General features: G+C 69.6%; 41 protein-coding genes and 1 tRNA gene (2 of these 42 cut by a window edge). 27 read left to right on the top strand and 15 right to left on the bottom strand.

All coding sequences use genetic code 11. The features are described 5' to 3' along the window. Positions 1-33, top strand: partial view of a hypothetical protein gene (locus GF068_RS22625; protein ID WP_153821512.1) — the final stretch only. Its footprint begins 291 nt before the window's first position; the window shows 33 of its 324 coding nt (coding positions 292-324); its start codon lies off the left edge, out of view; its stop codon occupies positions 31-33. Here GF068_RS22625 and GF068_RS22620 read toward each other — a convergent pair. The 3 genes from GF068_RS22620 to sppA are packed head-to-tail and all read right to left on the bottom strand — an operon-like array spanning position 26 to position 8,121. Continuing rightward, positions 26-4,684: a metallophosphoesterase gene (locus GF068_RS22620; RefSeq protein WP_153821511.1), complete on the bottom strand. Its 4,659-nt coding sequence runs from the start codon at positions 4,682-4,684 to the stop codon at positions 26-28. The two genes, GF068_RS22625 and GF068_RS22620, sit on opposite strands and share 8 nt — an antisense overlap. Positions 4,685-4,711: 27 nt before the next feature. After that, on the bottom strand, positions 4,712-5,644 hold the full coding sequence (locus GF068_RS22615; RefSeq protein ID WP_170319617.1) for a P-loop NTPase family protein: 933 nt from the start codon (positions 5,642-5,644) through the stop codon (positions 4,712-4,714). Further along, positions 5,641-8,121 carry a signal peptide peptidase SppA gene (gene sppA / locus GF068_RS22610; protein WP_153821510.1) on the bottom strand — a complete coding sequence of 827 codons (2,481 nt, stop codon included), beginning with the start codon at positions 8,119-8,121 and terminating at the stop codon, positions 5,641-5,643. The genes GF068_RS22615 and sppA overlap by 4 nt, the downstream gene beginning before the upstream one ends. Positions 8,122-8,266: 145 nt before the next feature. On the opposite strand from sppA, the gene GF068_RS22605 reads away from it, so the two are divergent. Together GF068_RS22605 and GF068_RS22600 are read left to right on the top strand one after the other, a co-directional pair. Beyond that, positions 8,267-9,946 (top strand): GmrSD restriction endonuclease domain-containing protein, encoded by a 1,680-nt coding sequence (locus GF068_RS22605; protein ID WP_153821509.1) that lies wholly within the window; start codon positions 8,267-8,269, stop codon positions 9,944-9,946. Further along, the gene (locus GF068_RS22600; RefSeq protein ID WP_206079520.1) at positions 9,915-11,156 is read left to right on the top strand and encodes a type II toxin-antitoxin system HipA family toxin; all 1,242 of its coding nucleotides are present in this window, start codon (positions 9,915-9,917) and stop codon (positions 11,154-11,156) included. Before GF068_RS22605 ends, GF068_RS22600 begins: the two co-directional genes overlap by 32 nt. A gap of 2 nt (positions 11,157-11,158) precedes the next feature. Here the strand turns inward: GF068_RS22600 and GF068_RS22595 are convergent, their stop codons facing one another. From GF068_RS22595 to GF068_RS22575, 5 genes are read right to left on the bottom strand one after another with little or no spacing between them, the layout of a single operon-like run. Further along, positions 11,159-11,662 (bottom strand): SRPBCC family protein, encoded by a 504-nt coding sequence (locus GF068_RS22595; RefSeq protein WP_153821508.1) that lies wholly within the window; start codon positions 11,660-11,662, stop codon positions 11,159-11,161. A 51-nt stretch (positions 11,663-11,713) separates the two neighbouring features. Continuing rightward, a complete protein-coding gene (locus GF068_RS22590; RefSeq protein ID WP_338046513.1) occupies positions 11,714-12,838 on the bottom strand; it encodes a UTP--glucose-1-phosphate uridylyltransferase in 1,125 nt (374 codons plus the stop codon). Positions 12,839-12,878: 40 nt separating this feature from the next. Then, the gene (locus GF068_RS22585) at positions 12,879-13,139 is read right to left on the bottom strand and encodes a YXWGXW repeat-containing protein (protein ID WP_153821506.1); all 261 of its coding nucleotides are present in this window, start codon (positions 13,137-13,139) and stop codon (positions 12,879-12,881) included. Further along, positions 13,136-13,861 (bottom strand): CPBP family intramembrane glutamic endopeptidase, encoded by a 726-nt coding sequence (locus GF068_RS22580; RefSeq protein ID WP_153821505.1) that lies wholly within the window; start codon positions 13,859-13,861, stop codon positions 13,136-13,138. The genes GF068_RS22585 and GF068_RS22580 overlap by 4 nt, the downstream gene beginning before the upstream one ends. Continuing rightward, positions 13,861-14,844, bottom strand: coding sequence for a decaprenyl-phosphate phosphoribosyltransferase (locus tag GF068_RS22575; protein ID WP_153821504.1), 984 nt, complete (start codon positions 14,842-14,844; stop codon positions 13,861-13,863). Before GF068_RS22575 ends, GF068_RS22580 begins: the two co-directional genes overlap by 1 nt. Before the next feature lie 260 nt (positions 14,845-15,104). Between GF068_RS22575 and GF068_RS22570 the strand changes: the two genes are divergently transcribed. From GF068_RS22570 to GF068_RS22560, 3 genes are read left to right on the top strand one after another with little or no spacing between them, the layout of a single operon-like run. Then, positions 15,105-16,070, top strand: a complete 966-nt coding sequence (locus GF068_RS22570; protein ID WP_153821503.1) for an AAA family ATPase — start codon at positions 15,105-15,107, stop codon at positions 16,068-16,070. A gap of 11 nt (positions 16,071-16,081) precedes the next feature. Continuing rightward, positions 16,082-17,233 (top strand): DUF58 domain-containing protein, encoded by a 1,152-nt coding sequence (locus GF068_RS22565; protein ID WP_240807206.1) that lies wholly within the window; start codon positions 16,082-16,084, stop codon positions 17,231-17,233. Continuing rightward, positions 17,230-19,401: a transglutaminase TgpA family protein gene (locus GF068_RS22560; RefSeq protein ID WP_153821502.1), complete on the top strand. Its 2,172-nt coding sequence runs from the start codon at positions 17,230-17,232 to the stop codon at positions 19,399-19,401. Before GF068_RS22565 ends, GF068_RS22560 begins: the two co-directional genes overlap by 4 nt. 13 nt (positions 19,402-19,414) lie before the next feature. Here GF068_RS22560 and GF068_RS22555 read toward each other — a convergent pair whose 3' ends face one another. Beyond that, the gene (locus tag GF068_RS22555) at positions 19,415-21,322 is read right to left on the bottom strand and encodes a hypothetical protein (RefSeq protein ID WP_420814131.1); all 1,908 of its coding nucleotides are present in this window, start codon (positions 21,320-21,322) and stop codon (positions 19,415-19,417) included. Between the two features lie 154 nt (positions 21,323-21,476). On the opposite strand from GF068_RS22555, the gene GF068_RS22550 reads away from it, so the two are divergent. From GF068_RS22550 to GF068_RS22535, 4 genes are read left to right on the top strand one after another with little or no spacing between them, the layout of a single operon-like run. Then, the gene (locus GF068_RS22550; protein ID WP_153821500.1) at positions 21,477-22,862 is read left to right on the top strand and encodes a DUF4388 domain-containing protein; all 1,386 of its coding nucleotides are present in this window, start codon (positions 21,477-21,479) and stop codon (positions 22,860-22,862) included. A gap of 2 nt (positions 22,863-22,864) precedes the next feature. Then, positions 22,865-23,305 carry a chemotaxis protein CheW gene (locus tag GF068_RS22545; RefSeq protein ID WP_153821499.1) on the top strand — a complete coding sequence of 147 codons (441 nt, stop codon included), beginning with the start codon at positions 22,865-22,867 and terminating at the stop codon, positions 23,303-23,305. Beyond that, positions 23,302-24,126 (top strand): methyl-accepting chemotaxis protein, encoded by an 825-nt coding sequence (locus GF068_RS22540; RefSeq protein ID WP_153821498.1) that lies wholly within the window; start codon positions 23,302-23,304, stop codon positions 24,124-24,126. Before GF068_RS22545 ends, GF068_RS22540 begins: the two co-directional genes overlap by 4 nt. Beyond that, a complete protein-coding gene (locus tag GF068_RS22535) occupies positions 24,123-26,225 on the top strand; it encodes an ATP-binding protein (protein WP_153821497.1) in 2,103 nt (700 codons plus the stop codon). The genes GF068_RS22540 and GF068_RS22535 overlap by 4 nt, the downstream gene beginning before the upstream one ends. Before the next feature lie 36 nt (positions 26,226-26,261). On the opposite strand, the gene GF068_RS22530 is transcribed toward GF068_RS22535, so the two are convergent. Then, positions 26,262-26,351 (bottom strand) — tRNA-Ser (locus GF068_RS22530). A gap of 164 nt (positions 26,352-26,515) precedes the next feature. Next, positions 26,516-26,899: a helix-turn-helix transcriptional regulator gene (locus tag GF068_RS22525; protein ID WP_153821496.1), complete on the bottom strand. Its 384-nt coding sequence runs from the start codon at positions 26,897-26,899 to the stop codon at positions 26,516-26,518. 203 nt (positions 26,900-27,102) lie between these two features. Between GF068_RS22525 and GF068_RS22520 the strand changes: the two genes are divergently transcribed. The 3 genes from GF068_RS22520 (at position 27,103) to GF068_RS22510 (ending at position 30,898) form a co-directional block, all read left to right on the top strand. Then, positions 27,103-28,455: an NAD(P)/FAD-dependent oxidoreductase gene (locus GF068_RS22520; RefSeq protein WP_153821495.1), complete on the top strand. Its 1,353-nt coding sequence runs from the start codon at positions 27,103-27,105 to the stop codon at positions 28,453-28,455. 376 nt (positions 28,456-28,831) lie between these two features. Continuing rightward, on the top strand, positions 28,832-29,851 hold the full coding sequence (locus GF068_RS22515) for a thrombospondin type 3 repeat-containing protein (protein WP_240807204.1): 1,020 nt from the start codon (positions 28,832-28,834) through the stop codon (positions 29,849-29,851). Positions 29,852-30,226: 375 nt separating this feature from the next. Then, complete coding sequence (locus tag GF068_RS22510) at positions 30,227-30,898, top strand: hypothetical protein (protein ID WP_153821493.1); 672 nt, start codon at positions 30,227-30,229, stop codon at positions 30,896-30,898. Positions 30,899-30,923: 25 nt separating this feature from the next. On the opposite strand, the gene GF068_RS22505 is transcribed toward GF068_RS22510, so the two are convergent. From GF068_RS22505 to GF068_RS45285, 3 genes are all read right to left on the bottom strand, one after another. Continuing rightward, positions 30,924-31,343 carry an NUDIX domain-containing protein gene (locus tag GF068_RS22505; RefSeq protein ID WP_153821492.1) on the bottom strand — a complete coding sequence of 140 codons (420 nt, stop codon included), beginning with the start codon at positions 31,341-31,343 and terminating at the stop codon, positions 30,924-30,926. Positions 31,344-31,359: 16 nt separating this feature from the next. Further along, positions 31,360-31,935, bottom strand: a complete 576-nt coding sequence (locus tag GF068_RS22500; protein WP_153821491.1) for a hypothetical protein — start codon at positions 31,933-31,935, stop codon at positions 31,360-31,362. A 67-nt stretch (positions 31,936-32,002) separates the two neighbouring features. Then, positions 32,003-32,947 (bottom strand): ATP-binding response regulator, encoded by a 945-nt coding sequence (locus GF068_RS45285; protein ID WP_240807202.1) that lies wholly within the window; start codon positions 32,945-32,947, stop codon positions 32,003-32,005. Positions 32,948-33,143: 196 nt separating this feature from the next. Here GF068_RS45285 and GF068_RS22490 point away from each other — a divergent pair, with 196 nt between their 5' ends. The 7 genes from GF068_RS22490 to GF068_RS22460 all read left to right on the top strand — a co-directional run bounded on the left by GF068_RS22490 (position 33,144) and on the right by GF068_RS22460 (position 43,277). Continuing rightward, entirely contained in the window at positions 33,144-34,268 is a 1,125-nt protein-coding gene (locus GF068_RS22490; protein ID WP_240807200.1) for a right-handed parallel beta-helix repeat-containing protein, read from the top strand. A 118-nt stretch (positions 34,269-34,386) separates the two neighbouring features. Then, on the top strand, positions 34,387-34,890 hold the full coding sequence (locus GF068_RS22485; protein ID WP_153821488.1) for a deoxycytidylate deaminase: 504 nt from the start codon (positions 34,387-34,389) through the stop codon (positions 34,888-34,890). Between the two features lie 106 nt (positions 34,891-34,996). Next, on the top strand, positions 34,997-36,505 hold the full coding sequence (locus GF068_RS22480; RefSeq protein WP_170319616.1) for an SWIM zinc finger family protein: 1,509 nt from the start codon (positions 34,997-34,999) through the stop codon (positions 36,503-36,505). Positions 36,506-36,523: 18 nt separating this feature from the next. Beyond that, positions 36,524-38,404, top strand: a complete 1,881-nt coding sequence (locus GF068_RS22475; protein WP_153821486.1) for a HEAT repeat domain-containing protein — start codon at positions 36,524-36,526, stop codon at positions 38,402-38,404. Positions 38,405-38,453: 49 nt separating this feature from the next. Beyond that, a complete protein-coding gene (locus tag GF068_RS22470; RefSeq protein WP_153821485.1) occupies positions 38,454-39,587 on the top strand; it encodes an ATP-binding protein in 1,134 nt (377 codons plus the stop codon). 7 nt (positions 39,588-39,594) lie between these two features. Beyond that, a complete protein-coding gene (locus GF068_RS22465; RefSeq protein ID WP_153821484.1) occupies positions 39,595-41,994 on the top strand; it encodes a DUF5682 family protein in 2,400 nt (799 codons plus the stop codon). A gap of 5 nt (positions 41,995-41,999) precedes the next feature. Continuing rightward, on the top strand, positions 42,000-43,277 hold the full coding sequence (locus GF068_RS22460; protein WP_206079517.1) for a VWA domain-containing protein: 1,278 nt from the start codon (positions 42,000-42,002) through the stop codon (positions 43,275-43,277). 14 nt (positions 43,278-43,291) lie between these two features. Here the strand turns inward: GF068_RS22460 and GF068_RS22455 are convergent, their stop codons facing one another. Continuing rightward, complete coding sequence (locus GF068_RS22455; RefSeq protein WP_153821483.1) at positions 43,292-44,245, bottom strand: hypothetical protein; 954 nt, start codon at positions 44,243-44,245, stop codon at positions 43,292-43,294. A gap of 480 nt (positions 44,246-44,725) precedes the next feature. Between GF068_RS22455 and GF068_RS22450 the strand changes: the two genes are divergently transcribed. From GF068_RS22450 to GF068_RS22420, 7 genes are all read left to right on the top strand, one after another. Then, complete coding sequence (locus GF068_RS22450) at positions 44,726-47,707, top strand: AIR synthase-related protein (RefSeq protein WP_153821482.1); 2,982 nt, start codon at positions 44,726-44,728, stop codon at positions 47,705-47,707. Continuing rightward, entirely contained in the window at positions 47,697-48,545 is an 849-nt protein-coding gene (locus GF068_RS22445) for a phosphoribosylformylglycinamidine synthase subunit PurQ (RefSeq protein ID WP_170319615.1), read from the top strand. The genes GF068_RS22450 and GF068_RS22445 overlap by 11 nt, the downstream gene beginning before the upstream one ends. Positions 48,546-48,659: 114 nt before the next feature. Continuing rightward, a complete protein-coding gene (locus GF068_RS22440; protein WP_153821480.1) occupies positions 48,660-50,765 on the top strand; it encodes a hypothetical protein in 2,106 nt (701 codons plus the stop codon). A 183-nt stretch (positions 50,766-50,948) separates the two neighbouring features. After that, complete coding sequence (locus tag GF068_RS22435) at positions 50,949-52,568, top strand: golvesin C-terminal-like domain-containing protein (protein WP_240807198.1); 1,620 nt, start codon at positions 50,949-50,951, stop codon at positions 52,566-52,568. 52 nt (positions 52,569-52,620) lie between these two features. Next, the gene (locus GF068_RS22430; RefSeq protein ID WP_153821479.1) at positions 52,621-53,907 is read left to right on the top strand and encodes a TolB family protein; all 1,287 of its coding nucleotides are present in this window, start codon (positions 52,621-52,623) and stop codon (positions 53,905-53,907) included. A 127-nt stretch (positions 53,908-54,034) separates the two neighbouring features. Further along, positions 54,035-56,260: a PhoX family protein gene (locus GF068_RS22425; RefSeq protein WP_170319614.1), complete on the top strand. Its 2,226-nt coding sequence runs from the start codon at positions 54,035-54,037 to the stop codon at positions 56,258-56,260. A gap of 1 nt (position 56,261) precedes the next feature. After that, a protein-coding gene (locus GF068_RS22420; RefSeq protein ID WP_170319613.1) for a hypothetical protein crosses the window boundary here: on the top strand, positions 56,262-57,671 show its 5' portion. It continues 225 nt past the right edge of the window; the window shows 1,410 of its 1,635 coding nt (coding positions 1-1,410); the start codon lies at positions 56,262-56,264; its stop codon lies beyond the right edge, outside the window.

The following is a 57,671-nucleotide window of genomic DNA, read 5'->3' as shown; positions in this document are numbered from 1 at the left end:
GGGCTGATTTACCGGATCAAGGGGCTCAACTGAGCTTCCAGCGGGCGAGGGGGTGCTCGGCATACGAGCGCCCCTCGTCGGTGCTGTCGATGTCCTGGCGGAAGTCGTAGTTCTTGAAGGAAAAACGGCGCGGGTGGACGCGCAGGGCGGGGGCGCCGCTCGGGGCGCGGTGGAGGGACGTGACGCTGTAGGCGTGGCCGTGGGGGATGTCGCGCTCGCGCCCGCCGTAGACCGCGCCCGCGATGATGCGGAGCGTGTCGGCGCCGCCGCCGGTGACGATTCGCTCGCTCTTCGCGTCGTGGACGTGGCCGGCGAGGTAGGCGTGGGCGCGGCTCGCGAAGAATCGCGCGAGGTCACGCTGCTCGGCGAGCCAATCGTCCTCGAGGGGGTGATGGCCGAGGACGAGGACGAGCTCACGATCCCGCGCGGCGTCGTTGAGGAGGGCGCGCTGGCGCTGGCCGAGGCGTAACTTGCGCGGGTCGTCGTCGCCCGCGGCGAGGAGGGCGGTGTTGACGCCAATGATGCGGACGGACAAACCGTCGCGGGCCTTCTCGAGGCTGGTCCAGAAGAGGTCGCGGCAGGCGGGGGCGAAGCTCTTGGCGAACTCGAGGTAGGCGCTCTGGCGGCGGCGGAGCAGGGCTTCGTCGTCCTCGTCGTCGAGGGCCTCGTCGAGGTCGTCGTCGCCGCTGCGAAGGCCGCGGAGGAGGCGCTTGACGGTGCGATCGGCGTCGGCGCCGCGGTCGACGTCGTGGTTGCCGGGCACGACGAAGATACGGTCGGGGGAGAGGCCGAGCCGGCCGGCGACGTCGAGCAGCCATTTCGAGGCGTCGGCATATTGATCGGGCTTGCCGCTCCAGGCGATGTCGCCGGTGACGAGGATGGCGTCGGGGCGCGGGAGGCCCTGGCGTTCGAGGGAGGCGAGGTCGTCGCGGAGAATGGCGAGGATCTGGGATTGGTTGTGCCGATCGCCGGCGCCCGGGAGGCCAAAATGCAGATCCGAGAGGTGCAGCCAGGTGAAGAGGGCCGCGGGCTCGGGGGCGGGAGCGGAGGCGGTCATTGAAGGGGAGGCGGCGGCGGAGGCCGTCGCGGAGGCCGTCGCGGAGGCGGCCGTGGGCGTGGCGCCGAGGGCGCGGAGGGCGGCGACCTTTTCGGGGCCGGCCTCGTCGAGCAGGGTCTTCCAGGCGGGGCACGATTCGACGAGGTCGAAGCCGGTCATCAGGGACGCGTATTCGGCGTGGGCGAGGGCGAGCGCGCCGAGCGGGCCTTCGAGGCGGCCATGGTGCTGGCGAAGGAGCCTGGCGTGCTCGTCCCAGGCGAACGCGACCCAGAAGGCATCGACGGGGTTCTGATCGAGCCACGTCTCCCAGGCCTCGTCCGAGGACTTTTCGTCGGCGGGGTGGATGTGCAGGTGGCGGCTCAAGGCGAAGAGCCATTCATTGGCCGCGATGGTGCCCGCGTCGGCGAGCAGGACGGGGAGGGCGAGGGGGTTTTTCAGGTCGAACGAGAGGTTCGGCGGGCGGGACTCGGCGTGAATGCCGAGCCGGGGGCGGTGGATGTAGATGAGCCACCAGAAATCGTCCTGCTCGAGCACGCGGGCGACGTGCGCCTCCTCGCCGAGCGCCTGATCCCAGCGGGCCTCCCAGTCGAGCGCGTCGGCGGAGCCTTCGCCGCCGAGGAGCGAGGCATAACGACGACGCTCGGGCGCGGGGACGAGGTCACGCACGAAATCGCGGCCGAGGGTCGGGCCGAAGGCGCGCAAGAAGGCGCGGCCGAGGGTGCGGAAGAAGTCGCGGACGAAGTTCTGCGCGAAGGCGCGGCCGAAGGAGCGGAGGATGTCGCTGCGGAGGTCGCGGCCGAGGGACTGGACGAATTCACGGACGAACGTGGGCTTGGGGTTGCCGGTGAAGGAGCGCGGAAAGCTCCAGGCGAAGGTGCGGACGACGGTGCGGACGAAGGCCGTGGCGATATGGCGGACGGCGTCCTCGGGGATGGGCTCGCTCCGGGGGAAGGCGGCGAGCGCGCCCTCGTTGAACCGGACCATTCGCTCGATGAGGGGGAGCTCGACGAGGTCACAATCACCCATGCGATCGCGGGCGAGCTTCGGGTGGCAGAGCTTCGTGGTGATCGGCGCAGGCCGGGGCGCGGCGGAGAGCTCTCTCGGGATCTCGCGGAAGGCGAGCGGGGCGGTGAGAGAATGGGTCCAGTCGGAGAGGCGCCAGCCATAAGGCGACTGGAGGAGGAAATGGACGCGCTCGGGGTAATGCTCGGTGTAGGCGAGGCGGGACTCGATCTCGGCGCGGATGCGCTCGCGGAGCCAGCGCGCGGCGCCGAGGAAAGGCGCCTCGGAGGGGACAGGGCTCTCGGAGAGGCCGGTGAGCCAGCCGAGCGTGGTGCGATAAACGGCGGTGCCGCCGAGGTCGGCGAGGGCCGTCGCCCAGTGGTCGACGGTGGAGCGCTCGTCGAGCAGGGTGCCGAGGGCGGGTTCGTCACGGAACACGACGAGGTCGGGCAGGAGCTCGGCGAGGTCGGGGCGGGCGCGAATACGATCGGCCGCGCCGGGGAGGTCGCCGAGGAGCTTGGCTTCGAGGTGGAGGGCGGCGAGGGCCTCGGCCGAGTTGCCTTTTTCCTGGAGGTCGGCGCAGGCGGCCCGGAGCTCGCCGCGGAGGTCGGCGTCGCCGAATTCGCAGATGTCGTCGAGGACGAGGAAGATGTCGCCGGAGAAGGCGGGCTTTCGGGCCCAGCGGGCGAGGAGGACGGAGAGTATGACGCGGCGGTCGCGCTCGCGGGCGACGAGGCCGTCACGAATGGCGCGGCCGAGCGTGAGCCAGCCGGGGTGCTCGGGGGATTTCGCGAGCGCGTCGACGAGGTCGCCGACGAGGTCGCGGACGAGCTTGCGGCGGCGCTCGCCGCGCTTCTTGGCGAGGACGAACCAGCGGAGGAGGAGGACCTCTTCCCAGGCGCCGTCGCCGAGGTGCTGCCGGACGAACTGGCCCTCGTCGTCGTCGTCGACGTCGAAGCTGTCGGCGTGGGCGGCGAGGTATTCCTGGAGGGTGAGGTGCAAGAAGGAGAGCTTGCCGCCGCCGCGGTCGACGAGGAGGCCGACGCGGTCGCAGGCGAAATCGATGAAATCGCGCATCTCGGCGTGGGCGATCTCGTGGGAGATGTCGCGCTCCTCGTCCTCGGCGCGCGCTTTGTGGAGGTCGGTGAGGAAATCGAGGGCGTCGTCGCGGGAGAAGAGGCCGCGGACGCCGTGGAGGCTGCCGCTCGGGTGGGACTGGACGTGGAGGGCGAGTTTTTCCAGGTACGTGCGCGGGAGCTCGGTGCGCAGGCCGCGGCGCTCGAAGGCGTGTTTTTCGGGGCGCTCCTTGGCGTCGAGCCAGGTGCGGAGGAGCATGTCGACGCATTTCTCGTAGAGCTCGCCGCGCTCCTGGGGCAAATGGCCGAGGAAGCGGTGGACGAAGGCCATGAGCGTGAGCAGGAGCGGGTTCGTGGCGAGGGCGCGGACCTGCGAGGTGCGGAAGACGGCGCGACGGAGGGAGGATTTCTGGTCGTCGCGGCGGCGCTCGTTGTCGGGGATCTGGATCTGGTACCAGCGCTTGATGAAATGGTCGATGTCCTCGTCGGCGAGGGGGCCGATGCGGAGGTGCTCGAATTCGATACGAGGGAGCGCGATGTCGGCGGTGTAGCCGTGGATGCGGGACGTGACCCAGACAGGGCAACGCGGGTATGCGGCGCGAAATTCACGGACGGCCCTGGCGACGCGGCTGCGGGTGGAGGCGGAGCCGACCTCGTCGAGGCCGTCGAAGAGGACGATGGCCTCGCCCATCCGGAGCGTGGCCTCGAAGAACGCGGGGTGGGCATTCGGGAGGGAATGGTCCGAGCGGGCCCGCGCGGCGAGGAAATCGATCAGCGAGAGCTCGCTCTTGTGGGACTCGAGGGCGTATTCGCGCAGGGAGACGAAAAGAGGGACGCGCCACGGCGGGGATCGATACCCTTCGAGGCTGACGCTCGGATCGGAGTGCAGGAGCGAGAGGAACGCGAGGAGCGTGGTCTTGCCCATGCCGGGATCGCCGAGGACGAGGGCGGAGGAGCCACGCTTGAGGAGCTCGGCGAGCGTCGGGTTTTTCCGATCACGGTCGTCGGTGATGAACCGCGTGGGGACGAAGAGATCCGCGAGGCGAATGTCGCCGCGGGCGTCCTTCTGGCGGAGGGCGTCCGGGGGAAAACCGAGGAGGCTGAGGTGTTCGAAGGCGCGGGCGACGCGCTCCCGATAAAGGCGGCCGAAGGCGTGGAAATCGAAGCCGTCGTAGCCGGGGAGCAGCGCGCGGGCCGCAGGGGATTCGGGGTAATAACGGGCGAAGAGCGCGGGGACGAGGCGGAGGAGCTTGACGAGCTCGGACCTCGACCAGGTGCGCACGGTCCGGACGGTGTCCCAGGCGCGTACGTCGAGGATACGCACCGGGTCTTCGATGCTCCTCGGATCCGCGTCGACGACGTGGCCAGCGAAGTCGAAGCCTTCCCGCTGCGCCCACGCCTGGACGAGCTCCTCCGCGAGGACGGTGAGCTCCCGCGTCCACACGCTCCCCGACGAGAGCCGCTCCGTGAGCGGCGGGAGCGCCTCCCCGTCGGCCAAAACCCCCGGCAGCGACCCCGCGAAAAGCGCAACGTCGTCGTCTCGATGCATCGATCCGCCCTCCCCCGAGGACGGAGCTTAGCCCACGATCGGGAACATCTCCACGAGCGGCGCCCGCGCGCGGCTCGCCGCCGCGACGATGTCCTTCGTCGAAGCCTCGGCCGAGAGCCGCACGCTCATGCGCAAGGGGCCACCCTTGACCTCGATGCCGCGGGCGAGCAATTCCTCGCGGAAAGGTCCAGGGTTCTTGCGAATGGTGACGCCATACACGCGGACGCCGGCGAAGAGCTCCTCGGGCGCGCCTTCGAGCACGAGCGCGCCCCCCGCGAAGACGAGGACGTCACTCGCCCCGCGGGCGAGGTCACCCTCGGGCGTGCCGGGTTCGAGGCGCTCGGCCGAGAGAATGGCCGTGCGACCTTCGGTGGCGCGAGCGAGGGCGTTCATGACGAACACGGCCGCAGAGCCGTCGAGGCCCGCGAGGGGCGCTTCGAGGACGAGGACGGCAGGATCGGCGACGAGGGCGTGAGCGAGGACGAGGGCGCGGCGCAAGGGGACGTCGAAGGTCTCGACGGCGCGGCGAAGGAAGGTCACGAGGCCGACGCGCTCGAGCGCCGAGGCCGCGAGGTCACGCGCGGCGCGGGGAGAGAAGCCGGCGAAACGCGCGCTCCAGGTGACGTAGTCGTGCGCGGTCGTGCCCTTGGGCAAGGGCGGGTCGAGCGGGGCGATGCCGGCGACGTCGAGGTGGGCGCGCGTGGCGACGTCGAGGCCGGCGACGTGCAAGGTGCCGGCGGCGAGCGAGGCTTCGCCGGGCATGGCCGCCTCGTCGTGCCAGGGCGCGCGCGAGCGGAGCGGGACGGCCGTGAGCAAGGCGAAGAGGGCCTCGGCCTCGCCCGTGCAGAGGACACGATCGCCGCGCGCGCGGACCGTGAGGTGATCGATGGCGACGACGTCGTCGATCGTGACACGAGCGTCCTCGGCGTGGAGGACGGGCGGAGGCGCGGGTTCGGTCACAGCTCGTCGTCCACGGTCGCCGGAGCGCCGCCGAAGGAGACGTCACCGACGAGGTCGAGGCGCGCGAGCGGCTTCGTCCCGTCGTAGACCATGAACGGCGCGAGGCCCCGCGCGAGGTCGAGCAAGGCCGGCGGGATGACGATCGGCACGGCGCCCGCTTGCGGGAAGACGGAGGCGATGCCGGCGAGCTTGGCGAGCGCGAGCAGGGCGCTGTCGTCGTCCTCGGGGAACTCGACGAGCTCGGTGTCACGCGGGAGCTCGGCGCGGGCGCGGACGAACTCGAGGGCCTCACGCAGGCCGCCGATGTGATCGACGAGCTTGCGCTCGAGGGCCTGCTGGCCGGTCCAGACGCGGCCACGCGCGACGGCGTCGACGTCCTCGGGCTTCATCTTGCGGCCGTCGGCGACACGCGCGATGAAGAGGTCGTAGAACTGCTTGACCTTGACGCCGAGCTCGCGGCGCTCGTCGTCGGTGAAGGGCCGGTAGAGGCTCTCGGCGTCGGCGCGTGGAGCGGTGCGGAACTGCTCGAGGCCAACGCCGAGCTTGCCGAGGAGGCCGACGAGGTCGACCTTGCCGTAGAAGATGCCGATCGAGCCGGTGATCGTGGCGCGGTTGGCGAAGATCGGCCCGCCCGCGACGGCTGCGTAGTAGCCGCCGCTCGCCGCGGCCGTGCCCATGGAGACGACGAAGGGTTTGGCCTTCGCGGTGAGGATGGCCTCGCGCAGGATGACGTCGGCCGCGAGGGAGGAGCCGCCGCCGGTCTCGATGCGGAAGACGACGGCCTTGACGCTCGAATCCTCGCGGGCGCGCTTGAGGGCCTTCGCGATGGTGTAGGAGCCGGCGAGGCGGATGCCGACGAGCGGGATCGTCTGGCTCTCGCCGTCGACCATGTCGCCCGAGAGGTAGACGACCGCGATCTTCGAGGGCGAGCCCCACCAGGTGGGCGCGTTCGAGGGCGCGGCGTCGTCGACGATACGCGCGCGTCCGCCCATCGTCTCCTCGACGAACTCGTCGATCTCGTCGTCGTAGGCGAGCACGTCGACGAGGCCGCCGCCGCGCGCCTCGGACGCGATGAAGGGGCCCTTCGCGATCGTCTGGCGGAGCGTGGAGAGCGGCATCTTCCGGCCTCCGCCGACGTCGTGCATGTAGATGCCCTCGAGCTGCGTGAGCAGGTCGATGTGATCCTGGCGGCCGATCTCGGTCGAGCTCTTGCGCGTGTACTGCTCGGCCGCGAGCTTGTGCTCGGCGACGCGCACGAAGTCGGCCCGGACGCCGAGTTTGTCGAGGACGCCGCCGTAGTACATGTACTGCGAGGAGAGGCCCGCGAAGCGGAGGCCGCCGGCCGGGTTCATGGCGATCCGATCGGCCTGCGAGCAGACGTGGAGGGAGCGGCCGCCGGCGTCTTCGAGGTGGCAGAGGACCTTCTTGCCGCTCGCGCGGAGCAAGCGGATCGCGTCGCCGACCTCCTCGGCATGCGCGAGCGAGCTCGCAGGCTCGGCGCGGAGCTGGAGGACGACGCCGTCGACGCTGCGATCCTCGGCGAGGCGCCAGAGGCGACGGAGGAGTTTGACGTGGTTGCGGACGCCAGGCGTGGAGTTGATGCGGATACGCGCGACGCGCTTGGGCGTGGGCAAGCCGGGCTCGCGGTAGCTGCGGATCGCGGCCGTGGCGTAGTAGCCGACGTCGCCGCCGCCGAAGATGGCGCCGCCGCCGGCCTGAAACGTCGCGAGGTTGAGGTCGAGGCCGACCATCGCGGTGAGGTCGGGGCTCTGCGCGAGGTCACGCACGGAGACCTCGCCGCGCAGGCGGCCGACGCGCGGGACGTCGATGCCGAGCGTGGCGCGCGGCGTGACCTCACGCGTGCGCTCGTGGATCGAAGCTTCGAGGCCGAGCTCGGCGAGACGCCGTCCCCAGAAGGGGCGGAGCGCGACGCCGAGGTCGTAGCGACGATCGGCGTTCGTGGTCCAGTCACGCGCGACGGCGGCGGCGGAGAGCCAGGTGGCAGGGCGAAACGTGAGGCCACTCGTCACGCCGAACTGATCGTCGAGGGAGAGGCTGTCGGCGTAGGACCAGCCGAAGGTGGTGCCGAGCGCGAGGGAGTCGCCGAGGTTCATCGCGAGCCCCCAGCGCAGCCACTGCTGCCTGGCGCCTCCGGCTGCCGCGAAGTCGGAAGGGTCGTCGAGCAGATCGACGCGCAGGCCCGTGGCCAGGCCGAGGAACGGGAGGCCGAGGTCGAAGGCATGCCCGTTCGTCGTGCCCACGGCCGAGGGCGCCTGCGCCATGGTCCAGCGCAGCTCGGCGCCCGGCAAGAAGGCGAGGTTCGCGGGGTTGTAAGCGATGCTCGACGCGTCATCCCCGGCCGCGACGGGTCGACCCGGGGCGGGGACGTACCTGCTCTGGGCGTGGAGATCCGGGGAGGAGGTGGTGACGGCGGCGAGCGCGAGGGCCCCGAGGGCGAAGGCGGAGAGCTTGTTCATAAGGTCGAGAGCCGGCGCTGTGCGGGCGATGAGCGACCATACCACGTAAGCCGGGATCTCCGTCCCCATGTCGCGCCTTGACGGCTCGGCTGGTACGTCCGCACCAGTCCTGGTGGACGGGAAACCGATCTGCTAGCGTCGCGCCGTGGCATCCGAGACGATTTCGCAGCCCAACGCCAAGACCTTCACGCCGGAAGAGATCGTGACGGAAGTGCTCGCCGGCCGGGTCCGGGTGCCTTCATTTCAACGAAGCTATCGGTGGCAATGGGAGGACGTGCGGCGACTATTCGATAGCATTGCGAAGGGTTACCCGATCGGAAACCTGCTTCTGTGGAGCCGGTCGGCCCCGGCCGAGCGCATCCAGCTTGGAGCTTTAAAAATTTCCGGGGAAAGAGGTTCGGCCCTCTACGTCGTCGACGGTCAGCAGCGCATTACGAGCCTGGCCAATGCCTTGACGGACGAGGGCGCAAACGACCCTCGGTTCGCACTAGCATACGACCTCAAGGATCCAAATTTCAGAAAAATTCAGCAAGACGCCCCGGCGCATATCGTTCCGCTGCCTGTCATCTTTGATCTTCAGCGGCTGATCACCTGGTTCGCGGATCACCCCGAACTTGATCGTGTGCTCCTCAATCGGGCCTCGCAGCTCGCGAAGGTGATTCGTCAGTACGCCATTCCCGCATATGTCGTCACGCAGCAGGAAGAACAAATCCTTCGCGACATCTTCGACCGAATGAACAATTACGGGCGACGACTGAGTCGAGCTGAGGTCTTTGCCGCACTTCATGGGCAGACCTCGAAGGCAGGCTCGAACATAAATTTCTCGAAGCTCGCCGAGGCAGTCAACGCTGCGACAGGCTTTGGTAGGATCGACGACGATACAGTATTGCGGGCGTTTTTAGCGCGGCGCGGTGGGGACGTATCGCGCGATATTCGTCAGGAATTTTCGGAGGGCGTCGAGAGAGACTTTGGCGGGGAAAGCACGGACGACGCCTACGATGGCGCCGAAGACGCGCTCATATCTGCCGTGCAATTTTTGCAAAAATTCGCAGGAGTCCCACATTTTGGATTTTTGCCTTACCGATATCTCCTTGTCGTATTGACACGCTACTTCGCCCACCATCCCAAACCGAGTGCGCGGAACCGCACGCTGTTGCGGCGCTTCTTCTGGCGCGCCGCGCTGGCCGGACCAATGTTACATGGTGCGTGGACCTCCACCATGCGCGCCCTCGCTACTAAAATTACACCCAAAGACGCGTCTGGATCGGTGCAGCGACTGCTCGACGCCGTCGACCAGCGAATGCGAGGACTTCCTCGACTCACACATTTTCGAACCAACACAGCCGAAACGCGGGTCTTTCTCTGCGCCCTTTGGTCACGTGGCCCGATATCGCCAATCGACGGCGGCTCGTACGACATTGATGGGATCACGCAGAGCCTTGGAGATGAAACGCGCGCGACCAATGCATTGAAGACATTTTTTCACTCGCCGCCCGATACGTATCGTGCTTGGGCGGCAAATCGGGCAATCGTACCCGAGGATGTGGGCGATGACGTGGTTGTCGCATTCGTGAGAGGACCATCGGAATTCAACGTCTCGATCCAAGCGAAGATCCTGGCATCCCACGCCCTCGACATCCAGATGATCACCATGCTGGAGGCAGGTGACGCGGTGAGCTTCCTCGAGGCCCGTCAGGAAAAACTCACCCAGGTCCTCCGCGACTTCCTCGAAAAGATGACCGAGACCAAGTTCGAGGACACGCCTCCCCTCGACGAGCTCGACATGGACGACGATGAAAGCCGCGACGATGCCCTCGACGCTTGAAGAGCAACATTTTGCGGTTCTCCTGCACGGCCGTCGCATCGCCACGCTGCACCGCAGGGCCGATTATACGTGGCTGACGTTCGAGCCGAGCTACATCGAAGACCCCGATCGAGCCGTGCTGGGGCTGCGCTTCGAGGAGAACCTCCTCGCGCGATACGCGGCAAGCCAGCGCCTCCCGCCCTGGTTCTCGAATCTTCTCCCCGAAGGCCCCCTGCGCTCGTGGATCGCCGAGGCCCGCGGCGTCCCCATCGTACGCGAAATGGAGCTCCTCGCGCACGTGGGACACGATCTGCCGGGAGCCGTGCAGGTCCTCGAAAGCGACGAGGCAAGGCGAGCACCCGACTCGGAGCGCGAGGTCGTCTCGGCCAAACCGCGGCCCTTCGTCGACACCGGATGGAGGTTCTCCCTGGCAGGAGTTGGGCTCAAATTCTCGATGCTCGAGAAACGAGGGCAATTCACCGCGCCAGGCGTAGGCGAAGGCGGTGATTGGATCATCAAACTGCCTGACGCGAACCACACAGCCGTGCCCCTCAACGAGTTCGCCATGATGACCCTCGCTCGCGCAGCGGGCATCGAGGTGCCGGATATCCGTCTCGTGGATCGCGATCAGATCCAGGACCTACCGGACGACGTATGGCCACGCGACGAGAGGACTGCCTACGCGATCCGTCGCTTCGACCGGTCTCCCGATCGCAAACCCATCCACATCGAGGACATGGCCCAGGTCCGAAACGTCTATCCGGAAGGAAAATACCACGGCTCCTTCGAAACCCTTGCGGCGCTCCTGTACCGTGGTCGAGACCTGCCTTCGCTACTGGAGTTCACCAGGCGCCTCGCCTTCAACATTCTGATCTCGAATGGCGACGCGCACCTGAAGAACTGGTCACTCATCTACCGGGATGGCCGCATCCCCTCCTTAGCGCCCGCCTACGACCTGGTCGCAACCTCGGTCTACCGCCCCGCGCATTCGCCCGAAGACACAGGCCTGAAATTCTGCGGCTCCAAGCGCTTCGAGCGCATCACGCCGGCCTGCTTTCCTGCACTAGGCAAAAAGCTAGGCGTCTCGGCGTCACTCACCGAAGAAGTGAGCGCGGTCGTCGACCGCGTCCTCTGCGCGTGGCCCGAAGTCGCGGAGCTCTTGCGCGATCATCCGACCATGAGAGCCCGAATCGAATCGTCGATCCAGCAGAGGTCCGAGGCCTTGCGCTGACCTCATAAGGTCGAGAGCCGGCGCAACGTCTCGGCCTCGGCGTCGTAGATCTTCCTGATCTCGACGAGGGCCATGCGTCCGGCGAGCGACGAGAGTAGCGAAGCCTTGATGTCGATGTCGCCCTCGACGATCCGGCGCGCGCGTCCGTCCGGGGCCGCTTCGAGGCGGCAGGTGCCCGAAGCGCTGAAATACTTGCGGAATTGCTCTCGCGGGGAGACGGACCACGAGGCCGCGTGATCGGAGAGCCGGTAGATGGAGCTCTCCTCCCAGGAGAGGGCCTCGCGGGCGACGTCGTAGCCGCGGAACATGGCGAGCGGCGCGCTCGCCTGGAAGCGAAGGACGCGGCGTAACTCGCCGTTCTGGATGACGTGCTCGATCGTCTCGACCGAGGCGACGGCCGTGCTGGCGAGGTGGGGGACCATCATCGCGCCGAGATCCGGCGAGAGGAGGGCGAGCTCCAGGGCGTCGAGGGGTGCATCGAACTCGTGCGTGATCTCGAAGTGCAAATCCGTGGCTCCCTTGCGCGATCCGTACTGATCTGAACGAACCCCTCAGGCCTAGAGGATCCCTCGGGCCCGGAGCGCCGCCTCGATCTCGGGTCTGCGGCGCTCGAGCTCGGGCACGTCCTTCACGGGCAGAAAGCGCGACGCAGCCCCGTCGCGCGGGACACGGAGGAACTGCGGGTCGAGCGCGGTCGTGATCTCGTTGACGATTCGCTCGAACTGCACCGCCTTCGCCTCGCCGACCTGCTTGTCGACCTCGACGTACGTCCACGTCATGTCGAGCGAGGCCAGGGCCTCCGCCGAGACGAGGAACGTGTTCGTGCTGAAGACGGGCATCTGCGCGGGATCGAAGCCGACGGGCAGGCGCATCTCCTCGGTGATGATCTTGCGACCGTTCCAGCGGATGGGGCCGCCGCCCTTGTCGCTGCCGACCTTGCTCACGACCTCGACGGTCAAAGGCCCGCCGTGCGCGAGGTGGAAGCCGAGGATCGCCGGATCGACGGTGGCGCCGAGGTTGTCGAGGTTCGCGATCCACACGGTCTTGCCGCCTCGTTGGATGAACCGATCGAGCAGTCCGCTCGCGCGGAGCGCGTCGGGGAGGTCGCCGTGGCCGGTCGCGTAGACGCTGGGCTCGCCATGTTCGTCCCGGAAGATCGTGCCCTCGCGCGTGAGGCGCAGCGAGACGAACTGCTCGAAGGTAGCGACGTCGCCTCTGTTCAGGTGATCGCCGAGCGCCGCGCGGATCGGGCCTTCGGTGGCCTCGCTCGTCATGAGCCAGAGAGGACAGGTCGCGCCCGTCCGGCGGGCGAGGGCCTCCATCTCGGCGAGCCGCAGATCGAGGAACGTCCTGCCAGGCAGCGCCTCGACGAGCGCCTTCACGACGCCGCCCATACGCGTCGCCATGCCGCCGGCGAGCACACACAACGCGACCTCGCCCCGCGCGAGCGCCTCGCGACCAAGCGCCTCGAAGCGAGCGTACTCGGCCGTATCCGGACGAGGTGCGTCGACGACGTCTCCCTCGGCAGGCGGGAGGACCTCACCGGGGAGGCGGTTTCGCTTGTCGCGATCCTGGCCGATCGTGGAGGCCCAGGCGGCGAGCCGCTGGGGATCGAAGCCTCGCGCCCGGAGGCGGGCGAGCAGGGCCGGCGGAAGAGCAGCGATCTCCTGGTCGAGCGTCACATCAGCGGAGAAAGCATGCCGCTCGGGTGAAGGCAACCAGTCACGGCCCCTGCTCCCCGTCAGGGTTTTCCGTGGGGTGCCGTGGGGACTCCCACCGACCCGGGATCCAGACGTATTGAACGCCGTCATCGTGCCAAGCGCCCGGGATCCAGACCATTCCAGGCGCCGGCGGCGCCGTCTTGATCTCCGGCAAGGGCGGAGGCGGACCCCCACCCCGCGCCGGCGTCTCCGGGGTGCCGGCGACACAAGCCGCGAGGAGCGAAGCAAAGAGGAGGGCGAGCGGGCGGGCTGTTCGATTCATCCGTGAAGCACCATGGCCCACACGTCGTAGAGGGCGTGCGTCCAGACCGCAGGCGCGAAGCCGCGGAACACGTAGATCGCCGTGAGGACGAGGCCGCAGACGGCGCGGAAGACGAATGATTGGACGTCAAACGAATCGCCGAGCGCGCCGACGTAGTGCCAGGCCGAGAAGGCGACGGCCGCGACGACGGCCCAGAGCAGCGTGAGCACGACCCGACGGACGCCCGGGCCGAACATCGCCTTCACGACGAGCGCGCCGAGGCCAAAGAGCCCGGCGCGGAAGGCGATCTCCTCGTAGAAGCCCGCGCCCATCGACATGACGACGCCCGAGAAGGCGCCACGTGTCTCGACGCTCGGGCCGAGCGTGAGAGATCCGACCGCGTACGCCGCGACGAACCGCATGAGGATCGCGTAGAGCGTGCCTTCGAGGGCGATGAGCGCGAAGCGCTTGCCCTCGAGCGCGCGCTTCTGGCCCGTGGCGGCGAGGACCACGACGAACGCGATGCCAACCGCGACCGTGAGCCCCGCGTACGTGGGCAGGCTGTTCTCCGCCAGCGAGGTGAGCTCGACCGTGACGGGATCGGCGGCGTTGCGGACGGGGAGGAAGACGACGCCGAGGTGGTAGAGGAGAAAGATGGGGAGCGTCAGGCCGAGGTCGGTCCAGGCGTCGCTTTTCTCCGGGACTTTGCCCGGCTCTTCCTTCGCCTTCGCCTCGTCCGCCATCAGGAGGGCCTCAACCGGTAGACGATGAACACGACCTCGGCGACCCAGATCATGATGTTCATCATGAAGGGGACGTCGCGCAGGATCTCCTGCGTGGGGCTCTCGGCCTTGGGGCGGCTCACGACGAGCTGGAGGAAACGGACGACCCCGAAGAGCGGGTGGATCGTGGTGACCCAGAGCCAGGGGTTGTCGAAGAAGCGCTGCGTGTCGTGGTCGAGCGTGTACGCGAGGTAGGTCGCGATGGTGGCGACGCCCGTGGCCGCGAGCGCGAGGGTGAGCGCGCGCGGCGAGTAAGCCTCGAGCGCGGCGCGTTGCTTGCCGGCGTTCGCCGCGGAGGCGAGCTCGTGGCGGCGCTTGCCGAAGCCGAGGAAGAGCGCGAGCAGCGCCGTACACGCGACCATGAAGCCCGAGATCGGCGTCTTCGTGGCGAAGCCGCCGGCGAGGACACGAAGGACGAACCCGAGCGCGATGAGGCCGACGTCGACGTAGGCGATCTTCTTCAGGCCAAACGAGTAGGCGACGTTCTGCGTGAAGTACGCGAGCGCGACGACGAAGAACTGCCACGGCCCGAAGGCCGCGCCGCCGAGCGCCGTGAGGACGAGCAGGACGGCCATCACCTTGGCGACGGAGACGGGGACCTGGCCGCTCGCGATCGGGCGGAAGCGCTTGACCGGATGCACCCGATCGGCCTTCGCGTCCACGAGGTCGTTCATCGTGTAGACCGCCCCGGCGAGGAGGCAGAACACGCCGAACGCGCCGATCGCGCTCTTGATGATCGACGGGTGGGTCAGGTGCTTGGCGAAGACGACCGGGGCCAGGACGAAGAGGTTCTTCACCCACTGGCTCGGCCGGACCGTGCGGATCATCCCGCGGATCCGCCAGAAAAGACTGCCCTGCTTCGAAGGCGGGATGAGCGGCGTCGGCTCCGAGAGCGGCGCGCTCGCCCCCAGCTCCAGGGCGGCGCCGCCCGGAGACGGGGTCATGGCGAGCGCGTCGGCCTCTGTCGAAGCAGAAGAGGCGCGGCGACGCTCGTCGTCATCGTTCGAAGAAGGGGCCCGAAGAGGACCGGGGACGGCCACGACGGCGGAGCATACACACGGCCCGGGGGTCGGGCCACACGAGTGCTGAAAGGACGCCCGGCGAGGGCCGAGAGTCGGGAAGGCCGGCCCGCTCCGTACCCCGCGCTGCAGAATTCAGGAGGTTCGAGCAGGCGTCGACGATGATCGTGCTAGCATCCTCCCCAATGACGTCGGCGCTCTCGATCGCGCGGGAAACGACGCCCGTGCTCCAGGAGCTCCGCTCCGCGGTGGAGCAGGCCCTCGAAGGAAAGCCCGAAGCCGTGGAGCTCGCGCTCATCGCGCTGCTCGGGCGCGGCCATGTGCTGATCGAGGACGTGCCCGGCGTCGGCAAGACGACGCTGGCGCGCGCCCTCGCGAGGGCCGTGGGCGGCGAGCTTCGGCGCGTGCAGTTCACGAGCGACCTCCTGCCGAGCGACGTGCTCGGCGTGAGCGTCTTCGACCAGCGCACGGGGGAGTTCGTCTTCCGGCAAGGACCGATCTTCGCGAACATCCTGCTCGCCGACGAGATCAACCGCGCGAGCCCGCGGACGCAGTCGGCGCTGCTCGAGGCGATGAACGAGGGGCAGGTCTCCATCGACGGCGCGACGACGCCGCTGCCCGACCCGTTCTTCGTGCTCGCCACGCAGAACCCGCAGGACTTCGCGGGCACGTTCCCGCTGCCCGAGTCGCAGCTCGACCGGTTCATGGTGCGCATCCGGCTCGGATATCCGCCGCCGCACGTGGAGATGCGCCTGCTCTTGCAAGGCGGCGACGGCGACCGGATCAAGGGCGTGCCGCAGGTGCTCGAGCCGTCGGCGCTGGTGGCGCTGCAGCGGGAGGTCGATCGGGTGGAGCTCGACGCGTCGCTCGCGACGTACCTGCAGGCCGTGCTCGCGGCGACACGCGCGAGCCCGACGCTCTCGCTCGGCGCATCCCCCCGCGCCGGGATGAACCTCGCCCGCGCCGCGCGCAGCCGCGCCGTCCTGCACGGGCGCTCCTACTGCATCGCCGACGACATCCACGACCTCGCGGTGCCCGTGCTCGCGCACCGGATCCGCCTCGCCGCGCACGCCGAGGGCTACATGCCGAGCCGCGACGAGTGCGAGAACGCGGTCCGGGACATCGTCGCGCGCGTCCCGGTTCCACTCTGAGCGAGGGACGCATGGTGGCGGACCGGAGGCAGGCCGAGTCGCTCGCCGTTCGGGGCGACAAACCCACGCGGGAGGTTCGCGCCGGCAAGCCGGAGGCGACGCCGATGCCGCCGCGCCAGGAGAGCTCCGCTTCGCGGTTCCTCCGGTCGTTCGGGAGCTTCAAGATGCCGCGCCGGCTGAAGTTCACCCGCGAGGGGAAGTACTTCGTGGGCATCACGCTCGGCGTGGGCTTCGCGGCGATCAACACGGGCAACAACCTGCTCTACCTGCTGCTCGGGATGCTGCTGTCGCTGATGGTTGTGTCGAGCGTGATGAGCGAGCTGTCCTTGCGGACGCTGACGGTGACGCGGCGGCTGCCGACGCGGGCGCAGGTGGGGCGGGCGCACCTCGTGGAGATCGAGGTCTACAACCACAAGAAGCGCATCCCCTCGTACGCGATCGAGGTCGAGGACCTGCGCGCGGGACAGCCCGCGGACAAACGCTGCTTCTTCCTGAAGATCAGCCCTTCGAGCGCGCAGGTGGCCGCCTACCGGCGCACGCCGGCGCGGCGCGGGAGGGACCGGCACACGGGCTTCCGCATCGCCACGCGTTTCCCGTTCGGGCTCTTCGAGAAGTCCCGCGAGGTCATGGCCGACGGCGAGCTCGTGATCTACCCGGCCGTCGATCCCGTGCGCCTGCCGCCCGAGGATCGTGGCCGCGCGCTCGGCGGCGTGGGCACCGCGGGGCGCGGAACGAGCGACGAGACGTACGCGCTGCGGCCGATGCGCGAGGGCGACGATCCGCGCGACATCTACTGGCGCAAGAGCGCGATCACGAACCAGATGATCCTGCGCGAGCGGGCGCGGGAGACGCGGCCCGACGTCCGGCTCGTGGTCGACGTGGTGCGGCCAAAGGGCGCGGGCGACGCGTTCGCGCAGGGGTTCGAGAAGCGCATCCGCGAGGTGGCCTCGCGCGCGGTGGCCCACATCAAGCGAGGCGACGGCGTGGTGGTCGCGACGAACCTCGGCGAGGAGGCGCGCGGCGACAGGAACATCGGTTCGGATCGGATCCTCCGGTTCCTCGCGCTGCTCGACGCCGTGGACGAGGAGCGGGTGCAGGAGATCCAGGAGCGCCGCGGGCTCGCTCGGGGAGGGCCTTCGCGGGCGAGCGGAGGGCAGGCATGAGGTTCGGGCTCGTTCATCGGGTGATGACCGACGCGCTCGCGGTGCTGGGCATCCTGGCGCTGCTCGCGAGCGGGCAGTTCGGGCCCTGGGTGAGCGGCTCGCTCATCGGCGGGCTCGTCGTCGCGCTGCTCGTCCGCGACGTCTGGGAGAAGTACCCGGCGCTGAAGCACTTCGACGCGATCACCTTGATCGGCGTGCTCGCGCTGCAGATCGGGCGGCTGCTCTTCGACGCGAACGCGAACGTGCTCGACGTGGTGATCGAGTTCGCCGCGGCGCTGCAGATCATCCGGCTCGCGACCCGCAAGGGCGCGGCGCACGACCAGCAGGTGATCGTGCTCGCGCTCCTGCACCTGATCTCGGGCACGGTGCTCGGCGGAGGCCTGGGCTACGGGCTCTGCTTCCTCGGCGTGATCATCGTGGCGCCGGGCGCGCTCGTCCTGAGCCACCTCCGGCGCGAGGTCGAGGGCAACTACCGGCAAGGCGCGCGCGACCGCACGGGCTTGCCCGTCGACGTGCCGCGCATCCTGCGCTCGCGCCGCGTCGTCGGTCGCACCTTCCTCGGCGTGACGTGCCTGCTCTCGGTGCCGATCTTCGTCTTCACGGCGCTGCTCTTCGTGCTCTTCCCGCGCGTCGGCCTCTCGCTGCTGCTCCTGAACCGCGGGCACTCGGGGCGCGTGATCGGCTTCTCGGGGCGCGTCGACCTCGGCGAGGTCGGCGTCCTGCGCAGCGACCCGACGCTCGTCATGCGCATCGAGATGCCGAACCTGCCGGACCCGCCGCCCGCGCGGATCCCGCTGCACCTGCGCGGCGCGGCGCTCGACGCCTACGACGGCCGCACGTGGACGCAGACCGAGACGTGGAAACGCGCGGCGGAGAACGAGGCCGGCATCGTCCCGATCGACGATCGCTGGCCCGACTCCAAGCTCGATCCGGTGATGCGCGTCGACCTCGAGCCGATCGACCCGCCCGTGCTGTTCCTGCCGCCGTACGCCTCGGGGCTGCGGCTCCGGACGCGCGCGACGGTGGGGCCGGAGCCGCACGCGATGGCCTTCAAGGGCCCCGAGGGCGAGCTCCGGTATCAGCCGCTCGACGACCGCGGCATCAAGTACGACATCTTCCTGTCCCGCAAGAAGAGCCCGACGTTCCGCAAGCTCCCGAGCTCCGAGCGCTGGAAGTACCTCACGCTGCCGCGGAACATGTCGGACCGGATCCGCGAGCTCGCCGCGACGTGGACGATCGAAGCAAAGACGCCGCTCGAACGAGCGCGCTCGATCGAGAACCACCTGAGGACCGAGTATCGGTACGACCTCGCCTCGCCGTCGGGCAAAGATCCGCAGCCGCTCGATCACTTCCTGTTCGAGTCGAAGCGCGGCCACTGCGAGTTCTACTCGACCGCGATGGCCGTCATGCTCCGCACGCTCGACGTGCCGACGCGCAACGTGACGGGCTTCGTGGGCGGCAGCTACAACCGGTTCGGCAAGTTCTACGCCGTGCGCCAGGGCGACGCGCACTCGTGGGTCGAGGCGTGGATCGACGAATACGGCTGGCTCACCTTCGACCCGACCCCGCCCGCGGACGCGGCGCCGAAGAGCGAGATCGTGGGCGTGTGGGCGTACCTGCGCGACCTCATCGAGGCGACGAGCCAGCGCTGGGATCGGCACGTGGTGAGCTACGACCTGAGCCAGCAGGTGGGGCTCTTGAACAGCCTCACCTCGCGCTATCGCCGCGGCGGATCGAAGTCGGACGGCGGGCCCCGCGGCCGCGTGGGGCTCTTCGTCGTGGCAGGCATCGTCGCGGCGGCGGGAGGCGCGGCGCTCTGGATGCGGCGCAAGAAGCAACGCGCGGCCACGGCCTCGCGCAGCGCGGATCCTCGCTCGGCGAGCGCCCTGCTCGCGACGGCGCTCTACGAGGCGCTCGACGCCGCGATGAGCGCGCGGGGCGTGGGCCGTTCGCCGAGCGTCCCGCCGCTCCGGCACGCGCAAGCGCTCGTGTCGATGTCACACCCACTCGCGGAGGAGGTCCTCGATCTGACCGAGATCTACATCGCGGCGCGGTTCGGCGGCGTGGTGATCTCGGACGAAGATCGGCGGCGCTTCGAGCGGCGGGTGAAGGCGATCCGTCAGCCAGGGCCGCAGCACCAGCAGGCCGCGGCCGCGCCCGCGTCGTGAGCGGTTCGCCGCGTCAGGGCGCGCGGGAGGCCGAGGGGCCGGGCCTCCGCGACGACGCGCGCGTGCTGGCGGCGACCTGCATCGCCTTCGCCAGGATCACGTGCTTGACCGACGCTCCCGTCAGGCCGACCTCGCCCGGCGCGAGGCGCCCGACCTCGTCGAGGAACGCCTGCGCCGCGTCGTGCTCGCCGAGCAGCGAGAGCACCGCGCTCTGATCACGCAGCGTCCCCGCCACGACGGTCGACGTCGCCGTGTCAGGCACGATCGGCGCGGCGATCGCGGCCATCACGCGCTGGATCGGCTTGAGCGAGGCGGTCGTCGAGGCCTTGCGATCGGAGGCGCCGAGCGGCTGCGGCGCATACTCGAGCCAGCATCCGTCGACCGTCAGGTGCGAGACGAGCCGCTTCGGCCAGCGGCGATCGATCTCCGCGTGCAGCGGCCGCACGTCCGCGAGCTTCGAGAGCGCGAACTCGCTCGGCTGCCCGGCGATCGCGTAGTCCCTGAGGAGCGGCTCGATCTCCGGCTCCACCGCGAGCAGGCTGAGCGCCACGCGCCCGCGGTGCAGGAGCCGCTCCGGCACGATGAGCACATCGGGCCGCTCGCCGCGCAAGAGCCGCGCGGACCAGAGCCGGAACGCGAGCGCCGGCGAACGCACGAGGATCGCCGAGCTCGGCTCGAGCCGCCCGAGCGCGCCGTCCGTCCACTCCTCGGCGGCGAGCTGCTTGCCACGATCCGCGACGTAACCGGCCTCCTCGGAGGAGAGCGCGACGAGCGTCACGTGAAAGACGACGACGAGCACCGCGCCGCTCCTCGCCATCGGCAGGCGCAGATCGAGCAGCTTCTGCGTCACCCAGCAGACGCCGAGCGCCGAACACACGGCGAGCGCGGCGACGGCGAGCGCGCGGACGGGCGTCATCGGATCCGCGTAGAGCGCGGCGAAGGCGCGCGCGGGGATCAAGGTGTCGAACGCGACGAACGCGACGAGCGGCGCGACGAGCCCGCGGGCGCGAGGCGCGAGGAGCGCGGCGATCGCGCCGCCGAGCGCGATGAGCAAGGACGCCACGCCCACCTCGCGCGCCCAGGCTGAGAGACTCGACAGCCGCGGCCCGGCCACGTCGAAGCCCGTCAAGTCCGCGGCCGAGAGCGCGCGACCGACGTCGGCGAACGCGCGCGGCGCGAGCGGACGGACGGCGAGCGGCACGAGCAGGAGCAGCGCCACCGCCGCCATCGCCGCGAACGAAACGGCGACGAGCTTGCGCGAGGGGATCGGCGTCGGCGTGAGGCCGAGGGGCTTGCCGAAGGGCAGACGCTCGACGATCGGCGTCGCGAGCACGGCGAAGATCGCGGCGAACGCGGCCGGCGGGCTCTCCGCGAGCGTCGCCCCCGCGAGCGCGCCGAAGAGCGCCGCGCCGGGCGCCACGCGCGCGCCCTCCGCGCGGAGGACCGAGGCCCCGGCGGCGAGCGTCCCGAGCGCGAGCGCGACCGCGATCATCGCGCCGCCGCCGACCGTCGCCTCGCGTTGCCACACGGGCGAGAGCGCCGCCGTGAGCGTGCCGAGCGCCGCGAGCCCCGATGCGAGCGTCGGCCCGGCGCCGAGGGCACGCAGGAGCCGCCGCGCGAGACCAAACAGCAAGACCGAAGCGACCCCGAGGGCGATCGCCCCGCCGAGCGCGGCCCGGAACGTCCGCGGGCCGAGCGGCAAGAGCCCGAGGGCCTGCGTCAGCGGCGTCGAGGCGCCACCACCGACGCCCACCGCGAGCAGGCCGAGATCCCTGAGCGCTGGTAGATCGTCTCTCCACTGCCCGCTGCCCGCGGCCCTCATGAGCGCGAGCCCGAACGGCAGCGCCACGGCGACGGTGCGCAGCGCGCGCTCGTGCCAGGCGAGGCGGGTCTCTGCGGGTGCGGGGGACGAACGAGGCATCGGCACGGGGTCTCTCGTGCCAGGGCCCACCGGAGACGGCCAAGTTTCGGGCCAGCGTGCGCCGCCTCGCCCCGACCGTTCGGCGGAGCGGTACGATTTACGGTTTTTCGCTGCGCGAATCTCGGTCCGCCCGAGTTAGGCTTGCGCCGCCCACATGGCAAGCGCGGCGCGTGTCCTGGTCATCGACGACAGCCCGACCATCCTGAAGGTCGTCAGCGCCATCCTGGCCCGTAGCGGCTTCGAGCCCACCACCGCCCGCGACGGCATCGCGGGGCTCGAGATCATCCGCAAGGGCCCGAAGTTCGACCTCGTCCTGCTCGACTTCGTGATGCCGCGGATGAACGGCTACCAGTTCTGCCGCGAGCTCCGCTCGGACGCGACGCACCGCACCTTGCCCGTCGTGCTGATGAGCGCGAAGGGCGACAAGATCCGCGGCACCTTCGTGCAGCAGACGGGCGCGGTCGACGCGATCACGAAGCCCTTCGACGCGCGTGCGCTCGTCACCGTCGTCGAGGGCGCGCTCTCCAAGACCGCCGAGGGCCGCGCGCCGCGACCCGTCCCCGAGGGCCAGAAGATGCCCGAGGAGGAGGTGTTGCCGGTCGAGAGCATGCGCCCGAGCATGCACATCCGGCACGCGCGGCAACGCGCCAGCGTGGAGTTCGCGCAGCAGGTCGCGAACGCCGTGGTCCCCGCGATCATCTCCCTCGCGCCCGAGGACCGCGCGAGCGAGGCCTCCGTCATGGCCGCCGTCGCGCGCGCGATGACGCCCGACGTGCTCGCCGCGCTCTCGCTCACGGTGAAGGACCTCGACCCGGGCGACGGCGTGCGCGAGGCGATGAGCGGCGACCTCTCGGTCGTGGCGCTCGCGGAGATCCTGCAGGTGCTCGGCATGCAGCGTCAGACGGGCGTCCTGCACGTCACGAACAACCGCACCTCGATCACGATCTCCATGCGGCAGGGCCAGATCGATTTCGTCCAGTCGCGCGGCGCCTCGGACGAGTACCGGCTCGGGCGTTACTTCCTGGAGAAAGGCGCGCTCACGCGGGATCAGCTCGACGCGCTGCTCGCGGACCTGCGTGGTTCGAACAAGCTGCTCGGCGAGGAGGTCGTGGCTCGTGGCATCGTCACGCGCGAGGAGCTCGTCGACATCCTCACCAAGCAATCGAGCGAGCTCATCTACGACATGCTCCGCTGGCCGTACGGGCGCTTCTCCTTCACGAAGGAGCCCTTCCGGCCCGAGGCCGACATGGCGAAGCTCACCCTCGGCGTGAGCGCCCTCGTGCTCGAGGGCTTCCGCCGCGTCGACGAGTGGCGGCTCATGGAGGGCACGATCAACTTCGATCAGGTGCTCGTCATCGATCAGTTCGCCCTCGAAGGGCTCTCGCCCGGCCAGGTCACGCGGCTCGAGCGGCTCGTGCTCGACGCGGTGGACGGCAAGCGCACCGTGAGCGAGGTCGTCAAGGAGAGCACCGTCGGCTCCTTCGACGCGGTGAAGATCATCTACCAGTTCCTGCAGTCGCGCGTCCTTCGTACGAGGTAGCCGTGCGACGCGGGGGCGTACTCGTGAGGGTCTCGGCCGCGAAGGGCGGCCGCTTCGTGCTCGTGCCGGCGGAGGTCGTGCGCTCCGTCTTCGTGCTGCCCGCGATCACGCCCGTCGAGGGCCTGCGCGCGCCTGCGGCGGGCGTCGCGCTCGCGAACGGCGAGGTCGTCACGGTCCTCTGCCTCGATGAGGAGGGGCTCTCGCCGTCGTCGCAGAACGAACACACGACGGCCGTCGTCTGCGACCTCGGCGGCGAGCCCGTGGCCATCGTGGGCCGCGCGATCGAGGCGTCAGGGCTCTTCGAGGAGGCGCGCGCAGGGGTCGTGCGCGCGGGCGAGGCGGAAGCGGAGATCCTCGACGTCCCGGCCCTCCGTCGCGAGGCCGAGGAGGCGATCTGGACGGCGCGCACGGCCGTGCTGCGCTCGCCGCAGGTGACGTCGTGAGCGCGCCGCGCAGGCGAAGGTGGATCGACGTGCTCCGGCGCGCGGCCGAGCCCGCGAGCGCGCCCGAGCCGCAGACCGACATCGACACGGCGCTCTGGTCGGCGCACGGCGAGGCGCAACGCGCGGTCAACGAGGCGGCCGAGGGCGCGCCGCGGCTCATGGAGGCCGTCCAGCGGCAGCGCTCCTCGATCGAAGGCGTCTCCGAGCGCGCGGGCGCGATGGCCGCGCACGCCGAGGGCCTCACGCTCGCGGCCACGCGCGTCGCCGACCTCTTCGAGCGCCTCTCCGTGGTCGCGCTGAACGCCGGGCTCGAAGGCGCGCGCACGCCCGAGCCGCAAGGCAAGGCCCTGCTCCTGCTCTCCGAGGAGATCCGCACGCACGCGACGCGCGGGGCCGACGCCACGCGCGACCTCGTCATGGTCGTCGAGGAGATGGCGGCCGAGACGAGCCTGCTGCGCGGCGAGCTCACGAGTGTCCTCAGGGCCGCCGACGAGACGGGTGGGTCTGCGCGCGCGCTCGGTGACGCGGCCGGTCGCGCGGGCCTCGCGCTCGCCGACGTCGAGCGGCACCTGCGCCGCGCCACGGGCATCGATCCCGAGGTCGCGCGGGCCGTCGCGCTCGCGGCCGAACACGCCAAGGGCCTGCTCTCCGCGCTCTCCACGCTCCGCGCCGCCGCCCCTGCGCGCCCGCTCCTGCTCGGCGCGCTCCGCCCCGTGCTCGCGCCTCTCTCGCGCCTGCTCGGCGAGCTCGGGGAGGAAGGACCGAGCGCCGAAGCCTCGCCCGGATCGCCCGAGGGCGACGACGGTGGGGCCTCGCCGTGACGGCGGATCCCGAGATCGGCCGCCTTCTCCTCGAGGAGATCCACCGCCACGCCGCCGCGCTCGCCGAGGACGCGAGCGAAGACGCGCAGCGCCGCGCGATCCACGCGCTGAAAGGCTCGGCGGGCATCGCCGGCGAGCGCGCCCTCTTCGAATCCCTCGCGCGGATCGAGCGGCGCCTCGTCGACGGGGACGCGACGGCCCTCGCCGACGCGCGCGGCGTCGTCTCCATCGCGGGCGAGGCCCTCGCCGCGGGCCGCTCGATCCCGGCGCCTGCCTGGCCCGAGCCTCCATGGGACCTGCGCGGCCGGCCGGTTCCATCCGACAAACGCGCGCGTTATGCCGCCGAGATGACCGATCGCCTCGCGCGGGTCGACGAGCTGCTCGAGGGCGAGCTGCCCGAGGCGCGGGCCATCGCCGGCATCTTCCGCGAGGTGCACGCCATGAAGGCCGCCGCGCTCGCGGCGGGCGACGACGCCACCGCGTGGTTCTGCCATGGCCTCGAGGATCGCGCGCGCGACGCGAGCCGCAGCGACGTCGAGGCTCGCCGCGCCATCGCCGAGATCGCGCGCTGGCGCGGCCTGCTCGGCGAGCTCGTCGCCGCGCCCGATCGTGCCGTCGAGGTCCTCCGCCGCCTCGCCCAGAGCGCACGTACGAGCTCGTTGCCTCCTCCCTCCTTTGGCGCCTTCGACCGCGGCGCTCGCTCGAGCTCGTTGCCTCCGCCCTCCTTCGGCGCCCCCGAACCGCCGCCGCACAGCGCCCCCGAGCCCTCGCTCGATCCGCGCGCGGATCGCCGCTCCGGCGAGACCCTCCGTGTCTCCACCGCCGCCCTCGATCGCCTCCTCGATCGTGTCCGCTCCCTCGAGCGCGCCGAGTCTGCGATCGCGGCGGCGGGCCGTGAGCTCGGCGTCCTCGCCACCCGCGCGCGGCGCGTCCGCAGCGCCCTCGCCGAGACGCGCTCCTTGCACGACGCCGTCCCCCTCCGCGCCTCGCGCCTCCGCAAGGCCACCGCGGCTGTCGCGGCCCTCTCGGATGCCCTCGAAGCCGAGGCTGCCACGCTGCTCGGCGCCGCCGAGCTCTCGCGCTTCGAGGCGGCCTCTGCGCATGCCGACATCGCGCTCATGCGCACCACCACCGTCTCCACCCTCTTCGATCGGGTCGTCTCTGCGGCGAGCGCCCAGGCGCGCAGGCTCGGGCGTGACGTCCGCATCCTCGCGCGTGGCGGCGAGACCCTCATCGATCGCCGCGTCGCCGAGGGCCTCTTCGATCCCCTCCTCCAGCTCGTCCAGAACGCCATCGTCCATGGCATCGAGCCCGAGACCACGCGCGCGTACCTCGGCAAACCTCTCGCGGGTCGTGTCGAGATCTCCGCCGAGCAGCGCGGCGCCTCGCTTCGTATCGTCGTGCGTGACGACGGCGCCGGCGTCGATGGCGAGCGCGTGCGCTCGCGAGCCGTCTCGCGTGGCGCCATTGCTCCTGCCCGCGCGGTCACGGCCGACCAGAAGGCCCTGCTCGCCCTCCTCTTCGTCCCGGGCTTCTCCTTGCGCGAGAACGTCGACCTCCTCGCGGGCCGGGGCCTCGGCCTTGGCCTCGTGCGTGAGTCCGTGCGGCGCCTCGGCGGCACCGTGCGCCTCGCCAGCCGTCCTTCCGAGGGCCTCACGGCCACCCTCGACGTCCCGCTCGAGCGTGGCCTCGTGCGTGTCCTCTGGGTCCGCGCGGGCGAGGCCGTGTATGCGATCCCTGCGCGGCTCGTTCGACGCGTCGCCTTTGGGGCCGACCTCTCGAACACCCTCGCCTTCCCTCTCGCCGCGTGCGTGCGTGGGCTCGGCGCGCTCGAGACGGGCGAGGCGCTCGGCGACGTGGATGGCCCCACGTTCCTGCTCGAGCTCGATCCGGGCCGCGAGGACGAGCCTTCCTTCTTCGTCTCGGTCACGTCCGTCGGCGAGATCGAGGAGGTCTCGCTGCATGCGGCGCCGCCGCTCGTCGCGCTCGCGGGCCCGTACAACGGGGCGATCGTGCGTGGAGACGCCGTACGCCTCTGCCTCGACGTGCACGCCCTCGCCGAGCTCGTCTACCTGGTGCAGGGGCGACGCGTCCCCTGATGCGTCCTCGTCCCTGCGGCTGCTTCGTGTTCCTGCTGGCGGAGAGAGAGGGATTCGAACCCTCGGATCAGTTTCCCGATCGCACGCTTAGCAAGCGTGTGCCTTAAGCCACTCGGCCATCTCTCCAGCCTCCAGACGACGAGCCCTGCGGCCACGACCGTTCGGTCGGATGGCGCTGGACTCACGCCCAAAGCGCCACGGAGGTAGCACGGCTCCTCCTCCCGAGCCAACCCCAAACGCGGCCCGGCGCGCGTTTTCCCGGGTTTCGTCCTGGCGGGGCTGCACTTTGGTCAGCGCGTGGCCCTCGACGTCCGGCCTCGGAGGATCAGCGACAGGAGCGCCTTGACGTCGCGGTGCGCCTCGATCGGGTGCCGCAGCGGCTTCTCCGGGTGCACCTCGTAGAGGTTCCGCCGCCCCACGCGTGATCGCGACACGAACCCCTCCTCTTCCAGGTCCGTCACGATCCGCTGCACGGCGCGCTCGGTGATCCCGACCCGATCGGCCACGTCCCGCAGCCGCACCTCCGGGTCCTCCGCCAGGCAGAACAGCACGTGCGCGTGGTTCGTCAGGAACGTCCAGCCCACCGCCCCTTCGGCCGCCGCCGCGCGCCGCTCCGGTCGCGCGCCGACCGCGCTCCCCGACACACGACTTTCCTTTCGTGTTTTCTTGATCATGACAGGATCGTCGCCTCCCGATCGGCCGCGGAGCTCCGGTGGGGGAGAATCTTAAGTCATGAATCGCACGCCGCCCATCACCTCCGCGCCTTCGCGCGGCCCCTCGCCTCCGCGTGTCCCCTTCCCTACGGAGTATACGAAAAGACTTTCGTTTCGCGGCGCGCCCGGGGTCTACTTCCTCCGGGCAGCCTGGGAGGTGGCGCATGGCCGATCGCAAAGACGTGCCGCATGTGGTGATCGTCGGTGGTGGATTCGGCGGGCTCAACGCCGCCATGTCGCTCGCGGGCGCGCCCGTGCGGGTCACGCTCGTCGATCGGACCAACCATCACCTCTTCCAGCCCTTGCTCTACCAGGTCGCGACCGCGGGCCTCTCGCCGGCCGACATCGCGGTCCCCATCCGCTCGGTCTTCTCGCGCCAGCGGAACGTCCGGGTCTTGCTCGCGGAGGCGAAGGGCGTCGACCTCCCTGGAAAACGGCTTTTGCTCGACAAGGGCGAGCTCCGGTACGATTACCTCGTCCTCGCCGTCGGGGCGACGCACAATTTTTTTGGCCACGACGAGTGGGCCACCCACGCGCTCGGCTTGAAGACGCTCGACGAGGCGCTCCGCATTCGTGAGCGAATGCTCCTCGCCTTCGAAAGCGCCGAGCGCACGACCGACCCCGAGGCGCGCAGGCGATTGCTCACGTTCGTCGTCATCGGCGGCGGCCCCACGGGCGTCGAGATGGCCGGCGCCTTCTCCGAGCTCGCCACGCACGTCCTCTCCAAGGATTTCCGCGCCATCGACCCTTCCCAGGCGCGCGTCGTCCTCGTCGAGGCCGGGCCCCGGATCCTCGCGGCGTTCCCCGAGGACCTCGCCCATCGCGCCGAGGCCCAGCTCGCCTCGCTCGGCGTCGCCGTGGAGAAGGGCCGGCCCGTCGCGCGGATCGACGACGATGGTATCGCGTTCGGCGACGGCGAGCGCATCGACGCGGCGACCGTCGTGTGGGCCGCGGGCGTCCGCGGCACGAAGCTCTCGAAGGCGCTCGGCGTCGAGCTCGACCGGGGCGGCCGGGTCAAGGTCTCCTCCGATTGCTCCCTCCCCGGCCACCCCGAGGTCTTCGCCATTGGCGACATGGCCGCCTGTCGTGACAAGAATGGCGTCGAGGTCCCGGGCCTCTGCCCTGCGGCCATCCAGCAGGGCCAGTACGTCGCGCGCGTCGTTCGCGACGAGATCCGGGGCAAGCCACGCCAGCCCTTCGTGTACCTCGACAAGGGCGCGATGGCCACGGTCGGCCGCAAGCGCGCCATTGCGATGATGGGCAAGCTCGAGCTCGCGGGTTTCGTCGCCTGGCTCGCGTGGATGGCCGTCCACGTCTTCTTCTTGATCGGCTTCAAGAACCGATTCCTCGTCATGTTCAACTGGATCTGGCAATACTTCACGTGGAAGCGCGGCGCGCGGCTCATCACCACGCATACCGGCGTCGAGCCCGGGCTCCTCCTCGCCGCCGCGCCCGACGGGCCCGTGCCGTCTTTGCGCCCCTCCGTGGAGGCAGAGAGCGCCGAAAGGGCGCCCTGACGGCGACGTCCGGGGCGCTCCTCGGAGACGTGGCTCGCCCCATCCGGCCTATTCGCGCAAGGCCGGGTCTCCAGGTCTCCTCGTCGCCTGGATATTCGCCGCAATGACGCGGCCTTGCTGACCGCGGAATCGGCTTGAAAGACGAGCTTCTCGGGCTAGATAGTATGGATATGAATTGACGCGGGCTCGGCGGCCCGGACCGTCACGGACGCGCGTACGCGCGGGGAATCCGCGTACGATTGCGCCGAACCTCCGCCGATGCGAGCCGCTCGGTCTCGGCGTCCCGAAGCGCTCGTGCAAGGGAGCGTGCCGTCACGCACGGCGCGGCTCCGTCCCGCCCATGGCCATCGTCCCACGGAAGCGAGGTATGGTTTCCATGATTCGAAAAACTGGCTTCAATTACGCGACAGGGTTTTTCGCGGCGATGATCCTCGCCGGTTGCGTGGATCTCGGGAGCCACGACGACGTGGAGACGTCCCAGGATCACTTGATTGCGCCGCCGACGCTGCCGCCGCCGACCTGCCCCGACCGCGACCTCGATGGAATCTGCGACATCGGCGACAATTGCCCGGATCACGAGAATCCGGACCAGAAGGACACCGACGGCGACGGCCTCGGCGACGCCTGTGATTGGGCATGCCCCGACGCCGATTCGAACGGCATCTGCGACGCCGACGAGTGCCCCGACATCGACGGCGACGAGGTCTGCGACCTCGACGACAACTGCCCCCACTGGGGGAACTGGGACCAGAAGGACACCGACGGCGACGGCCTCGGCGACGCCTGCGACTCGAACTGTGACGATATCGACGGCGACAAGATCTGCGACGCCGACGATAACTGCCCCCACTGGGGAAACGCGGACCAGACGGACACCGACGGCGACGGCCTCGGCGACGCTTGTGACACGGCCTCGACGACGACGCCCCCGCCACCGCCGCCCCCGCCTCCGGTCCCGCCGCCCCCGCCTCCTTGCGCGGACCTGGACGACGATGGCGTCTGCGATATCGACGACAATTGCCCGGAGCACCCGAACGCGGGCCAGATCGACGGCGACGGCGACGGGTACGGCGATCCGTGTGATTGCATCGACCGGGACCTCGATTCCATCTGCGACCAGGACGACGTCTGCAAGTACACGCACGTCCCGGAGCTGTACGTGCCTGCCGTCACGCTCTGGTACAACCGCTACGCCCTCGTCGATGGCGACGACGTCTTCGACACGGGCGGCATGAAGGGCCAGCCGGCGCCGCGCATTTACACGCTCCAGGACACCCGCGGCTGCTCCTGCGAGCAGATCATCGAAGCGCTCGGCCTCGGCCAGGGCATGATCAACCACGGCTGCAGCATCACCACCATGGAATACTGGATTTCCCAGGTGAACAAGGCCCCGTAAGGCTCGGCGCGCCCGGCTGCCCACCTGGCTTACCGCTCGCCCGCTCCCTCCCGCGGGCGCTCTTCCCGATCCTCCAGACAATCGAATTGGTAATGGGAAAGGGCCTTCCCTCCCCGCCGCGACCTCCCGATTTCTCCTTGATCACCGCCGCTCCGTGGTGAATAGTGCGGCACGAATTCGACAGCGGCGCGGTGCTTCCCCGTGTGCGGACCCTCGTGTGGGGGACGAAGTGCGCGGAGTATGCTCTGCCTTCACCGCACCTCTGTCGCGCGTTCCGGCCCTGTGGACCGGGGTGAACAGCGCATGGGCATCGACGAATGATTTCGCGGTGACGACGTGTATCGCCGTCTTCGCACGATGAAGGGGTGGGCTCAGATGAAACGAATCAATGGCTTCCGCTACGCGACCGCATTCCTCGCCACGCTCGCCGCCGCCGGCTGCATGGAATCCTCGACCCGTGAAGGCGAGAACGTGGGCATCGCCGAGGGTCGGGTCATCGTCGCGTGCGGCGACCTCGACGACGACGGTCTTTGCGACAGCATCGACAACTGCGTGGATACGTTCAACCCCGGCCAGCAGGACAAGGACAACGACGGCATCGGCGACGCTTGTGATTTCGAGCCCGAACCCATGCCCGATCCCGATCCCGATCCCATTCCTGATCCCACTCCGGGTCCCCATCCCAATCCCGGGCCCAAACCCGTCCCCGGGCCCCCTCCCTGCGTGGACGCCGACAACGACTCGCTCTGCGAGAACACCGGCGAAGACGAGTGCGAAGATACGGGCCCCGACGAGATCGAGAGCCCCGTCCCGAACCACTGGTTCGTCGTGGAGAAGACGCAGAAGAACGGGACGATCGAGCTCGTGTGGGATACGATCAGCGTGGGAAAGGGAAAGGGGCCGGGCGGCTCGTACAGTCTCGAGGAGACGCGAGGGTGCAACTGCGCTCAGATCATCGAGGCGCTCGGCCTCGGCCAGGGCCTCGACAAGCACGGCTGCCCCAAGGGCATCATGGAGAAATGGCTCGAGATGGGGGAAGACCCGTGACCTGATCCCCGCTCGCCGCGCCCGTTCACCCGCGCGGGCGCGCCGCGAGCGCGATCCTCCCGAGCTGCGCCACGTTCGGCGGCCCGCCGACGTCGTCGAAATGCGCCACCCAGCGCCACTCCTCGAATTCGTCGTTCGGGTGCACCTCGTCGGTGTCCACGTCGGCGACGAACACGAAATTCAGGTGAATCCCCTTGCTCCCCGCCGGGTGCTCCTCGTACCCGATGAACCCCGGCGGCGTGCCGTCGACGTCGCTCACCACCGGAAACCGGCCGACGAGCCCCGTCTCCTCGCGGAGCTCGCGCGCGGCCGCCTCGAGCGGCGTCTCGTCCGGCAGCATCTCCCCGCCCGGCGGCAGCCATAAGCCGAGGCGCCGGTGACGAATCAAGAGCACCCGACCCTCGTGACGTGGATACACGGCGACGGAAAATGCGCGGCGAATCATCTCGTCGTCCTCCTCGTCATTTTCCGTGCACGATCGTCGCTGCGCAATGCCCTTCGAGCGCGGGTCTTCCCGCGGAGAGCGCCCGCTCGACGCACGCCTCGACCTTCGGGCTGCCCGTCACCTGCACTTCGGTCACCTTCCCGCCCCGCGCCTTCCACGCCACGCGTGTCTCCGTGCCGGCGGGCGCGCACGCGTCGAGCGCCCGCTTTTGCGGCGACATCCACGCCGTCACCAGCACCGCCCCGAGCAGCGCCATTCCGCCGCCTTCGGTCTTGCACTGGATGTCCTTCGCCACGAGCCCGTCCGCTTCGAGTTGCCCGATCGACAGGTTCGCTCCCGGCACGTCGGACGCCGCCGCGCTCTTCCCTGCCGGCGGCGCTTCGGGGGTCTCTTCGCTCGGCGCAGGCGCCGCGCTCGGCTCCGGCCCGTGATCGTCCTCGGGCGGCGGGGGCGGCGCGGCCGGGCCCTCGGGCTCCGCGGCGCCGCTCGGCGGCAAGAGCTCCGGGGGCGGCGACGAGGCGCTCTCGCCACCGCAGGCAGAGAGGGAAGGGAGCACGAGGGCCAGCACGATCGCGGGAAATCTTCGCTTCATGAGTGCGCCCGGAGCCTACCAGCCCGCGCCGTGATCGGGGCCATGAGAATGCGCCTCCTCGTATCGATCACGCCTTCGCCACGAGCTCCTCGAGCGCCTCGCAGAGCTCCACGATCTTCACGGGCTTCTTCAGGTACCGAGAAAAACCTGCCTGCTCGGCGCGCCGAACGTCGCGCTCCATCACCGAGGCGCTGAGCGCGATCACCGGGATGTCGCGGGTCTCGGGTGAAGCGTGGAGGTGCTCGATCGCCTCGAACCCGCTCATCCCCGGCAGGTTGAGGTCGAGCATGATGATGTCCGGCTGCTCCGCGCGCGCGAGCTCGATCCCTATCTCGGCCGTCGGCGCCGTCAGGAGCTCGAACGTCTCGAGTGTCGCGATGAGCTCCTGCACGAGCGCGACGTTCGCGGGGTTGTCCTCGATGTAGAGCGCTCGGTGCTTGCGCGCTTCGATCGGCGCGCACCGCGCGGGGCCGAGCGCCTCGTCGATCATCTGGAGGAGCTGCTCGCCGCCGCGCAGCACGTGGTCCAGGAACCCTCGTTGCTTCGCCGTGAGCGGCGGGCTCTTGTCGCGCCCGAGGAGCTGCGCGAAGCCGAGCATCGCGTTCAGCGGCGTGCGCAGCTCGTGGCTCAGCGACGACACGAGCTCGCTCTTCGCCTTGTTCGCCGCGTCGGCCTCGGGCCCCGCGATCGGCGTCGCGGTCGCGACGAACCTGAGCTCGCCCGCCTCGTCGCGCACGGGGTACACCACGCCGCGGAGCCATCGCACGCCTGCGCGTTCGTCCTTGCGCGTGAAGGCGCCCGTCCACGTCTCTCCTGCGCGCAGCGTGGGCCAGAGGTCGGCCATCACGCCGCCTTCGTCGGCGAAGAGCGCCTCGAGCCCCTGCCCCACGAGCGACGCGCCGAGGAGCGCCGCCGAGCGTTCGCTCGCGTGGATCACCACCCCGCGCTCGTCGGTGATGAGCAGAACGGCGCTCTGGCGGAGCGCGCGGACGAGGAGTGCATCAACATCCATGAGGCAACTTGAAGCAGAAAACGGTGCCTTGCGGGGAAGGATCGATCCAGATCGATCCGCCATGCGCCCCACCGCCAGGCGGCAGAAGGCGAGCCCGAGGCCGCGGCGCGCTCCCGATCGAGCCTGGCCCTGCAGCGACTGCAAAGTGGTTCCCGCCCGCCGCGCCTCCGGGTAAGCTCTTCGCTGGAGAACCTTCATGATCGTAAGAAACTCGCGTGCTTCCTCCCTCCTCCGTTCGTTCTTTTCTGGTTCGGCCGTCGTCTCCTTGACCGCTCTCTTGCTCGCGCTCCCCGTCATTTCCGCGTGTGGCGGCGGCTCGAGTGGCGCGGGTGGATCGGGCGCAGCGGGGGGCGCGGGCGGCGCGGGGGGATCCGGCGGGCTGGGCGGCGAGGGCGGCGTGGGCGGCCCGCCGGCCGATCCTTGCGACTGGCCGCACGACAGCGAGGTGAACGTCACCGACGCGGCGACCTTGAATGACGCCCTCGGCAAGGCCGCGCCCGGCCAGCTCATCCGCCTCGCGCCGGGCACCTACGCCGATACGTTCGACCTCACGATCGACGGCACCGCGGACAAACCCATCGTCCTCTGCGGCCCGCGCGAGGCCATCCTCGACGCGAGCGCCACGCCCTCGAACACCGGCCTGCGTCTGCTCCAGGTCGACTTCTGGGTCGTCTCGGGCATCACGATCACGGGCGGCCGCAAGGGCATCTACGTCGACGGCTCGAGCGACAACGTCCTCTCGAACCTCTTCGTGCACGACGTCGGCGAGATGGCCATTCAGCTCCGCAATGGCGCCAGCCGCAACAGGATCGAATATTGCGAGGTCACGAACACGGGCCTCGCCGTGCCGGACTCGGCGGAGGGCATTTACGTGGGCAGCGACGACAGCGCCTGGCCCGATCCCATGACGCCCGACGCGTGCGACGGCACGAAGATCCTCTGGAACAAGTTCGGCCCCGGGATCAAGACCGAGCACATCGACTTGAAGGAGGGCACGCAGGGCGGCGAGGTCCGCGGAAACACCTTCAATGGCGAGGGCCTCACGCCGGACGGCTCCGAGGACTCGTGGGTCGCCGTGACCGGCAGCAAGTACCTCTTCGCCGAGAACGTCGGCGACAAGAGCCCGAAGGACGGCTTCGTCGTCCGCCAGGCGACGATGGGCTGGGGCGACGACAACGTGTTCGAGAAGAACACGGCCAATGGCATCGACAACCCGAACCTCGGCATCAACGTCGGCCCCGGCACGACGGGCACGGTCGTGAAATGCGACAACACGATCACGGGCACGGGCATGCTCTCGAACGTCGCGTGCACGAATTGAGGCGCCCCGCGCCGGGTTCTTCTTGACGAACCCGCGCCTGGCCCGCCCGGTCGCCTGCGGGGATCGTCCTTGCGTCGACCGGGCGGGCCGGGTAAAACCCCTGCCGGGGACGTCCCTCATGAAAGCAAAACACCTGCGGATCCGGATCGAGCAATGCCTGGCCCTCGCCAAGGCCTCGAACTGCCCGCGCCGCAAGTTCGGCGCCCTCCTGCTCGACCCCGACCGCAACGTCATCCTGATGGACGGCTACAACGGCGGCCCGCGCGGCGGCGGCGACCTCTGCGGCGGCGACCAGTGCCTGCGCGACGCCATGCAGATCCCGAGCGGACAACGCATGGAGATCGGCTGCCACCACGCCGAGATGAACGTCGTCTGCAACGCCGCCGCGAGCGGCGTGGCCACGCACGGCGCGTGGATCATCGTCACGGGCGAGCCGTGTATCCTCTGCGCCAAGCTCATCCATCACGCGGGCATCACGAAGGTGATCGTGGTCGCCGAGGGGTATGCGGGCGAGAACGGCGTGGAGTATTTGACCCGGCATGGAATCGTCGTGGAAACGACGGAGGGGCCGAAGGACCCGCGCCTCCCGGGCGTGGCCGAGGACGAGGGCGGGCCCGCTTGACGGGCGGCGGCGCGCTGGGCCCGTTCGTCCAGGCCCGGACTTTTCCTGTCATACCTCTCCAAACTCCCCCTCCCCCTGCCTCGGTCCTTCTGGTACGGTCCGATGCATGGCTGTGGTCGTCACCGAGCAATCGATCGCCGAGTGGGCGCCGAACGAGAAGGTGCTCCTCGACGCGAAGGCGCTCTTGCGGAGAGGCGCGCTCAGGAAGCTCGCCAGGAGCGACGATGGAACCCTCGCCTTCGGCCACTGCGAAGGGTCTGGGAGCACGCCTTATGCGGTCTCCATGGACCTCGCGACCGGAGCGGACAAACCCACCGTCCGATGCTCGTGCCCTTCGCGCCTCTTCCCTTGCAAGCACGGGCTCGCGCTCCTGCTCGCCTTCGCGCAAAAAGGCGCGCTCTTCCCCGTCGAGGAGCCGCCGAAGGACCTCCTCCAGAAGCGCGAAAAGCAGGCCCAGAAGGCCGCCGAAAAGAAGCCGGCCCCGGCCGCGGCGGCGGCCCCCCGGAGCGTCAACAAGACCGCGCTCGCCAAAAAGGCCAAGGAGCAGAGCGACGCCCTCGATACCCTGGAGACCTTCCTCGTCGACCTCGCCTCGGGCGGCCTCGGCGGCCTCTCCGGAAAGAGCATCGAGGCGATCGAGCACCAGGCCAAACGCATGGCCGACGCCGACATGAAGCGCACGTCCGCCGTGCTCACGCGCCTCGCGGCATACGTGTCCGGCGAATGGCTCGGCGACGAGGACGACGACGAGGCGCCCGGCGTGCGGGAGGTGGCGCGGGGCCTCGGCGAGGCGCAGGAGGCGCGTATCGCCTTCACGCTCACGCAGCTCTACACCACCGTTCGCCGCGGGAAAAAGGCCCTCGAGGGCAAGTTCGTCGAGGAGGGCACGACCCGGAGCGAGGCCGACGCCCAGCTCGAATCGATCCTCGGCAAAGCCTGGCGATTGCCCGAGCTCCGGGAGGCCGGCTACTGGGTCAAGAATCGCAGGTACCTCGAGCTCGCGCACGAGCGCTCGGACGACGAGATCACCCAGTTCGCCACGGCGATCGGCTTCTTGCTCGACCTCGACGACGGCTCGGTCGTCTGCGAGGTGACCTCGCTCCCGTTCCACACCCTGCCCTTCACGAAGCTGCGCGCCTCGCGCATGGGCACGCTCGAGATCGCCGAGGCCGCGCTGTATCCGGGCGACGTCGAGAACCGCCGCGTCCGCTGGGACGAAAAGGTCGAGGGCGCCTGCCGCGAGCGGCCGCGCGAGCGGGCCGATTACGAGGCCGTGCACCGCCACGGAAAGCCGCTCGACCCCGTAATACGAGCCATGCGCAATCAGCTCAAGAACCCGCTCCACCCGCTCGACGCCGTGTTTCTGGTCGCGGCGAAGCGGTTCGGCGACGTCGGGGGCGAGCTCGTCCTCGAGGACGAGGCGGGCGTGCGGCTCGTCCTTCGCAACATGAACGACGGCAGGCTCCCGAGCACGGACGCCCTCCGCCACGCGGCCGCGGCGTTCGGGCCGGGGACGCTCGCCGTCCGCCTCCATTACGATCTCCTTTCCCGCGCCATCTACGGCGACCCGCTCGCGCTCTTCGTCGGCGACGAGCATTTGCGCCTCCGGGCCTGATCAAAGAGGAGCACGACGATGGCCAAGGATACCCTGAAGCAGCTCGACCGTGACGTCGACCGTTGGCTCTTCGCCGGCGCGCAGATTGCCCGGACAGACCCGAGCCTCGAGGGCGCGAGGGACACGCTCGCGCCGCTGGCCGCGCGCGCGCCCGCGCTGGGCAAGGTGGTCGAGCAGATCGACAAACTCCAGAAGGCCACGGGGAAGGCCGCGGCGGCCGAGCTCCTCGCGCTCGCCTCGCTCATGGCGCAGGTGCGCGGCGCGCAGGCGACGCCGGCCCTGCCGGGGGCGAACGGCGAAATGCTCTCGCTCCCGCCCGCGCGCAAGATCGGCACGCCGCTCACGCCGACCGAGCTCAACACCCTCGTCGGCGCCCTGACGAACGCCCCGGACGCGCGGCAGCGGTCGCGCATCATCCGCGATTACGCCATGTCCGACCGCGGCGCGGCGCGCGACCTGCGCATCTTGCCGCTCGTCATTCCCGCGCTCTCCGACGGCGCCATCGCGGAGGTCGTCGTGCAATACCTCGTGCCGGCGCTCGGCGAGGCGATCGTGCCGAGCCTGCTCAGGCACCTCGACCTCGAAAAAGGCCGCGCGCTCGACGTACGGCTGCTCCGGGCCGTCGCGAAGATCGAGGGCCCGAAGGCGATCGACCTGCTCCGCGAGGCCCTCGAAAAGGGCGGCGCGGAGATCCGCGCCACCGCCATTGCCGAGCTCGGCCGGATCGACCCCCTCGCCGCCGAGCCCATCGCCGCCGTGCTGGCGGAGAAGGATCGCTCGAAGGAGGTGCGCGTCGCGGCCATCCACGCGCTCGCCGGGGCCCCGAGCGACGCGGCGCTCGAGGTGCTCCTCCGCGCCTTCGGGGGCACGGCGGAGATGCGCTCGGCGGCCGAGACCTCGCTCGCCGCGAGCGAGCACCCGCGCGCGGACGAGCGTATCGTCGCGCTCTTTTCGCCCGAGCTCCGCGACCTCGGCCATTTCCGGATCAAGAAGACCACGACGAAAGAGGAGAAGGACGCAGCCGCGAAGGCCCAGAAGGCGCATGGCGACAAGATCGAATACCTCGTCGATCTCGTCGACCTCCTCACGGCGCGGGGCACGGAGGAGGGCGTGAACCTCGTGCTCGAGGCGTTCCGCCAGCACAAGGTCAAGGAGGTGCGCGACGCCGCGGCGCGCGCGCTCCTGCGGGTCGGATATCCCTGCGCGTGGGAGGAGCTCGTGCCGTCGCTCCAGGACGCGCCCGACACCACGAAAGAAGAATTCATCGGCGGCGTCATCGCGCTCGACCCAGCGAGGGCGCACGACCGCCTCGCGCGATTCTTCGAGCCTGCGGCGCTCGCGCAGAAAAACGGCGTGGACCTCGCCGGGCGTATCCTCTCACGCATTGGAAATTGCTTCACGGACGTCGAGGACGTGGACGACGGCGCGCCGACCGGCGTGGCGTCGGCCGAGGCGATCACGGCGATCCGCGAGGACGAGCGCTGGGTGGACCTCGCGGTCGCCATGCTCGCCCATGCCGGCCTGCGGGGGAGCGCGCTCCAGATCCTCTCGCGCGCGGGCTCGCCGAAGACGCTCGGCGACGCGCTCGCCCTGTCGCGCGAGGAGGGTTTGTCGAGTGATGACATCACGCTCCTCTTCGATTACCTCGGCAAGCAGCGAGATCCGCGCATCCTGCACGCGTTCATCCGGCTGCTCGAGCCCTTGCGCGGCGGCTACGAGTATGGCCGCGCCTGCAACGTCATGACCGTGTACGACGATCCGGCCCTGGCCCCGATGCTCCGGAGCTGGCTCGACGCGAAGCAGAAGAGAAAGCGCCTTTCGCGCGCCGAGATGGCGCCCTTCGAGGAGTGCCTGCGCTTCCTCGAGAGGAACCGCGCCGCGGCGCCCGCGAGCGCTTGACCCGACAAACCCATAGCATCCAATCGAGCGCACAGCGCGGGGACGAGACATGGCGACGAAGAAGGACACCCAGAAGGCAGACGGCGGCGGCGAGGGCTCGGCGAAATCGGACGTGCTCCGCGAGCCGGCAGAGCGGCTGTATGCGAACGAGCTCGAGGCGATCGCGGCGGCCGACAAATTCGAGAGGCCGCCGGGCTGGCGGCTCTCGCCGAAGGCCGTGCTCCTCTACATCATGGGCGGCAAGGTTGGCGAGACGAACATCTTACCGAAATACGTGGGCTCCTCGCGCATCGTGGAGATCGCGATCGCCACGCTCGCCACGGACCGCGCGCTCTTGCTCATCGGCGAGCCGGGCACGGCGAAGAGCTGGCTCTCGGAGCACCTCGCGGCCGCCATTTGCAACGACTCGCAGCTCCTCGTCCAGGGCACGGCCGGCACCACCGAGGAGCAGGTTCGTTATTCCTGGAACTACGCGCTCCTGCTCGCGGAGGGGCCGAGCCCGAAGGCGCTCGTGCCCTCGCCCATTCATCGCGCGCTCGAGGCGGGCAAGCTCGTCCGATTCGAGGAGATCACGCGTTGCCCCTCGGAGGTGCAGGACGCCTTGATCACGCTCCTCAGCGAGAAGGTCCTCGCCGTGCCCGAGCTCGGCGTGCACGTGCAGGCGAAGCGCGGGTTCAACGTGATCGCCACGGCGAACACGCGCGACCGCGGCGTCAACGACATGAGCGCCGCCCTGAAGCGCCGCTTCAACATCGTCGTGCTCCCCGTGCCGAGCGACATCGACACCGAGGTCTCGATCGTGGCCCGCCGCGTGCGCGAGATCGGCTCCAGCCTGAGATTGCCCGCGGCGCCTCCGGCCGAGGAGGCCGTGCGCCGCGTGGTGCAGGTCTTCCAGGAGCTCCGGCGGGGACAAACCATCGACGGCAAGCAAAAGCTGAAGAGCCCCTCGGGCGTCCTCTCCACGGCGGAGGCTATCTCGGTGCTCGGCAATGGCATGGCGCTCGCCGGCCATTTCGGTAGTGGCCGGGTGAGCGACCGCGACCTCGCGGCGGGCCTGCTCGGCGCGATCGTCAAGGAGGATTCGAAGGACGAAGCGGTGTTCGTCGAATACCTCGAGAACGTCATGAAGAAGCGCGGCGGCGCCTGGGAGCCGCTTTATACGGCCTGCAAGGAGCTCGTGTAGGTCGGCCATGGCGGCGAGGAAGGCAAAAATCGCGGCGACGCTCGTCGTGTCGGGACAAACCGTCCCGGCGGCGGGGCCGCTCGCGCGGATCTTCGGCGTGCGCCACCTCTCGCCGATGGGGGCCTGGCACGTCGAGCGATATCTCGATGAGGTCGATCCCACGGCTGTGCTCGTCGAGGGCCCGAGCGACGCGACCGACGAGATAACGCACCTCCTCGACAAACGCACGAAGCCCCCGGTCGCGCTGCTCGCGTTCACGCAGAGGCGGCCCGTCCGCTCGGTTCTTTTCCCGCTCGCCGCGTATTCGCCCGAGTGGGTGGCGCTCCGCTGGGCGCTACGAAAGAACCGCGTGGCGCGCTTCATCGACCTCCCCGCCTCCGTGTTCCTCGCCCGCGGCGAGCACGAGCACGAGCACGAGCACGCGGAGGGAGACGACGCGGAGGCGAGCGAAACGAAGGAATCGGACACCCAGCGTTACCTCGGCGACCCGTACGAGGCCATCGCAGCGCTCTCGGGCGATCCGGACCACGACACCTGGTGGGAGCGCCATTTCGAGCACTCGATGACGGCGGACTCCTACCGCCTCAGCATCTTCGAGCTCGGCCGCGAGCTGCGCGCGCTCGATTACGAGTCGCCGCGGCGGCGCCAGGAGACGCTCTTGCGTGAGGCCTTCATGCGCCGCCGCATCCGCGACACGATCGCCGAAGGGCACGACCCGGCGCGGATCGTCGTCGTCTGCGGCGCCTATCACGCGCCCGTGCTCGTCGCCGAGGAGCCGACCATGACGGACGAGGAGATCCAGAAGCTCCCGACTGTACCGGTCACGCGCACGTTGATGCCATACAGCTTCTTCCGATTGAGCTCGCAATCTGGCTACGGCGCGGGCAACAAGGCGCCCGGGTATTTCCAGGCGCTCTACGAGGAGGCAGAAGGAGGCTCGACCGCGCGGCTCGGGACGCGTTTCCTCGCCGAAATCGCGGGGAGGCTCCGCAAGGCGGGCATGGTGCGATCGAGCGCGGAGGTCATCGAGGCCGTGCGGCTCGCCGAGGGCATGGCCTCCATGCGCGACGCGCACGCGCCGACGCTGCGTGACCTCGAGGACGCGGCGGCGACGTGCCTCGGACAGGGCGAGCCCTCGAGCGTCGCGCGTTTCATTCACGACGTCGCGGTGGGCGACGCGCTCGGAAAGGTGCCCCCGGGCGTGCTCCGCACCTCGATCCAGGACGATTTTTATCGCTGGGTGAAGGATCTGCGCCTGGAGGAATACCTCAAGGACAAGGAGCAGCTCATCAAGGGAGCGACGAGCAAGGATTGGCTCGACCTCCGGCAGGATCGATTCGCGAAATCGGAGGACGCGGCGTTCCGGGACCGCAATCGATCCATCTTCCTGCACCGGCTCACGGTGCTCGGCATCGGGTTCGCGGCGAACAAGACGAGCGCGGAGGATCGGGCGCAGAGCACTTACAAGGAAGTCTGGGCCGCGCGCTGGACGCCCGATTGCGAGATCCAGCTCGTGGAGAACGCGCTCCGGGGCGACACGATCGAGATCGCGGCCGCGCGCGCCATCGACGAGGCCCTCGAAGCGGCCGAGAACGTGCACGCCGCGGCAAACCTCGCGCGGCGGAGCGTCGAGTGCGACCTCTCGGACGCGACGACGGCGGCGCTCGCCCGCGTCTCGTCGCTCGCCGTCGACGACGGGGATTTCGTGGCCGTCGCGGGTGCGGCCCTCGAATTGAGCCACCTCGTGGCCTACAAGGACGTGCGCAGGATCGACACCGCGCCGCTCGAGCCGCTCGTCGCCCAGCTCTTCTTGCGCGGCGCGCTCCTCGCGCCCGAGGCCGCTCGCTGCAATGAAGAAGCCTCGCGGAACGTGGGCCAAGCGCTCGGGCACCTGCATCGCGTGGGCCTCATGTTTCCCGACAAACTCGACGTGGACCGCTTCGCGAGCGTGCTCGACGCGGTCGCCGACGACGACCTCACCTCCTCGCACGTCGCGGGCGTGGCGAGCGCGATCCTGCTCGAACGTGGCCTCCTCGGGGACGACGTCCTCGACCGCCGCATCTCGCGCCGCATCTGCCCCGGCGCCTCGCCCAGCGAGGGCGCCGGCTTTTTCGAGGGGCTCGCGACGCGGAATCGTTATGCCCTGCTGTCGCGCCGCTCGCTCTGGGCCGCCATGAGCGCGTTCGTCGAGGCGATGGACCACGACGATTTCCGGCGCGCGGTGGTCGCGCTCCGCCGCGCGTTCGGCTCGTTCGAGACGAGCGAGGCGCGCAAGATCGCGGCCCTCCTCGCGGAGCTCTGGGGCGGAAGCGAAAAGGAGCTCCTCCGGGCGATCGAGACCAAGGTGGACGACGCCGAGCTCGCGTCCCTCCAGGACGACCTCGGCGATCTGGATCTGGATCTATGAAAGCCATGACCAAAAAGAAGGCGCCTCCTGCCCCCACCCCGATTGCGACGACCACGCCCGCCGGCCCCATGACGTTCGACCGGAACCAGCGCTGGCGCCTCATCCTCGGCAAGCGCGTCGAGGGTCAAATGTGCGGCGGCGCCGCGGGCATGGGCGGAGGCCCCGGTGGCGGAGGGCTCCTCACGCGTGAGATGGCGGAAATGGACGCCGCGCTCGGCGCCCTGTACGACATCGAGGAGACCGAGCCCGGCGACGGCAGCGGCAGCCGCACGCGGCGCAGCGCCGGGCTCGGCGCGAGCCGTCCGAAGCTCGCGGCGTGGCTCGGCGACGTGCGCAAGTATTTCGAGCAGGACGTCGTCGCGGTCATTCAACAGGACGCGATCGAGCGACGAGGCTGGAAGGAGCTGCTCTTCGAGCCTGAATCGCTCGCGCAGATCACGCCGAGCGTCGAGCTCGTGGGCACATTGCTCACGATGAAGGACATGATCCCGGACCGGGCCAAGGACGCCGCGCGCGAGATCGTCCGGTCCGTCGTGGAAGAGATCAAGAAGCGAATGCAGGGCGAGCTCGAACGCGCGGTGCGCGGCGCGCTCGACCGCTCACGCCACCAGCCGATCCCGAGCCTGCCGAACCTCGACTGGCGGCGTACCATCGGGAAAAACCTCAAGAATTACCAGAAGGATCGCCGCACGATCGTGCCCGATCGTTTCTTCTTTTTCGCCCGGCAGCACCGGCGGCGGGAGTGGAACGTGATCGTCGCGATGGACCAATCCGGCTCGATGGCGAGCAGCGTCGTGTACGGCGGCGTGATGGGCTCGATCCTGGCGAGCCTGCCCGCCCTGGAGACGCATGTCGTGGCGTTCGACACGGAGGTCGTGGATCTGACGCCGCGGCTCGTGGATCCGGTCGACCTCATCTTCGGGATCCAGCTCGGCGGCGGGACGGACATCAATCGAGCGGTCGGGTATTGCCAGGGCCTCGTCTCGAACCCGCGCCGCACGCTCTTCATTCTGCTGACGGACCTCTACGAGGGCGGCAATCAAGAGCAGATGGTCAAGCGCATGGAGGAGATGGTCCAGAGCGGCGTGCGGGCGATGTGCCTGCTCGCGCTCGACGATTCGGGGACGCCGATGTACGACGCCGAGCTCGCGAAGAAACTCGCGAAGCTCGACGTGCCGTGTTTTGCGTGCACGCCGAATGCGCTCCCGGCGATGCTGGAGGCGGCGCTCAAGGGGCACGACCTCGAGACGATCGCGCGGAGGTTCGACGCGCGGAAGGGATAGGGACGAGGCGCGCGTCAGCCGCCCGACGAGATCCAGCAGCCGTTCGCATGCCCTCCCCACGCGCCCGAGAGGTGGAACTTGTCCGGAGCATAGATGCCCCCCGGCGGAAGCCCCGAGACGGTGATGCGGCGTTCGTAGTCGTAACAATACGCGCCGCTCTTGTAGAGATAGCGGTCCTTGCCGCCATTGATCGTCGTATTGAGCGTGGCCTGCGTTCCGCTCACGGTCTGCCACGTCCCGTCGACGCGTCGTTCCATCTTCACGGTCAGGTTGTCGTTGCCGTCGCCTTGGCTGACGAAGCACGCTCCCGCGACGATGCGCGAGTACTTGCCCAGATTGCCGCTCGCCGTCCAGCTCGGCAGCGACGTGGTCGTATTCAGGACATGCGCGGGAGCGCCCACGCCGCCGAACGAGAGCGCCTGATTGTCGAAGTAGCTCTGCCAGGAGGCCGCTGCGCAGTTCCCGGCGGTCACCTCCGGCCCCGCGTCGTAGACCACGGAGAGCATCTGTGTCCCTCCGGTGGCCAGGACATGTTGCTCGAGGAGCCGCGGCGATACGTCTGCCGAGGCATCGGCGCTCAGCAGATACTCGACCGGCGTGATTTCGGTCCCGTCTTCGTGGACGAGCGGCAGGAGCTTGTCGTCCGTGGACGAAGAAACGACCAGGACGCCGATCTGGGGCACCTCGCTGCTCGGATCCTCGTCGATCAGCGACACCGTACCGACACGCGGCACCACGAATCGATTCAGCACCTTGCTCTCGACCCTCTCGACGTCCCGGGCGAGCTCTTCGCCGGCGCCCTCCTCGGGGGTCTCCTGCCAGAATACGTGCGCGGCCTGGCTCGCCGACGTCTCCTCCGAAACCTGCCCCGTCTCGCCCATATCGGCGGCGCAACCCGCCGCGAGCAGCGTGACTGCAGCGAATGCACCGAGAATGCGTCTGTCGTAGGTGAACATCTTTGCCTCCATCTCTGGTGAGGTACTCTGCGCATCCAGAGCAGTGCATTGACCGTGCCGGCGCGTCAGGGGCGCGAATCGGCCGCGTTTCGGTCATCAAGAACGAGGTGCGTGTCACAGCGTCATGACACTGGTACGCAGGAATGACGCCGGGCGTGTCATGCCCGTGTGACAGGAGCCCGTCAGCGTTGCCTGTCGGCGGCGTGATGGGCAGGGGGCTGCGCTCGGACATCCGAGGAAAGCGCCTCGTCGAGCACCCCGCCCGCACGGCCCACGTGCAGACGGGCACCGGCAAACACGCGCCCCACCGGACCTTTTCGAAGCACGAGGTCGTTCCTCCGCCGGAGATTCTCCTTTTGCGTAGAATCTTCCAAGCACGAGCGCCCGGCCCTCGCCCGGGGGATGCGGCGAAGCGAACGGAGCCGCGCCCCCCAAGCTTCCACATCCCCCAGGTTGTGCTAGACGGCCTCCCCGACGAGGAGCCCACCTGCCATGCCCATCTTCCGGCTCGAGATCGAGAACCGGCCGGCCGTTCCGGACGCGCTCGCCACGAAAACCGCCCAGACCCTCTCGGCCTGGCTCGGCCTCTCCCCGGCGCGGATCCGCACGCGGAAGGTGTATCTCTGCGATCTCGACATCAACGAGGCCGAGGCCCAAAAGGTCCTCGCCGCCATCGCCGACCCCGTCATCGAGGTCGCGGCCACGGGCGCCCTGCCCGACGGCGACAGCGCGGATCCACCCGTGATCCTGACCGTCTCCTTCTTGCCCGGCGTGACGGACGCCGTCGGCAAGAGCGTCAAGACCGCGTGCGAGGATGCGCTCGGACGTACGCTCACGGGACAGGTATACACGGGCACGATGTACCTCGTCTGGGGCCTCGCGCGGGCCGACGTCGAGCGCGCGGCGGCCGAGGTCCTGCACAACCCCCTCATCCAGCGTATTCGCATCGAAGAGCCGCCGCGCACGCCCGACCTCACGGTCCCCCGCGCCGGCGTGGCCCAGACGCCGCGGACCGAGGTCGTCCCCTTGCGAGGCCTCTCCGACGAGGCGCTCGAGCGGCTCTCGCGCGAGCGCCTCCTCGCGCTCTCGATCCCCGAGATGCACGCGGCGCGCGCCCATTTCGAGGCCGAAGGGCGCGAGCCGACGGACGCCGAGCTCGAGTGCATCGCCCAGACCTGGAGCGAGCACTGCAAACACAAGATCTTCAACGCTCCCATCGATTACACCGATCCCGAGGGGCGCACGCGACGCATCGAGCGGGGCGTCTTCAAGACGTACGTCGTCGCCGCGACCGAGGACGTGCGCGAGGCCCGCGCTTTGTCCGGGATCGACGGGGACGCCGGGGATTTTCTGGTCTCGGTCTTCAGCGACAACGCCGGCGTCGTGCGCTTCACGGACGATCTTCACCTCGTCTACAAGGTCGAGACGCACAACTCGCCGTCCGCGCTCGATCCCTACGGCGGCGCGATGACCGGCATCGTCGGCGTCAACCGCGACAGCTTCGGCTGCGGCCTCGGGGCGGACCTGCTCGCGAACGTGTGGGGGTATTGTCTCGGAAAGCCAAACCATTCCGGCGCGCTCCCGAAGGGCCTCATGCACCCGCGGCGCATCCGCGAGGGCGTACACCACGGGGTCATCGACGGCGGCAACCAGTCCGGCATCCCGTACATGCGCGGCTTCGAGCTCTTCGACGACCGCTTCGTGGGCAAGCCGCTCGTGTATTGCGGGACCGTCGCGGCGATGCCCGTCGAGACGGCGGGGCGGCCGACGCACGAGAAATTCACGGCGCCCGGGGACAAGATCGTCATGATCGGCGGGCGCGTGGGCAAGGACGGCATTCACGGCGCCACGTTCTCCAGCGTCGAGCTCAATGAGAGCTCGCCCGTCCAGGCCGTGCAGATCGGCGACCCGATCACGCAGAAGATGATGTTCGACATGCTCGCCGAGGCGCGCGACCGGGGCCTCTACAGCGGCATCACGGACAACGGCGCCGGCGGCCTGTCGAGCAGCGTCGGCGAGATGGCCGAGGCCTCGGGCGGCGCCGAGGTCGACCTCGCCCGCGTGCCCCTCAAATACCCGGGCCTCGCCCCCTGGGAGATCCTCGTCAGCGAGGCGCAGGAGCGAATGACGGTGGCCGTGCCTCCGGACAAACTCGAGGCGTTCCTCGCGCTCGCCGCGAGGCGCGAGGTGGAGGCGACCGAGATCGGCACGTTCACGGACTCAGGGAGGCTCGTCGTGTGGTACGGCGAGGAGAAGGCCTGCGATCTGCCGCTCGTGTTCCTTCACGGCGGGCTGCCGAAGGTCGTGCGGACGGCGCGGTGGAGCCCGCCCGTGCGGGCCTTCGCGAGCAGCTCGGACCGGGAAAAGGCGCTCGCCGCGCGGCCCGTCGGCGAGCTCCTGGTCTCGATGCTCGCGCAGCCGAACATCCGGAGCGGCGAGCGGTACACGCGCCATTACGATCACGAGGTGAAGGGGCTCGCCGTGGTCAAACCGTTCGTGGGGGTGTGTCGCGACATACCAGCCACGGCGACGGTCATGCGCGTGCGGCACGGGCGCGACGAGGGCGTGGTGCTCGGCGAGGGGATCCACCCGCATTACAGCGACCTCGACACGCACGCGATGGCGCTCGCCTGCGCGGACGAGGGCGTGCGGCGCGTCCTCTCTGCCGGCGCGCGGATCGACCGGATGGCCGCGCTCGACAACTTCTGCTGGCCCGACCCCATCAAGAGCGCGACGACGCCCGACGGCGAGCACAAGCTCGCGCAGCTCGTGCGCGCGTGCGAGGGCCTGTACGAGGCGTGCGTGGCGTACGGGCTGCCGCTCATCTCGGGCAAGGACTCGATGAAGAACGACGCCACCATGGGCGGCGTGAAGATCTCGGTGCCGCCGACCTTGCTCGTCAGCGTCATCGGGCAAATGAAGGACGTCCGGCGCGCCCTCACGCTCGCGCCGCGCGCGCCGGGCGACGTCGTGTATCTGCTCGGCGAGACGGACGACGCGTGCGGCGAGAGCGAGCTCTCGCGGCTCCTCGGGCTCACCCTCGACGGCGTCCCGCGGACGGACCCGAGGCGTTTTGCCGCGCGATATCACGCGTTCGCCGCGGCGCACGAGGCGGGCCTCCTCCGCTCGGCGCACGTGCTCTCGCGCGGCGGGCTCGCCGTCGCGCTCTCGCACCTGGTGATGGCGAGCGAGCTCGGTTTGTCGGTCTCGCTCGATGCGGTGGGCCGAGGCCTCTCCCCGGCGATCGCGCTCTTCAGCGAGACGACGGGGCGCGTCGTGCTGACCACGCGGGCCGAGGATTCGGCCGCGCTCGAAGCCCGGCTCTCGCCGCACGGCCTCGTCCGGCTCGGCGCGGTCGAGCCGGGCGTGTCGGGCCGCGGGTATTTACGTATTCGTCATGGAGGACAAACGCTCGCCGAGCTCGGCTCGGACGCGCTCCGCCGCGCTTTCCAGGAGGAATCTCATGCCGTCTGACGTCGTCAAAGAGGCGCGCGACGTGCGTGTCCTCGTTCTCACGGGGTACGGGCTGAACTGCGAGGCGGAGACAGCCGCCGGGTTTTCACGCGCGGGCGCGACCGTCGACCTCGTGCACCTGAGCGAGATCCTCGAGCGCGCGGGGAACGCCGACGTGCTCGCCGGGTATCACATCCTCGCGTTCATCGGCGGTTTCTCCTTCGGCGACCACATCCAGAGCGGGCGCGTGTTCGCCAATCGCCTGCGCTTCCGGCTCGGCGATGCGCTCTCTCGCTTCGTGGACGACGGCGGGCTCGCGCTCGGGGTCTGCAATGGATTCCAGACGCTCGTTTGTCTCGGCCTGCTGCCCGGGGTGAGCCGCGCCCGGGGCGCGCCGCTCGCCGCGCAACAGGCGGCGCTCGTGCACAACGACAGGCTCGGGTATTTCGACACGTGGGTGAAGCTCGCCGTCGACCCCGGGAGCCCCTGCGTGTGGACGCGCGGGGTCGGCCCCACGATCGAGATGCCGAGCCGCCACGGCGAGGGCAAGCTGCTCTTCCTCGACGAATCGCTCCGCGACGAGGTCCTCGCCTCGCGCCTCGTGCCCGTGCGGTACGCGGACGCGAGCGGCGCGCCCACGGAAGCTTGGCCGGACAACCCCAATGGCTCGCCGGGCGGCGTCGCCGGGCTCTGCGATCCCACGGGGAGGATCTTCGGCCTCATGCCGCACCCCGACGCGTACCTCTACCCCGAGAACCACCCCGACTGGATCCGGCAACGCGACGCGGGCACCTTGCCGTCCGCGGGCCTCGGCCTCCGCATCTTCGAAAATGGGGTGCGGGCCGCGCTCGCGGGGTAGCTCTCGGCGCTTCGTCCTCGCCATTCTCCTTTTGCGGGCGCGGGGCCGTTCGTGCTCTCATGCCCGGAGGAGACTCTTCGTATGGCGATGCGGCGTGCCCGTAGGCTCTTTTTCGTGGCCGGTCTCTCGGCCCTCGTCTCGTGCGGCGGCGCTGCGGTGCAGACGCAGCCTGGACCTCCCGACGAGGCGAATTCCGGCGCGGCGGTCGCCGTGGCGGCGCCCGTGCCCACGGCCGCCGTGGCCGCGCCGGCCGCGGACGAGGGGCCGGAGCCTCCGCAGAAGCTCGACTCGCTCCTCGGCCTCGTCCCGCGCGACGCCGTGCTCGTGGCGAACGTGCCGCCGCCCGAGAAGGCGCTCGCGGCGATGAATCCACAACTACGCGCGGGCCTTCTGGCGGAGCTCTCGGCGGGGCTCGCGAATCGCCTCGAGCTCGACCCGAAGCTCGTCGCGGACGTGACGAAATCGTTCGAGGGCGCCGTCGTCTTCGCGGGCCCGCAGAAGCGCGGCGGGCCGGCCGAGCCGATCGACAGGGCTTGCTTCGGGGCCCGCATGAGCGACGGGGCGCTCGTGACGAAGGCCCTCGACCTGCTCGGCGCGGAGAAGAAGGCGCGCGGCTTCTTCGTGGTTCGTTCACCGAAGGGCATCGAGCTCGCGCACGGCGCGTGGCTCGAGGGGCCACGCGCGCTCGTCGCCTGCCGGACGAAGGACGACCTCCGCGACGCGTTCGAGGTCGCCGCGGGGCGCGCGCCGTCGGTCGAGGCCTCGGCGTTGCTCGTCAAGGAGCGCGCGGCGGAGCCGTTCCTCGCGATCGATCTGCACGCAATGGCCGCGGGCAAAAAATCGCCGCCCGAGCCGGGCTCGCGCCTCTTCGTCGCGCTCGTGGGACAAACCCAGGGCCTCGGGCTCGACGTGCGATTCTCGGGATATGGCCCCGAGTTCCCGGCGCTCGGCTCGGTGCTCGACGCGGCGCCTCAGGTCGTCATGCCGAAGCTGCCGGAGGGGGCGATCGCCGCATTGGGTCTGTCCACGCAGCGTTCGTCTGGTAAAACGGTCGCGGACGTGCTGGAGGTGATCGGGCGCGCGCTCTCGCCGGGCCTCGGGCAGGGGGTGAAGGGGGAGCTCGGCCGGAGCGGGATCGATCTCGCGGACATCGACGAGGCGCTCGGCGGAGAGGTCGTGCTCGGGCTGTACATGGATCCGAAGCGGCCGTTTTCGTTCGACGAGGTGAGCGAGCAACCCGAGAAGGCCTTGGGGGTGCTCGTGGCGATCGCCACGAAGGACGCGGACGCGCAGAAGAAGCTCCTCTCGACGATTCAGGCGGGCGCGAAGGGTGCCAAAAAGGTCACGGTCCGAGGCGACACGCTCACGAGGGACCTGAAGGATGGCGGCGTGCTCCACATCGAGTCGCGGCCGGGATTTTTGCTCGTCGGCCTCGGCAACAAAAAGGTGGCGCTCGACGTCGTGCGTCGGTTCGGTAAAGGCAAGGATACGCTGAGCGCAAATCCGGCTTTCCTCACGGCGCGCGCGAAGGAGAAGGCAGCGTCGCATGCGCTCCTCTTCTTCGACCCGGCGCTCGCCCGGTCGCTCGCCGATCCGACCTCGGGCGCGAAGCCCGGCGCGCGCGTCGGGGGCGGATCGATGCTGTCGCTCGTGCTCTTTCCGAGCGATCGGGGGCTCGAGCTCGCGGCGACCGGGGACGGCGCGGCGGAGCTCGTGGGGGTGGGCGCGGCGCTCGCGGTGCACGGGGTCCGGCGGTACACGACGCGCGCGAAGGCGGCGGAGGCCAGGAACACGGTGAGCTGGATGGCGCGCGCGGCCGCGGCTGCGTACGAGCGCGCGTCGACCAGCGAAAAGCCGGGGACGCACAAGCTCTGCAAATCGGCGCCGCCGGTGCCCGGCGTGGTGCCCCGGGACACGACGTACGTCCCTTCGAATAAACCGGGGCAGGATTTCGAGCAGGGCGACGATTCTGCGGGGTGGCGATGCCTCCGGGTCTCGCTCCCGCAGCCGATCCGGTTTCAGTACGAATACCGTACGGGCGGGGCTTACAAGGGACCGAAGCGCGGCGGGCCCGATCCCGGTAAGGACGGCTTCGAGGTCTCGGCCGAGGGTGACCTCGACGGCGACGGCAAGACGAGCCTCTTCACCCGCATCGGAAAAATTCAAAATGGGACGATCGTCCTGTCCCCGCAGATCTTCGTGGCCGACGAGCTCGAATAGCGTGAAGCGTAGGCTTTACGCCGCGCGTCATCATTGCTCGGGACAGACGCGGCGCGCCAGGCCGTGATGGGCGCTTGCGCCCGGCGTCCGATTCACGTACGCCTCATTTTCGAATCGCTGCCTCGGCGTCGTATCCCGAAGGCCCACACGATCCCACCCCGGAAACGAAGAAGGGTTCACGCCATGAGACGTCTGCTCTGCTTGCTGATGTTCGCGCCTGTTCTTTCTGCCTCTGCCCTGCTCTCAGGCTGCGGCGGCGAGGAAGGCACGGGCGAGGTGGATACCACGGCACACCCCGGTGAAGCGGCCGCCAATCCGACCGCTGGTATGCACCCGTATCAGCCGCATTTCGAGTCTGCCGCGAAGGAGTTCAACGTCCCGGCGTCGCTCCTCGTCGCGATCGGTTACGCAGAGACGCAACTTTATCATGTGCCCGGCGAGACGTCGGAGCACGACGGTGTCCCGCCTGCGTACGGCGTGATGGCATTGCGCGGCGATGCCATCACGAAGGGCGCGTCCCTCGCGGGCGTGACCGAGGAGGAGGTCGAGTCCGATCCCGAGGCGAACATCCGCGCCGCGGCGGCGTTGCTCGACGCGCACGCGGAGGAGCTCGGCCTCGATCGCGCGGACATCGGCGCGTGGGCGCCGGCCGTGGCGGCCTACTTCAATCACCCGAGCCTCGACGCGCAGGCGCATTTCGTGCACGACGAGGTCTACCGTCACCTGCGCGAGGGCATCGCGGCGCCCGAGGACAGCGGGATCGACGAGATCCTGGCGCCGAACTCCGAGGCGACGCCGAAATTCCCGATGCCCGAGTTCGTGGGCAAGGGCGATCCCCCGAGCGCGATTTACTCCGGCGCCAAGTGGCGCCCCGCGCCCTCGTCGAACTACACCTCGGGCCGCAGCGGATACAAGGCGGAGCTGCTCGTCATCCACACCTGCGCCGGCACGTATTCGGGCTGCTGGGGCTGGCTGACGACGGCGTACCCGACGAACCCCTACAAGACGAGCGCCCATTACGTCGTCAACGAGAGCGGCAGCGAGATCTCCGCGCTCGTCGACGAGACGAACACGGCGCACCACGTCGGCGCGAAATGGAATGGCCTGCCCACGAACCCGCGCTCGGTCGGCATCGAGCACGGCGGGTATCCGTACGCGGGCTCGAACAAGTGGAGCGAGGGGCAGATCGCGACCTCGGCCAAGCTCTCCTGCGACGTCGTCAAGCGGCAGGGCATCATCCGCGACCGCCAGCACATCATCGGCCACTACCAGCCCGACCCGGTGAACCGGCCGAACGACCCGGGCACCAATTTCCCCTGGGCTGATTACATGAACCGCATCAACACCTGCGTCGGTGGTGGTGGTGGCGGCGGCAGCAGCTACATCACGGTCGACAGCAACAACGCGAACAACAACAGCGCGGTGGCGCGGATCGTGGCGCCCTCGGCGAACTGGAAGTCGTCCACGAACGTGTCCGGGTATTACGGCACGGGGTATTATGCCGCGCCCACGCAGGCGATCTCCGACGGCGCGACGTTCGAGTTCTACCTCCCCGCGGCGGCCTCGAAGCAGGTCTATGCGTGGTGGACCTCGGCCTCGGATCGGTCGACGACGGCGCCGTACGTCATCTTCAACGCGAGCGGCACGAAGCTCGGTACGGTGAACAAGAACCAGCAGACGGGCGGCGGCTCGTGGCAGCTCATCGGGACGTACAACTTCTCGGCTGGCTGGAACAAGGTCACCGTCTCGCGCTGGACGACGACGGGTTATTACGTCATCGCCGACGCCGTGCAGATCCGCTGAAACCCCAAGACGCCCGCGGCGCCTCGCGCGCCGCGGGCCTCTCCCCAAACGCATGCCGACCCATTTCCTCTCCCGCTCCTCCCGCCTCTCGCTCGCCCTCCTCGCCCTCCTCGCGGCGACGTCCTGCACGAAAGAAAAGAAAGACGACGCGAATACCGCGGCGCCGTCGCAATCGTCATTGCCGACAAACGACGCGGGCGCCGATGCGAATGAGGGAAAACTACCTGTCCCGACAACCGGCAAACCGGGTGTCCCGACAACCAAGGACAAACCAATACCGTCGACATCGGCGGAGAAGCCGGAGTCCGGACCGGGCGGCGAAATACCCCCCGAAGAGCGGCAAAAAATCGCGGGGAAAATCGCGTTCATCTCGGAGCGCGACGGAAACCGCGAGATCTACGTGATCGGGCCGGATGGCAAAGGCGAGGAGCGGCTCACGAAGAGCCCGCACGCCGATTACAACGGCCCCGCCGCGCCCGACGGCGCCGCGATCCTCACGATCCGCGTCGAAGGAGAGGACGGCCCCCAGCAGCTCCTCCTCCAACCCCTCGACGGAAACACCCCAAAACCCCTCGGACCCCTGGCAGGTCGCGTACGCCACCCCACGTTTTCGCCCGACGGCCGTTTCGTCGTGTACGAATCGGACGGCGGAAAGGTGGCCACGGCACACTTCTCCGACATCTACCGGGTGAACGTCGACGGCAGCGGCTTCCGGCGCCTCACGGAGAACCCCGAGGGGAACTTCGAGCCCTCCTTCTCGCCGAAGGGCGACGCCATCGTGTTCCTCTCGAGCCGTGACCGCATGGCCGAGCTCTACACCATGCGGCCCGACGGGAAGGACCCCGCGCGCCTGACGAAGACGGAGCGCGACGAATGGGGCGCGCGGTATTCACCCGACGGCAAGCGGCTCGTCTTCGTGAGCGATCGCGAAGGCGCCGATCGAATATGGCTGATGCCCGCCTCCGGCGGCGAGGCAGGGCGCCTGACGCAGATGCGGCCCGCGCCCCGCATCGTGGAGGACAAGCCGACCTGGTCGCCCACGGGGAAACGAATCGCCTACGTGCTGCGCGCGCCCGACGAGCCGTCCCGCGTGGGAATCGTGACCATGGAGGACGGGAAAGAGACGTTCGTGCGTGGGCCCGGCGGCGCAGGGCAGGTGAACGAGCCCGCCTGGTCGCCGGACGGGCGATACCTGGCCGTGACCGTGACGCGCGGGTCGGAGCAACAGATATGGATCGTGCGTGAAGACGGGACCGGAATGACGAAGTTGACGAGCTCGACCGGCGGGAACTGGAACCCGCTCTGGATACCGCCGCGCAAAGGAAAGGGCGGCAAGTAGAGAGCGCGTCGCTTGAGAAGGCAGGCAGCCTGATCCGCAAAACAACTGGTGCGCGATCCGCCCAATGCCAAGATCCTCGGGCGCGCGCGCTCCGCAATCGGTGGAGCGCCGCCCGAGGGAAACGCGGATGAGGCGGATCACGAGCCACTGGGAGCGGCGTCATTTCCTGGCTCTCGCGAATACGGGTGTCCTGATCGCGGTCGGGCTCGGCGCATGCGTGGGCGGCGAGGGGCACGACGCCGGGGTGAGCTCGCCCGAGGCGCTCAGGCGGCCACTCTCGAGCGTCGTCGCCCTCTCGTTCACGGACGAGCTCGACACGGGCGCGAAGGACCTCGGGCAATACGTCCGAGCGCGGGTGGATCAGGTCGCCCGAGGCACGCTCCCGGAGGGCGTCGAGTTCCCGCTGGCGAACGCGGCGACGGACGACGTGCGGGCGATCGCGGGGCTCTCCACGAACGTGGTGGTGTCGTGGCTCGACCCGCTCTCGTTCGATACGAGCCACGCGGCGCCGCGGTTCGGGGCGAATAACGATTACATCGCGTTCTTCGGCGACGGCTGGGACGAGGTCCCGGGCGAGCCGCCGCAATGGCGCGGCAGCGGGACGTCGGCGTGGCTTTGGGTGAACCACGAGTCGATCTCGAACGATTTCCCGACACCCACGACGGCGCCGACGGGCCAGCACCTCACGCTCGCGATGTTCCTCGCGGCGGAGAAGGTGCTCTCGAACGAGGTGACGGCGAACCGGTGGCCGAGCGCGGATCTCGCGGCGTACGTGCGCGAGGCGAAGCGCCAGGTCGGCGGCTCGTGGTTTCACGTGGTGCAGGATCCGGCCTCGCGGAAGTGGCAGATCGATCGCGGCGCCGAGGCCGTCCGGTACGACGCGACGAGCAGGACCCTCGCGCGGCTCACGGGGATCCGGCCGCTCGCGGCGGATCGCGACGATGAAGGTCACGCGCTGCCGCCCGGCGTCGTGAGCGGCATCATGAGCGACTGTTCGGGCGGACAAACCCCGTGGGGCACGGTGATCACCGCGGAGGAGAACGTGCAGGACTTCTATGGAGACATGGAGGTCTTCTGGACGAGCGAGCAGAAGTTCGTCCGCGGCGCGGGCGCCGATCCCGGCGGGCCGATCCGGTTCGACACGAGGGCGAGCGCGACGAGCGTGTTCGGGATCTCGCCGGATCGAGAGACGCACCACGCGAAGGATCTCTACGGCTATCTCGTGGAGATCGATCCGGGAGAGGCCCCCGACGAGTACGAAGGCAAGAGCGCGGCAGGCAGGGGGCACAAGAAGCTCGGCGCGATGGGCCGCGCGCGCTGGGAGAACACGTCGTTCGCCGTCGACGCGAGCTTCGAGCTCCTGCCGGACGAGCCCGTCGTGATGTACGCGGGCGACGACCGGCGCAGCGGCCGGGTGTACAAGTTCGTTTCGACAAACCCGTACAGGGCCGGCATGACGCGGGCCGAGACGCGCGCGCTCCTCGACGAGGGGAAGGTCTACGTCGCGCACTTCGCGGGCCTCGACAACACGACGGGCGTGACGATGCTCGCGACGGGCGAGGCGCCGACGGAGAGCGCGCCGGGGCAAGGGCAGTGGATCGAGTTCGGGACGACGAGCGGAGCGATCGCACCGAACGCGGCCGCGCTCGGCGAGCCGGGCAAGACCGTGGGCGAGGCGCTCTCGGACCTCGACTACAACGGCATCGGCGGCTTCGAGCGCGACGACGACGTGCGCCGCGCGCTCTTCACGGCGAGCGCGAAGGTCGGGATCATGGAGCTGAACAGGCCCGAGGACGTGGAGTACAACCCGCGTGATCCGAGCGGCGCGCCGCGGATCTACGTGGCGTTCACGAACCACGGGCGCAAGACGCAGCTCGATCAGGAGGGCAGGCTCATCGATCCGACAGCGCACGAGCGCAGCGCGCCGAAGCGGCCCGACATGATCGGCAACGTGTTCGTGATGCAGGAGGCGAACCCCGAGAGCCCGGGGTCGTCGACGTCGTTCACGTTCCTGCGCGTCTGGGCCGGCGCGAAGGCCACGGGCCCGTACGACGCGGCGAACCCCGACAACCTCGTGATCGATCGCGAGGGCGGCGTGTGGTTCGGCACGGATGGGAACTTCGCGGCGAACGGGACCGCCGAGGCGATCTACTTCCTCGACCTCGATCGCGCGCACGCGCCGGGCGCGCCGGGCGTCGTGGCGCCGACGTTCGGCAAGGCGTTCCGCGTCGTCGCGATGCCGAGCGACGCCGAGGCGACGGGTCCGGCGCTCGCCGCGGACATGCGCACGCTCTTCGTGAGCGTGCAGCACCCGGGCGAGCACGTGTGGAGCGCCTGGCCGCACGGCGAGTGACGTGAAGACGCGCCTCTCCGCCTCCTTGCTCGCCTCTGCGCTCCTCGCGGCCCTCGTCACGGGCGCGTGTGGAAGACGCGAGGAGCGGGCCGCCGAGGGCCTCTACGACCCGCTCGCGCGCGCCCGCGAGGCGAGGGGGCTCGTGAAGAACCCCGAGGCCTCGGTGCCGCCGCTCTGTTACACGAAGACGGGCGGCACCTCGAACCCGTGCTGGGTCTGCCACACGAGCGCGCACGGGCCGAACGTACGCGCAGACTGGCACCTGCAGGAGGAATACGCGTTCTCGGAGGCGGCGCTCGAGAACCACCACGAGAACCTCTTCGTCGATCGCAGCGCGCAGATCACGCAGACGTCGGACGAAGAGATCCTCCGCTACGTGCGCGAGGACAACTACACGCCGCTCCGGCGCGCGCTCGCGGAGGCGCGAGGCTACGAAGGGTACGTGCCGGATCTCGACCTCGATCGCGGCTTCGACGACGAGGGCTTCGCGCGCGACGGGAGCGGCTTCCGCGCCCTGCGATTCAAGCCGTTCCCGGGCACGTTCTGGCCCACGAACGGGAGCACGGACGACGTCTTCATCCGCTTGCCAGAGCCGTTCCAGAAGGACAAACACGGCGCGCCGTCACGCGCGATCTACAGGCTGAACCTGTCCTTGCTCGAGGCCGCGATCACGGCGGATCCGGACGCGCCCGCGGACCGGATCGAGCGCGCGATCGAGCCGGTGGACGAGCGGCTGCTCGGGGAGGATCTCGACGGAGATGGCGCGCTCTCCGCGGGCGTGACGCGCGTGCGGCGCCTGCCACGCACGTACGCGGGCGCCGCGTCGAGCGAGCCGCTCGAGCGAGGCATCTATCCGCGCGGCGTGGAGTTCTTGCATTCGGTCCGGTACCTCGATCCGGACGCGCCGGGGCAACACGCGCGGCGCATGAAGGAGCTCAGATACTCACGCAAGGTGCTCGCGCCGGATCGATGGGCGCGCCTGCGGGCCTACGAAAAGGAGCAGGACGAGAAGGACGAGGGGCTCTTGCCCGTCTACACCGGGTCGGCGACGAGCGGGCTGCGGAATGCGTTCGGCTGGCAATTGCAGGGCTTCATCGAGGACGCGGAGGGGCGGCTCCGTTTGCAGACGGACGAGGAGCATCGGTTCTGCATGGGTTGCCATTCGAGCCTGGGGGTGACGGTCGATCAGACGTTCGCCTTCGCGCGCAAGGTGCCCGGGAGCGACGGCTTTCGCGTGCAAGACCTGCGCGGCATGCCCGACGTGCCCGAGCTCGGGCACGCGGAGCCCGAGGTGCTCACGTACCTGCGGCGCGTGGGCGGCGGCGACGAGCTCCGCGCGAACGAGGAGATGCTCGCGCGCTTCTTCCCCGGCGGCGTGCTCGCCGAATCCGAGGTGCAGCGCGCGGCGCCC

The sequence above is a fragment of the Polyangium spumosum genome (assembly GCF_009649845.1).
Taxonomy (GTDB): Bacteria; Myxococcota_A; Polyangia; order Polyangiales; family Polyangiaceae; genus Polyangium; species Polyangium spumosum.
This window is presented reverse-complemented; position numbering and strand designations above follow the sequence as displayed.

Coding starts and splice junctions, on each gene's coding strand:
- GF068_RS22620 (WP_153821511.1), bottom strand. CDS start 4,684: ATGCATCGAGACGACGACGTTGCGCTTTTCGCGGGGTCGCTGCCGGGG.
- sppA (WP_153821510.1), bottom strand. CDS start 8,121: ATGAACAAGCTCTCCGCCTTCGCCCTCGGGGCCCTCGCGCTCGCCGCC.
- GF068_RS22600 (WP_206079520.1), top strand. CDS start 9,915: ATGAAAGCCGCGACGATGCCCTCGACGCTTGAAGAGCAACATTTTGCG.
- GF068_RS22585 (WP_153821506.1), bottom strand. CDS start 13,139: ATGAATCGAACAGCCCGCCCGCTCGCCCTCCTCTTTGCTTCGCTCCTC.
- GF068_RS22580 (WP_153821505.1), bottom strand. CDS start 13,861: ATGGCGGACGAGGCGAAGGCGAAGGAAGAGCCGGGCAAAGTCCCGGAG.
- GF068_RS22575 (WP_153821504.1), bottom strand. CDS start 14,844: ATGACCCCGTCTCCGGGCGGCGCCGCCCTGGAGCTGGGGGCGAGCGCG.
- GF068_RS22570 (WP_153821503.1), top strand. CDS start 15,105: ATGACGTCGGCGCTCTCGATCGCGCGGGAAACGACGCCCGTGCTCCAG.
- GF068_RS22565 (WP_240807206.1), top strand. CDS start 16,082: ATGGTGGCGGACCGGAGGCAGGCCGAGTCGCTCGCCGTTCGGGGCGAC.
- GF068_RS22560 (WP_153821502.1), top strand. CDS start 17,230: ATGAGGTTCGGGCTCGTTCATCGGGTGATGACCGACGCGCTCGCGGTG.
- GF068_RS22555 (WP_420814131.1), bottom strand. CDS start 21,322: ATGCCTCGTTCGTCCCCCGCACCCGCAGAGACCCGCCTCGCCTGGCAC.
- GF068_RS22550 (WP_153821500.1), top strand. CDS start 21,477: ATGGCAAGCGCGGCGCGTGTCCTGGTCATCGACGACAGCCCGACCATC.
- GF068_RS22525 (WP_153821496.1), bottom strand. CDS start 26,899: ATGATCAAGAAAACACGAAAGGAAAGTCGTGTGTCGGGGAGCGCGGTC.
- GF068_RS22520 (WP_153821495.1), top strand. CDS start 27,103: ATGGCCGATCGCAAAGACGTGCCGCATGTGGTGATCGTCGGTGGTGGA.
- GF068_RS22515 (WP_240807204.1), top strand. CDS start 28,832: ATGATTCGAAAAACTGGCTTCAATTACGCGACAGGGTTTTTCGCGGCG.
- GF068_RS22510 (WP_153821493.1), top strand. CDS start 30,227: ATGAAACGAATCAATGGCTTCCGCTACGCGACCGCATTCCTCGCCACG.
- GF068_RS22505 (WP_153821492.1), bottom strand. CDS start 31,343: ATGATTCGCCGCGCATTTTCCGTCGCCGTGTATCCACGTCACGAGGGT.
- GF068_RS22500 (WP_153821491.1), bottom strand. CDS start 31,935: ATGAAGCGAAGATTTCCCGCGATCGTGCTGGCCCTCGTGCTCCCTTCC.
- GF068_RS45285 (WP_240807202.1), bottom strand. CDS start 32,947: ATGGATGTTGATGCACTCCTCGTCCGCGCGCTCCGCCAGAGCGCCGTT.
- GF068_RS22490 (WP_240807200.1), top strand. CDS start 33,144: ATGATCGTAAGAAACTCGCGTGCTTCCTCCCTCCTCCGTTCGTTCTTT.
- GF068_RS22485 (WP_153821488.1), top strand. CDS start 34,387: ATGAAAGCAAAACACCTGCGGATCCGGATCGAGCAATGCCTGGCCCTC.
- GF068_RS22480 (WP_170319616.1), top strand. CDS start 34,997: ATGGCTGTGGTCGTCACCGAGCAATCGATCGCCGAGTGGGCGCCGAAC.
- GF068_RS22475 (WP_153821486.1), top strand. CDS start 36,524: ATGGCCAAGGATACCCTGAAGCAGCTCGACCGTGACGTCGACCGTTGG.
- GF068_RS22470 (WP_153821485.1), top strand. CDS start 38,454: ATGGCGACGAAGAAGGACACCCAGAAGGCAGACGGCGGCGGCGAGGGC.
- GF068_RS22465 (WP_153821484.1), top strand. CDS start 39,595: ATGGCGGCGAGGAAGGCAAAAATCGCGGCGACGCTCGTCGTGTCGGGA.
- GF068_RS22460 (WP_206079517.1), top strand. CDS start 42,000: ATGACCAAAAAGAAGGCGCCTCCTGCCCCCACCCCGATTGCGACGACC.
- GF068_RS22455 (WP_153821483.1), bottom strand. CDS start 44,245: ATGGAGGCAAAGATGTTCACCTACGACAGACGCATTCTCGGTGCATTC.
- GF068_RS22450 (WP_153821482.1), top strand. CDS start 44,726: ATGCCCATCTTCCGGCTCGAGATCGAGAACCGGCCGGCCGTTCCGGAC.
- GF068_RS22445 (WP_170319615.1), top strand. CDS start 47,697: ATGCCGTCTGACGTCGTCAAAGAGGCGCGCGACGTGCGTGTCCTCGTT.
- GF068_RS22435 (WP_240807198.1), top strand. CDS start 50,949: ATGAGACGTCTGCTCTGCTTGCTGATGTTCGCGCCTGTTCTTTCTGCC.
- GF068_RS22430 (WP_153821479.1), top strand. CDS start 52,621: ATGCCGACCCATTTCCTCTCCCGCTCCTCCCGCCTCTCGCTCGCCCTC.
- GF068_RS22425 (WP_170319614.1), top strand. CDS start 54,035: ATGAGGCGGATCACGAGCCACTGGGAGCGGCGTCATTTCCTGGCTCTC.